This is a genomic window from Leifsonia sp. C5G2, from assembly GCF_013359685.1.
In the GTDB taxonomy this organism is placed as follows: Bacteria; Actinomycetota; Actinomycetes; order Actinomycetales; family Microbacteriaceae; genus Leifsonia.
In genome coordinates, this window is the sequence record NZ_JABFMV010000003.1 from 223,226 (window position 1) to 279,722 (window position 56,497).

General features: G+C 69.6%; 53 protein-coding genes, 1 tRNA gene and 1 pseudogene (2 of these 55 cut by a window edge). 20 read left to right on the forward strand and 35 right to left on the reverse strand.

What is annotated here, in order from left to right:
• The 4 genes in view from HNO83_RS05795 to HNO83_RS05810 are tightly spaced (at most 34 nt apart) and all read left to right on the forward strand, a layout consistent with a single transcriptional unit that may run on beyond the window.
• A protein-coding gene (locus HNO83_RS05795; RefSeq protein WP_175336562.1) for a hypothetical protein crosses the window boundary here: on the forward strand, positions 1-127 show its end. The gene continues 227 nt to the left of window position 1, outside the view; the window shows 127 of its 354 coding nt (coding positions 228-354); its start codon lies off the left edge, out of view; it ends in the stop codon at positions 125-127.
• 9 nt (positions 128-136) lie between these two features.
• Entirely contained in the window at positions 137-1,051 is a 915-nt protein-coding gene (locus HNO83_RS05800) for a hypothetical protein (RefSeq protein ID WP_175336563.1), read from the forward strand.
• On the forward strand, positions 1,048-2,241 hold the full coding sequence (locus HNO83_RS05805) for an OmpA family protein (protein WP_349627089.1): 1,194 nt from the start codon (positions 1,048-1,050) through the stop codon (positions 2,239-2,241). Before HNO83_RS05800 ends, HNO83_RS05805 begins: the two co-directional genes overlap by 4 nt.
• A gap of 34 nt (positions 2,242-2,275) precedes the next feature.
• Positions 2,276-2,923: an NADPH-dependent F420 reductase gene (locus HNO83_RS05810; RefSeq protein WP_175336564.1), complete on the forward strand. Its 648-nt coding sequence runs from the start codon at positions 2,276-2,278 to the stop codon at positions 2,921-2,923.
• Between the two features lie 16 nt (positions 2,924-2,939).
• On the opposite strand, the gene HNO83_RS05815 is transcribed toward HNO83_RS05810, so the two are convergent.
• Positions 2,940-3,218: a hypothetical protein gene (locus HNO83_RS05815; RefSeq protein WP_175336565.1), complete on the reverse strand. Its 279-nt coding sequence runs from the start codon at positions 3,216-3,218 to the stop codon at positions 2,940-2,942.
• 129 nt (positions 3,219-3,347) lie between these two features.
• On the opposite strand from HNO83_RS05815, the gene HNO83_RS05820 reads away from it, so the two are divergent.
• Positions 3,348-5,909, forward strand: coding sequence for a DUF4062 domain-containing protein (locus HNO83_RS05820; protein ID WP_175336566.1), 2,562 nt, complete (start codon positions 3,348-3,350; stop codon positions 5,907-5,909).
• Between the two features lie 116 nt (positions 5,910-6,025).
• Here the strand turns inward: HNO83_RS05820 and HNO83_RS05825 are convergent, their stop codons facing one another.
• Entirely contained in the window at positions 6,026-6,304 is a 279-nt protein-coding gene (locus HNO83_RS05825; RefSeq protein WP_175336567.1) for a hypothetical protein, read from the reverse strand.
• A gap of 138 nt (positions 6,305-6,442) precedes the next feature.
• A complete protein-coding gene (locus HNO83_RS05830; RefSeq protein WP_175336568.1) occupies positions 6,443-6,757 on the reverse strand; it encodes a DUF7882 family protein in 315 nt (104 codons plus the stop codon).
• A 123-nt stretch (positions 6,758-6,880) separates the two neighbouring features.
• On the opposite strand from HNO83_RS05830, the gene HNO83_RS05835 reads away from it, so the two are divergent.
• Positions 6,881-7,138 (forward strand): hypothetical protein, encoded by a 258-nt coding sequence (locus HNO83_RS05835; RefSeq protein WP_175336569.1) that lies wholly within the window; start codon positions 6,881-6,883, stop codon positions 7,136-7,138.
• Positions 7,139-7,208: 70 nt separating this feature from the next.
• Here HNO83_RS05835 and HNO83_RS05840 read toward each other — a convergent pair whose 3' ends face one another.
• From HNO83_RS05840 to HNO83_RS05850, 3 genes are all read right to left on the reverse strand, one after another.
• On the reverse strand, positions 7,209-7,970 hold the full coding sequence (locus tag HNO83_RS05840; RefSeq protein ID WP_349627090.1) for an EAL domain-containing protein: 762 nt from the start codon (positions 7,968-7,970) through the stop codon (positions 7,209-7,211).
• Positions 7,971-8,054: 84 nt separating this feature from the next.
• Positions 8,055-8,258, reverse strand: coding sequence for a hypothetical protein (locus tag HNO83_RS05845; RefSeq protein ID WP_175336571.1), 204 nt, complete (start codon positions 8,256-8,258; stop codon positions 8,055-8,057).
• A 176-nt stretch (positions 8,259-8,434) separates the two neighbouring features.
• Positions 8,435-9,298 carry an SDR family NAD(P)-dependent oxidoreductase gene (locus HNO83_RS05850; RefSeq protein ID WP_175336572.1) on the reverse strand — a complete coding sequence of 288 codons (864 nt, stop codon included), beginning with the start codon at positions 9,296-9,298 and terminating at the stop codon, positions 8,435-8,437.
• 59 nt (positions 9,299-9,357) lie between these two features.
• On the opposite strand from HNO83_RS05850, the gene HNO83_RS05855 reads away from it, so the two are divergent.
• Positions 9,358-10,020 (forward strand): TetR/AcrR family transcriptional regulator, encoded by a 663-nt coding sequence (locus HNO83_RS05855; protein WP_175336573.1) that lies wholly within the window; start codon positions 9,358-9,360, stop codon positions 10,018-10,020.
• Between the two features lie 9 nt (positions 10,021-10,029).
• Here the strand turns inward: HNO83_RS05855 and HNO83_RS05860 are convergent, their stop codons facing one another.
• From HNO83_RS05860 to nhaA, 3 genes are all read right to left on the reverse strand, one after another.
• Complete coding sequence (locus tag HNO83_RS05860) at positions 10,030-11,070, reverse strand: cupin domain-containing protein (protein WP_175336574.1); 1,041 nt, start codon at positions 11,068-11,070, stop codon at positions 10,030-10,032.
• Between the two features lie 102 nt (positions 11,071-11,172).
• A complete protein-coding gene (locus HNO83_RS05865; protein WP_175336575.1) occupies positions 11,173-11,769 on the reverse strand; it encodes a YdeI/OmpD-associated family protein in 597 nt (198 codons plus the stop codon).
• Positions 11,770-11,821: 52 nt separating this feature from the next.
• On the reverse strand, positions 11,822-13,723 hold the full coding sequence (gene nhaA, locus HNO83_RS05870) for a Na+/H+ antiporter NhaA (protein ID WP_175336576.1): 1,902 nt from the start codon (positions 13,721-13,723) through the stop codon (positions 11,822-11,824).
• Between the two features lie 156 nt (positions 13,724-13,879).
• On the opposite strand from nhaA, the gene treS reads away from it, so the two are divergent.
• Positions 13,880-16,156, forward strand: coding sequence for a maltose alpha-D-glucosyltransferase (gene treS / locus HNO83_RS05875; protein ID WP_175336577.1), 2,277 nt, complete (start codon positions 13,880-13,882; stop codon positions 16,154-16,156).
• A gap of 92 nt (positions 16,157-16,248) precedes the next feature.
• Here the strand turns inward: treS and HNO83_RS05880 are convergent.
• The 3 genes and pseudogenes from HNO83_RS05880 to HNO83_RS05890 all read right to left on the reverse strand — a co-directional run bounded on the left by HNO83_RS05880 (position 16,249) and on the right by HNO83_RS05890 (position 18,507).
• A pseudogene (locus tag HNO83_RS05880) lies at positions 16,249-17,309 on the reverse strand (LLM class flavin-dependent oxidoreductase).
• A gap of 29 nt (positions 17,310-17,338) precedes the next feature.
• Positions 17,339-18,010: an NADPH-dependent F420 reductase gene (locus HNO83_RS05885; protein ID WP_175336578.1), complete on the reverse strand. Its 672-nt coding sequence runs from the start codon at positions 18,008-18,010 to the stop codon at positions 17,339-17,341.
• Entirely contained in the window at positions 18,007-18,507 is a 501-nt protein-coding gene (locus HNO83_RS05890) for a MarR family winged helix-turn-helix transcriptional regulator (protein ID WP_175336579.1), read from the reverse strand. Before HNO83_RS05890 ends, HNO83_RS05885 begins: the two co-directional genes overlap by 4 nt.
• Positions 18,508-18,598: 91 nt before the next feature.
• Here HNO83_RS05890 and HNO83_RS05895 point away from each other — a divergent pair, with 91 nt between their 5' ends.
• Positions 18,599-18,895: a hypothetical protein gene (locus HNO83_RS05895; RefSeq protein WP_175336580.1), complete on the forward strand. Its 297-nt coding sequence runs from the start codon at positions 18,599-18,601 to the stop codon at positions 18,893-18,895.
• Between the two features lie 72 nt (positions 18,896-18,967).
• Here HNO83_RS05895 and HNO83_RS05900 read toward each other — a convergent pair whose 3' ends face one another.
• From HNO83_RS05900 to HNO83_RS05935, 8 genes are all read right to left on the reverse strand, one after another.
• Entirely contained in the window at positions 18,968-20,227 is a 1,260-nt protein-coding gene (locus HNO83_RS05900) for an alpha-hydroxy acid oxidase (RefSeq protein WP_175336581.1), read from the reverse strand.
• Positions 20,220-21,668: a rhamnulokinase gene (locus HNO83_RS05905; protein WP_175336582.1), complete on the reverse strand. Its 1,449-nt coding sequence runs from the start codon at positions 21,666-21,668 to the stop codon at positions 20,220-20,222. Before HNO83_RS05905 ends, HNO83_RS05900 begins: the two co-directional genes overlap by 8 nt.
• 14 nt (positions 21,669-21,682) lie before the next feature.
• Positions 21,683-23,719, reverse strand: coding sequence for a bifunctional aldolase/short-chain dehydrogenase (locus HNO83_RS05910; RefSeq protein ID WP_175336583.1), 2,037 nt, complete (start codon positions 23,717-23,719; stop codon positions 21,683-21,685).
• Positions 23,719-24,882, reverse strand: coding sequence for an L-rhamnose isomerase (gene rhaI, locus HNO83_RS05915; protein WP_175336584.1), 1,164 nt, complete (start codon positions 24,880-24,882; stop codon positions 23,719-23,721). Before rhaI ends, HNO83_RS05910 begins: the two co-directional genes overlap by 1 nt.
• A gap of 57 nt (positions 24,883-24,939) precedes the next feature.
• Positions 24,940-27,267: an alpha-L-rhamnosidase gene (locus HNO83_RS05920; RefSeq protein WP_502708419.1), complete on the reverse strand. Its 2,328-nt coding sequence runs from the start codon at positions 27,265-27,267 to the stop codon at positions 24,940-24,942.
• A 1-nt stretch (position 27,268) separates the two neighbouring features.
• Entirely contained in the window at positions 27,269-28,102 is an 834-nt protein-coding gene (locus tag HNO83_RS05925) for a carbohydrate ABC transporter permease (RefSeq protein ID WP_175336585.1), read from the reverse strand.
• The gene (locus HNO83_RS05930; protein ID WP_175336586.1) at positions 28,099-29,046 is read right to left on the reverse strand and encodes a carbohydrate ABC transporter permease; all 948 of its coding nucleotides are present in this window, start codon (positions 29,044-29,046) and stop codon (positions 28,099-28,101) included. The genes HNO83_RS05925 and HNO83_RS05930 overlap by 4 nt, the downstream gene beginning before the upstream one ends.
• A gap of 115 nt (positions 29,047-29,161) precedes the next feature.
• The gene (locus HNO83_RS05935) at positions 29,162-30,478 is read right to left on the reverse strand and encodes an ABC transporter substrate-binding protein (protein WP_175336587.1); all 1,317 of its coding nucleotides are present in this window, start codon (positions 30,476-30,478) and stop codon (positions 29,162-29,164) included.
• Between the two features lie 249 nt (positions 30,479-30,727).
• Here HNO83_RS05935 and HNO83_RS05940 point away from each other — a divergent pair, with 249 nt between their 5' ends.
• The 3 genes from HNO83_RS05940 to HNO83_RS05950 all read left to right on the forward strand — a co-directional run bounded on the left by HNO83_RS05940 (position 30,728) and on the right by HNO83_RS05950 (position 32,429).
• Entirely contained in the window at positions 30,728-31,735 is a 1,008-nt protein-coding gene (locus HNO83_RS05940) for a LacI family DNA-binding transcriptional regulator (RefSeq protein WP_175336588.1), read from the forward strand.
• A gap of 182 nt (positions 31,736-31,917) precedes the next feature.
• Positions 31,918-32,217, forward strand: coding sequence for a hypothetical protein (locus HNO83_RS05945; protein ID WP_175336589.1), 300 nt, complete (start codon positions 31,918-31,920; stop codon positions 32,215-32,217).
• Positions 32,214-32,429: a hypothetical protein gene (locus tag HNO83_RS05950; RefSeq protein WP_175336369.1), complete on the forward strand. Its 216-nt coding sequence runs from the start codon at positions 32,214-32,216 to the stop codon at positions 32,427-32,429. Before HNO83_RS05945 ends, HNO83_RS05950 begins: the two co-directional genes overlap by 4 nt.
• A 63-nt stretch (positions 32,430-32,492) precedes the next feature.
• Here the strand turns inward: HNO83_RS05950 and trxA are convergent, their stop codons facing one another.
• The 3 genes from trxA to HNO83_RS05965 are packed head-to-tail and all read right to left on the reverse strand — an operon-like array spanning position 32,493 to position 35,195.
• Positions 32,493-32,873 carry a thioredoxin gene (gene trxA, locus HNO83_RS05955; RefSeq protein ID WP_175336590.1) on the reverse strand — a complete coding sequence of 127 codons (381 nt, stop codon included), beginning with the start codon at positions 32,871-32,873 and terminating at the stop codon, positions 32,493-32,495.
• A gap of 37 nt (positions 32,874-32,910) precedes the next feature.
• Entirely contained in the window at positions 32,911-34,623 is a 1,713-nt protein-coding gene (locus tag HNO83_RS05960) for an ABC1 kinase family protein (RefSeq protein WP_175336591.1), read from the reverse strand.
• A gap of 5 nt (positions 34,624-34,628) precedes the next feature.
• A complete protein-coding gene (locus HNO83_RS05965; RefSeq protein WP_175336592.1) occupies positions 34,629-35,195 on the reverse strand; it encodes a PadR family transcriptional regulator in 567 nt (188 codons plus the stop codon).
• A 90-nt stretch (positions 35,196-35,285) separates the two neighbouring features.
• On the opposite strand from HNO83_RS05965, the gene HNO83_RS05970 reads away from it, so the two are divergent.
• From HNO83_RS05970 to HNO83_RS05990, 5 genes are all read left to right on the forward strand, one after another.
• Positions 35,286-36,083, forward strand: a complete 798-nt coding sequence (locus HNO83_RS05970) for an HNH endonuclease family protein (protein ID WP_175336593.1) — start codon at positions 35,286-35,288, stop codon at positions 36,081-36,083.
• A 63-nt stretch (positions 36,084-36,146) separates the two neighbouring features.
• Positions 36,147-36,365 carry a hypothetical protein gene (locus HNO83_RS05975; RefSeq protein ID WP_175336594.1) on the forward strand — a complete coding sequence of 73 codons (219 nt, stop codon included), beginning with the start codon at positions 36,147-36,149 and terminating at the stop codon, positions 36,363-36,365.
• Between the two features lie 166 nt (positions 36,366-36,531).
• Positions 36,532-37,287 carry a hypothetical protein gene (locus HNO83_RS05980; protein WP_175336595.1) on the forward strand — a complete coding sequence of 252 codons (756 nt, stop codon included), beginning with the start codon at positions 36,532-36,534 and terminating at the stop codon, positions 37,285-37,287.
• 101 nt (positions 37,288-37,388) lie between these two features.
• On the forward strand, positions 37,389-37,985 hold the full coding sequence (locus tag HNO83_RS05985) for a hypothetical protein (protein ID WP_175336596.1): 597 nt from the start codon (positions 37,389-37,391) through the stop codon (positions 37,983-37,985).
• Positions 37,976-38,449 (forward strand): hypothetical protein, encoded by a 474-nt coding sequence (locus HNO83_RS05990; protein ID WP_175336597.1) that lies wholly within the window; start codon positions 37,976-37,978, stop codon positions 38,447-38,449. Before HNO83_RS05985 ends, HNO83_RS05990 begins: the two co-directional genes overlap by 10 nt.
• Before the next feature lies 1 nt (position 38,450).
• On the opposite strand, the gene HNO83_RS05995 is transcribed toward HNO83_RS05990, so the two are convergent.
• From HNO83_RS05995 to HNO83_RS06005, 3 genes are all read right to left on the reverse strand, one after another.
• Entirely contained in the window at positions 38,451-39,302 is an 852-nt protein-coding gene (locus HNO83_RS05995) for a PHP domain-containing protein (protein WP_175336598.1), read from the reverse strand.
• A 64-nt stretch (positions 39,303-39,366) separates the two neighbouring features.
• Positions 39,367-41,151, reverse strand: a complete 1,785-nt coding sequence (locus tag HNO83_RS06000) for an APC family permease (RefSeq protein WP_349627091.1) — start codon at positions 41,149-41,151, stop codon at positions 39,367-39,369.
• Positions 41,133-41,465, reverse strand: coding sequence for a hypothetical protein (locus HNO83_RS06005; protein ID WP_175336599.1), 333 nt, complete (start codon positions 41,463-41,465; stop codon positions 41,133-41,135). The genes HNO83_RS06000 and HNO83_RS06005 overlap by 19 nt, the downstream gene beginning before the upstream one ends.
• A gap of 110 nt (positions 41,466-41,575) precedes the next feature.
• Between HNO83_RS06005 and HNO83_RS06010 the strand changes: the two genes are divergently transcribed.
• From HNO83_RS06010 to HNO83_RS06020, 3 genes are all read left to right on the forward strand, one after another.
• A complete protein-coding gene (locus tag HNO83_RS06010) occupies positions 41,576-42,142 on the forward strand; it encodes a TetR/AcrR family transcriptional regulator (RefSeq protein ID WP_175336600.1) in 567 nt (188 codons plus the stop codon).
• Positions 42,139-43,512: an MFS transporter gene (locus HNO83_RS06015; RefSeq protein WP_175336601.1), complete on the forward strand. Its 1,374-nt coding sequence runs from the start codon at positions 42,139-42,141 to the stop codon at positions 43,510-43,512. Before HNO83_RS06010 ends, HNO83_RS06015 begins: the two co-directional genes overlap by 4 nt.
• A 99-nt stretch (positions 43,513-43,611) precedes the next feature.
• A complete protein-coding gene (locus HNO83_RS06020) occupies positions 43,612-45,402 on the forward strand; it encodes a PIN-like domain-containing protein (protein ID WP_175336602.1) in 1,791 nt (596 codons plus the stop codon).
• A 148-nt stretch (positions 45,403-45,550) separates the two neighbouring features.
• On the opposite strand, the gene HNO83_RS06025 is transcribed toward HNO83_RS06020, so the two are convergent.
• The 9 genes from HNO83_RS06025 to HNO83_RS06065 form a co-directional block, all read right to left on the reverse strand.
• The gene (locus tag HNO83_RS06025) at positions 45,551-46,477 is read right to left on the reverse strand and encodes a restriction endonuclease (RefSeq protein WP_349627092.1); all 927 of its coding nucleotides are present in this window, start codon (positions 46,475-46,477) and stop codon (positions 45,551-45,553) included.
• Between the two features lie 16 nt (positions 46,478-46,493).
• Complete coding sequence (locus HNO83_RS06030; protein WP_175336604.1) at positions 46,494-47,501, reverse strand: ParB/RepB/Spo0J family partition protein; 1,008 nt, start codon at positions 47,499-47,501, stop codon at positions 46,494-46,496.
• Positions 47,485-48,654, reverse strand: a complete 1,170-nt coding sequence (locus HNO83_RS06035) for a DNA adenine methylase (protein ID WP_249776519.1) — start codon at positions 48,652-48,654, stop codon at positions 47,485-47,487. Before HNO83_RS06035 ends, HNO83_RS06030 begins: the two co-directional genes overlap by 17 nt.
• Positions 48,655-49,398: 744 nt before the next feature.
• Positions 49,399-49,472 (reverse strand) — tRNA-Pro (locus HNO83_RS06040).
• Positions 49,473-49,728: 256 nt separating this feature from the next.
• A complete protein-coding gene (locus HNO83_RS06045) occupies positions 49,729-51,336 on the reverse strand; it encodes a chitinase (protein WP_175336606.1) in 1,608 nt (535 codons plus the stop codon).
• Entirely contained in the window at positions 51,336-53,684 is a 2,349-nt protein-coding gene (locus HNO83_RS06050; RefSeq protein ID WP_249776520.1) for a glycosyltransferase family 2 protein, read from the reverse strand. Before HNO83_RS06050 ends, HNO83_RS06045 begins: the two co-directional genes overlap by 1 nt.
• A 285-nt stretch (positions 53,685-53,969) precedes the next feature.
• The gene (gene der, locus HNO83_RS06055; RefSeq protein ID WP_175336607.1) at positions 53,970-55,475 is read right to left on the reverse strand and encodes a ribosome biogenesis GTPase Der; all 1,506 of its coding nucleotides are present in this window, start codon (positions 55,473-55,475) and stop codon (positions 53,970-53,972) included.
• Positions 55,468-56,139, reverse strand: coding sequence for a (d)CMP kinase (cmk, locus tag HNO83_RS06060; RefSeq protein WP_175336608.1), 672 nt, complete (start codon positions 56,137-56,139; stop codon positions 55,468-55,470). Before cmk ends, der begins: the two co-directional genes overlap by 8 nt.
• On the reverse strand, positions 56,136-56,497 hold the final stretch of the coding sequence (locus tag HNO83_RS06065; protein WP_175336609.1) for a prephenate dehydrogenase. The gene runs 727 nt beyond the window's last position; 362 of the gene's 1,089 nt are visible here — the last part of the coding sequence; its start codon lies beyond the right edge, outside the window; the stop codon is at positions 56,136-56,138. The genes cmk and HNO83_RS06065 overlap by 4 nt, the downstream gene beginning before the upstream one ends.

The following is a 56,497-nucleotide window of genomic DNA, read 5'->3' on the forward strand; positions in this document are numbered from 1 at the left end:
CCGGGAGGAGCTGATCCGCCGGGCGCTCGCTCGGGCCGACGACGACATCCGCCGGGCCGAGCTCGACGCGGAGCGGCTGGACGCCAAGCTCGCCGGACACGACCCCGACTTCCACACCTACGCCTGAGAGGACGCCATGGCACGCGACATCGTCACCCGCCCGCCGCGCCTGCGCCCGCGCGTCGGCCACGTCTCCCCGTTCGCGCACGTCATGGTCTACGTGCTGCTCGCCGCCATGATCGCGGTCGACTACATCCTGCTCGCCCAGGCGCTCACCCTGCTGCTGCGCAACGACAGCCAGTACGGCTCGATCGGCGTGCAGATGTACGTCATCACCTTCGGGATCTCGCTCGCCGTCGTGACGCTGCCGCACGTCGTCGCCGTGCTGCTCCGGCGGGTGCAGGCGGGCGTCATGTCCCGCCGCTGGATCGCGACCGCGGTCGTGCTCGCCCTGGTATGGGCCGCGATCCTGGCCGCCATCACGATCGCCCGGATCAAGGCGGGCATCGATGCGCAGAACGCCGGCGGCCTCACCGGGCTCGTCGGCGGCGCCCAGACCGCGCAGCCGAGCGGGTTCTCGTGGACGGCGCCGGACACGATCATGGCGTTCCTCATGCTCGGCGTGCTCACCACCTCCGGGGCACTGAGCTTCGTCGTCGCCTGGCTGACCACGAAGCCGCTGCTGACCGCGGCCGAGAAGGCGCACGCGCACGTCGCCCGGCTGCGGCTGCACCGCGACCGCCTGCTCGGCGAGGCCGTCGCGGCGCAGGAGCGCACCCGCTCGGCGATGCTGCTCGACACCCACGACGCCGTGCGGTACACCGGCGCGCGCGTCACGTTCCACTCACGGATGGACGTGGTGCGCGCCCAGCTCGCCACCCGCCTGGCGCAGCGCGAGCGCGACCCGGAGAGCACCAGCCAGATCATCCGCGAGCTGCGGTCGCATCGCGTCGTGGAGGCGGCGGATGTGACGCCTCCCCTGACATCGGGAGGCCCAGGCGCGTCTGGCGGCTCAGGCGCGGCGGGCGCGGGACCGGAGGTCGCCCCGTGAGCCGCGTCGTGTCCCGCCCGCGGCTCCTCGCCGCCGCCGCGGCCGTCGTCGCCCTGTGCGCCGGCCTGACCGCCTGCACGTCAGCCACCGCCTCGGGTCAGGCGTGCGACCAGTCCGCCAAGCGCAACCTGGGCGTCGTCGCCGGCAGCACCGCGAACGCGCCCGCCGTCGCGCTCCCGGCCTCCGCCTCCGCGACGCTGGAGGCCGCGGGCAAGACCAACGGCTCGGTGACGGTCGTGGTCCCCTCCGGCACCCCGCAGGTCATGGGCACCACCGCGCTCGGCTCGTCCGCGCAGGACGCGATCGTCTGCCAGAACGACCAGCGCACCAAGCTCACCCAGATCACCTCGTACATCGACGGGCTCAAGGCGACCGCGCCGGAGGTCGACTTCCTCGGCGCCATCGACCAGGCCGCGCGCGACCTCGGCTCGAAGCCGATGGGCGTCGTCGTCATCGGCAGCGGCCTGCAGACCACCGACCCGCTGAACTTCGCGGGCACCGGCCTGCTCTACGCCGACCCGGCGCAGGTGGTCTCCGACCTCAGCTCCCGCAACCTGCTGCCGAAGGACCTCAAGGGCGTCACCGTGTACTGGTCCGGGATGGGCGACACGGCGGGCGCCCAGCAGCCGCTGACAGTGCCCGCCCGCAGCAACCTGGAGGCGATCTGGTCGGCCGTCGTCACGGCCGCGGGCGGAACGCTCTCGCTGCTGCCGGAGCCCGCCTCGGGCAGCGCGCCGGCGGGCCTTCCCGCGGTGACCCCGGTCGCTGTGGAGGCCGTGGCCACCAAGACGGACTGGTCACGGCCGGTGGTCATCCGCAACAGCGAGCTGCTGTTCACCAAGGACACCGCCGATTTCACCGACCCGGCCGCAGCCCAGAAGGTGCTGGCACAACTGGTGCCGACGATCGAGCAGAACGGCAAGGTCGTCACCGTCACCGGCACCGCATCCAAGGATCAGGCGACCGACAACAGTGCGGACACGGCCCTCTCGCTGCGGCGGGCGGATGCCGTGAAGGCGGCGCTGGTCTCGCTCGGGGTCCCGTCCGCGCTGCTCCAGACCGCGGGCGTCGGGTTCGAGTGGTGCGGCTTCCGCCCGGAGACGGACGCGAGCGGCCGCTACTCCGACGCGCTGGCCGAGCAGAACCGGTCCGTCATCCTCACCTCCGCCGGCGTGGGGCTCTGCGGGTAGGAATCATCCTGCGCCGCTCGCCGTTGTCCCGGGCATGACGACCATCGGATTCATCGGATCAGGACACATCGGCTCCCAGCTCGCCCGTCTCGCCGTCGCGCGCGGCTACGACGTGGTGCTCAGCAACTCTCGCGGGCCGGAAACGCTCCAGGCCCTCGTGGCCGAGCTTGGCGAGCACGCCCGCGCGGCGACCCCGGCCGAGGCGGCGGCCGCAGGCGACCTCGTGGTGGTGACCACCCCGCTCGCGGCGGAGGCGACGCTGCCCGTCGCGCAGCTCGCGGGCAAGATCGTGATCGACACCAACAACTACTACCCGCAGCGCGACGGGCACATCGCGGAGCTCGACGACGAGTCGACGACGGTGGCCGAGCGCCTGCAGAGGGTGCTGCCGACCTCCCACGTCGTCAAGGCGTTCAACCACATCGGCGCGGCCGACCTGACCAGGCAGAGCCTGCCGGCAGGGGCGCCGGACCGCCGCGCGCTGATCGTGGCCGGCGACGACGCGGACGCCCGCGCGCGCGTCGCCGCGCTGATCGACGAGTTCGGGTACGACGCGGTCGACATCGGCGGACTGGCCGAGGGATGGCGGGCACAGCGGGACACTCCCGCCTACGGCCCACGGCTCGACGTCGCGGGTCTCCGCGACGCACTGGCGGCCGCGAAGCGCTACCGCGACAGGTGACCGGCGCCGGTGGGGCTCAGACCGTCGACTCGGCGGCGGAGATGAGCTCCACCGACAGATCGCTGTCGTCCGCTTCGGCGGCGGCGCGCGCCGAGAGGAAGCTCCCGCTCACGAACGCCACGGTGGCGAACACGAGGCCCACGACGAGGTCGGCCCACTCGGTGGGGGTGAGGTGCTGCAGCAGCCCTCCCGTCCCCTCGGTGGCGTCGGCCGCGTCCGGAGCCAGGAGCAGGCCGAATGCCATGGCCGACACGGCGGCCGAGAACCCCAGCAGGTACCACGCGACTTCTTTCACATACCTAGCTAACTGCGTCGTGAGAACCGTAGATAGAGGCTTGCGCTATTCGCCCTGCGCGTGTTAGTGGGGCAGCCGCGCCGACCTCCCTCTGTACATTCCCTCACGGACGCAACACAATGACGCTACATGAGGGTGTCTCACGTAATCCGCACGCCGGACCAGCGGCTGCGGATCTTCGTCTCGTCCACGCTCCAGGAGCTCGCCGCCGAGCGCCGGGCGGCACGGACGGCCATCGAACGCCTGCACCTGGCGCCGGTGATGTTCGAACTGGGCGCGCGCCCGCATCCACCGCGGGAGCTCTACCGCGCGTACCTGGAGCAGAGCGACGTCTTCGTCGGCCTCTACTGGGAGCGCTACGGCTGGGTCGCGCCCGAGGAGGAGGTGTCCGGCCTCGAGGACGAGTACAACCTCTGCCCTCCGGAGCTGCCGCGCCTGCTGTACGTGAAAGGCCCCGCCGAGAACCGCGAGCCGCGGCTCACGACCCTGCTCGCCCGCATCCGCGACGACGACCGCGCCGCCTACAAGTACTTCGAGACGCCGAAGGAGCTGGCGCAGCTGCTCGAGAACGACCTCGCCACACTCCTCGCCGAGCGCTTCGACCAGAGCAGGGCGCTCGTCACCGCCGACGTGGCGAGCGACGCGGACCGCGTCGTCGAGCCGGTGCGACTCCCGGTGCCGCTCACCGGACTGGTCGGCCGCGACGACGACATCGCCGCAATCGTGGAGCGGCTGGAGCACGGCACACGCTTCGTCACCCTCGCCGGCCCCGGCGGCATCGGGAAGAGCCGCCTGGCGATCGCGGCGGCTCGAGCAGCCGCGCAGGACTTCGAGGACGGAGCCGTCTTCGTCGACCTCTCCGCGGTGCACGACCCGCAACGGGTCCCCAACCGGATCGCGCAGGCCCTCGGCGTGCGCGACACCGGGGACGCGCCCATCCTGGACAACCTCGTCACGGCCCTGCGCGACCGGCGCATCCTCCTGGTGCTCGACAACTTCGAGCAGGTGCTGGATGCGGCGCCCATGCTGACGGAGCTGCTCGCCGCATCGCCCGGCCTTTCGCTGCTGGTGACCAGCCGGTCCCTCCTCCGGGTGAGCGCGGAGCAGAGCTACGAGGTCGGGCCGCTCGGCGAGGACTCGTCGGTGAGCCTGTTCGTCGAGCGCGCGCACGCGGTCAAGCCGGACTTCGAGATCACTCCCGAGAACGCACAGGCGGTGGCGCGGGTGTGCACGGCGCTCGACGGGGTGCCGCTCGCCATCGAGCTGGCCGCCGCGCGCATCCGCGTGCTCTCGCCCGCCGAACTGCTCGACCGCCTCGACCGGCGGCTGTCGGTGCTCGTCGGAGGTTCGCGCGACCTGCCGGAGCGGCAGCAGACCATCCGGCGGACCATCGAGTGGAGCACGCAGCTGCTCGCCCCAGAGCAGCGCCGCCTGCTCTCCCGGCTGGGCGTGTTCGAGGGCGGCTTCACCCTGGAGGCCGCCGAAGCCGTCGGGGCGGACGACGACGACCGCGCCGACGTCCTGAGCGACCTGGCGGTGCTGGTCGACTCCAGCCTGGTGTCCCAGCACGACAGCGACGACCGGCCGCGCTTCACCATGCAGGCGATCGTGCGCGAGTACGCCCGCGAGCAGCTGCACGGGGACGGCGAGCTGGAGCGGGCGCGCGACGCCCACGCGCGCTACTTCATCGACCTCGGCGCACGCGCCAGGCTCCCGCTGAAGGCCGGAGGCCAGCGCGAGTGGATGCTGCGCCTCGGCGACGAGCGCGACAACCTGCGCGCCGCCGAGCGGTACCTGCTGGACGCGCGGGACTGGGATAGGGCGGCGCAGCTCGCCTTCAACCTGTTCCTCTACTTCTGGGTGACCGGTCTGCTCGGCGAGGTGCGCACCTGGATGGACGAACCGCTCGAATCGGGTGACACCCTGCACGACCGGACCCGCGCCATCGCGCTCTACTTCACCCGGACCATCCGCTTCTGGAAGGACCCGGACGGCCGGGTCGCCGCCGACCTGGCCGAGAGCGCCGACATCTTCCGCCGCTGCGACGACACCTCCGGGGAGGCGATGGCATACATCTCGCTGGCTCTGGCGCTCCTCGCCGGGGAGAAGCCCGACACCGCACGGGCGGCCGAGGTGATGGAGCGCAGCCTGAAGCTCTTCCGCGAGACCGGCGACGTCTGGGGCGAGTCGATGGCCCTCGTGCTGCTCGGCCGCGTCGCCCTGCTGGAGCAGCGGCTGCGGGTGGCCTACGAGCGGTTCGACCAGTCGCTCGCGCTCACGCAGCGCAGCGGGGACGCGGTCGGCGGCCGGATCGCCGCCTACCACCTGGGCTGGGCGCACCTCCTGCTGGGCTCACCCGAGGAGGCCAGGACCGACTTCGCCCTGAGCGTGACCCTGTCCACGTCGCTCGGTCACATCGAGGGGATCGCGTACGGGCTGGAGGGCCTCGCCGCGGTGGCCGCGCTCGCCGGCGACGTCGACCGCGCGGGCCGGCTGGCCGGTGCTGCGCACGCGCTGCGCGAGCGCTCCGGGACGCACAACGGGCCGACCTTCACCTTCCACCAGCGCTACCTCGACCGGCTGGCGGCCGCGGCGCCCGCGGGCCGGCTCGCCGCCGCCGTCGCGGAGGGCCGAGAGCTGACCGTGGAGCAGGCCGTCGCCGAGGCGCTCGCGGAGCCGGCCATCAACTGACCCGCCCGGACCACCGGTCTGCAGAGACACGGGAACCCCGGCACCAGAACGGTGCCGGGGTTCCACCACGATCCCGGTTGGCGCACCCGAAACGCCGGCCGGGACGGTCTGAGAGGTCAGGCGATGAGCGCGTGGTCCGACTGCTGGTCGGACGGCTCCTCCGCCGGCGCCGGGGCGACCCAGGCGCCGTAGACGGCGACGCGGGCCGACTCGAGCGTGCCGTAGACGCCGAGCTCGCGGCCGGTGCAGTCGGTGGCGACGAAACCGTCGTGGTTCCGGTCGACCATCCCCACGTAGGCGGTCGGGGTGGAGGCCACCCAGAGAGCCGCGGCCGGCGAGTGCCAGGAGACGTACTCGGTGGGGAGATCGATGATGTCGGCGAGCTGCTCGGCCATGGTTCTTTCCTTACTTCTCTTCCGTCGTGGGTTCGATCGAAGGTCTACTCAGATGATCGAACGACACGGGGAATCAGGCAAGAAAACGAGGGGGCCTTGCTTTCGCCTCGGCGCTCCGCTATAAGCGCTGGCCCAGCGTCAGCGCGAGCCGGGCGGCCGCATCTCCGACTCCTCCATGACGATCATGCCGGAGGCGCGGCTGCCGGTCTGGATCATGGCCTCGATCCAGTCCTTGTTCAGCGTGGGGACCTTCGAGCCCGAGTAGAAGATGTGCAGGGGGACGCCGTTGTCGACCCAGATGGTGTGCCGTCCGCTGCCGAGCTCGGCGGGCACCGGCCAGGTGAGGAAGAAGTTCTCGCCGCGGCGCAGCTTGGTGCTGATCGCGATCTGCATGTGGAAAAGGAGGCGGTCGTCGAGCTCGTAGCTCTCACCGTCGTATCGGAGTGTGCCCACGGAGGCCTTTCCTCTGGTCAGTGGCGGTCGGTCGTCGCCCCAGCGAGCATACCCGCCCGGAATACAGGTGTATCGTGTCGGCGCGATAGTCTTCTGCATCAACCCCACCGAAAGGATCGCAGCATGATCGTTCACCGCCTCACGGTCGACGGGAAGGACTACTTCCTCCCGGATCCGGTGGACGAGCTGCAAGGAAAGATCCTCGAAGCGGTCCGCGCGGGCGGCGGCTACGTCACCATCCCGCCGCTGCGGGGAGGCCCCGGAATCGTCGTCCTGTTCTCCCCCGGCATGCCGGTGACCTGGGCGCAGATCGAGGTCGACCCGCCCGCCGCGCCCCCGGAGGAGTCCCGCGTCGACCTGGATTCGTTCGACGCGCTCTGAGTTCGCTGAGCGAACGCACGCACGCACGCTGACGCGCGCGGTCCCGCCGGGGCCGCGCGCGTTCTGCATTTCAGCCGCCCGACCGCCTGTTGCGGTACCACGACAGCAGAGACTTGGCCGGCTGCGGCCGGGCGATCCAGTAGCCCTGTGCGCGGTCGCACCCGGCGACCGCGAGCCGGTCGAACTGGTTCCGGTTCTCCACGCCTTCGCCGACGACGCGGATCCCGCGCTTGTGCGCCTCCGAGATGATCTGCGCCACCTCGCGCGAGCGGTCGTCGGCCTGCACCAGGCTGCGGTCGAGTTTGAGCTCCCGCGCATGGAGCGACTCCACCCGGGAGAACGACGAGTGGCCCGTCCCGAAGTCGTCGACCGAGATGGTGACCCCCGCGGCGGCGAGCGCCTCCAGCGGGGCGGCCACCCGCTCCGGGTGGTCGATGCTGTGACTCTCGGTCACTTCCACGATCAGGGTGTTCGGGTCGCACCGGCCGGTGGCGAAGGCGCCGTCGAACAGGTCGTAGAGCGCGGGATCCTCGAGCTGGGTCGCCGAGACGTTCACGGCCACGTCGATCGTGCAGCCGGGGATGTACTCGGCCGTCACATCGGAGATGATGCGAGCCGTCAGGAGCGGGAGGAGACCGGACCGCTGGGCGACGTCGACGAACACATCCGGCGGGATGTCCCCCTGCCTCGGATGCTTCCACCGGGCGAGCGCCTCGACCCCGACGACGGTTCCGTCGGACACGTCGACCTGCGGTTGGTAGGCGGCGACGACCTGGCGCTGCGCCAACGCGATCTGGAGATCGCGGGCGAAGTCCTCTACGGTCCCGTCCACCAACGTCACCTTCGTGATGATTCCCACGCAGCGGCGCATTGTCAACTTTTCGGGGGACCCCTTGCGCGAACAGGGGGTGTGACGCTAGCGCACCCTCCGCCTGCGGTGCCTGGCCCCTCCCGCGATGCCCAGACAGGTCGCCGCGGCCACCCCCGCGACCGCGGCGACAGCCAGGTCGATCGCCTGCACGGCAGGCGCCACCGTCTCGCCCAGAGGGACGAGAAGAAGCACGATCGCGGCCAGCGCGATGGCGGCGGCGAACGCCCCCGCCGATGACAGTCCCTGCATGACCGATCCCCCTCTGCATGCACCTACGGCCGGAGCATAGCCGCCTCACGCCGTCGCGGCTCTCCCCCACCTCGCACGTTCACCTTTTCGTCACCTTCGCCCCCATCGAGTCCACACAGACTGCACGCGACACGCCGTGCGGGCGCGCAGTCTTCGTGGACTCGATGGTGGGGGGATCAGGCGGCGGGCGGGAAGGCGGCGGGGTAGGGCTGGTCAGCGTCGGCGGAGCGGGAGACCCGAGCCCAGGCGAGGTCGGACTCGAGGAGGCGGCGGTCCTGCGCGACGCTCATCTCCGCGGCCGTGGCGCCGAGCGGGAGGTTGGTGGGCAGGTCGTCGCGGCGGGAGAGCGCGACGAGGATCTCGGCGGCGCGGACCGGGTCGCCCGCCGGGCCCTTGTCTGCCTGGCGAACGCGCCGGTTCATCTGCCCGACCGTGCTGTCGTACTCCTCCGGGATGTCGGCCACCTCCATCGAGCTGCCCGCCCAGTCGGTCCGGAAGCCGCTCGGCTCGACGACCAGCACCCGGATGCCGAGCGGCGCGGTCTCGGCGCGCAGCACACGGCTGAAGCCGTCGATGGCGAACTTCGCGGCCTGGTACGAGGCGATCCCCGGCGAGCCGCCGACGCGTCCCCCGACCGACGAGAACTGGATCACCAGACCGCCGCCCTGCTCCCGCAGCAGCGGGATCGCCGCCTTGCTGACGTGGAAGACGCCCCAGAAGTTGGTCTCGAACTGGGTGCGGAAGTCGTCGTCGGTCGTCGTCTCGATCGGCGAGACGTTCGCGTAGCCGGCGTTGTTGACGATGACGTCGAGCCGTCCGAAGCGCTCGTGCGCCTCCTGCAGCGCCTCGGCGGCGCGCGCGGGGTCGGTGACGTCGAGCCGGAGCGGCAGGATGCGGTCGCCGTACTGCGCGGCGAGGTCGTCGAGCTGCTCGGGGCGGCGGGCGGTGGCCGCGACGCGGTCGCCCGCTTCGAACGCGGCGACGGTGAGGGCGCGGCCGAAGCCGCGGGTGGATCCGGTGATGAACCATGTCTTCTGCATGACGTTAATGAAACACCGTTTCTTTAACTAATGCAACTCCGTTGCGATAAGCTGTCGGCATGACCGCGACCGGCGACCACGACACGGCGTTCGTGCGCGCCCGCTCCCCCGAGGCGAAGGCCGCACGCGAGCGGGCGATCCTCGACGCCGCCCGCGAGCTCGGGCGCGACCGGGGCACGCGCGCCGTGACCCTCACCGATGTGGCCGAGGCCGTCGGCATGCACAAGTCGGCGATGCTGCGCTACTTCGAGACGCGCGAGGAGATCTTCCTCCGGCTCACCGCCGAGGGCTGGCGGGAGTGGACGCCGGTGCTGTGCGACCGCCTCGCCGCCGCATCCACACCCGACGAGGTGGCGGACGCCTTCGCCTCCACCCTCGCCGCACGCGGCCCGTTCTGCGACCTCCTGGCGCAGGCGCCGCTGAACCTGGAGCGCAATGTCTCGGTGGAGGCGGTGCGCGCGTTCAAACTCACCACCGGCGAGAGCCTCGCCCGGATCGCGGATGCCGTGCAGGCGGCGCTCCCGGGCGTCTCCGCCGAGGCCTCCCGCGATCTCGTCCCCGCCGCGACCTCGCTCGCCGGCACCTTCTGGCAGATCTCGACCCCCACGCCCGAGGTCGCAGAGCTCTACCGCTCCGACCCCCGGCTCGGGCACGCGCTCATCGACCTCGAGCCACGGCTGCACCGCATCCTCGCCGCCTTCCTGCGCGGCGCCGTCGCCTGAGCGGCGCGCTCAGTCCACCGGGTCGACCGGATTCGTCCGGCCGACGATCAGCGGGTCGACCGGGGTGAACGGGAACCGCGGCAGCTGCGCCTCCGGGACCCCGAACGCCGACGACAGCACCTCGCGCGAGAACGCGGAGGCCGTCGCGCGGTAGCCGATGTCACCGGGCGTCGCTTGGTCGAAGAAGATCAGGAAGTGGATGCCCTCCTCACCGAGCGCCTCGATGTGGTGCGGGTAGGCGCGCGGGATGAAGTAGGCGTTGCCCGGCTCCAGCTCGTACGTGTCGAGGGTCCCGTCGGGGTCGAGCACGGTCATGCGCGCGTGGCCGCTCTGAACGTAGCCGAGCTCGGCCGTCACGGGATGCCAGTGCGGCTCGCGCATCCCGGTGTCCGCGATCTCCAGCGAGTACATCGACAGGTCATCGAGGGCGGCCCAGAACTGCTTGCGACCGAGGCGAGCACTGCCGTAGGCGTAGGAGAGCGGAGGGTTCTGCCCCGCCAGGTCGAACAGGTGCGCGTTCGGCAGGCCGGCGGTGTCCGGGATGCGCGCCGGGCCCTCCCGCCGGACGATCTGCTGCGCGTCGTGGCGGTCGAACGCGGCGAACGCGGAGGCCGGGAGGTCGTAGGTGTTGCCGAGCACGGCGTCCGTCATCGCGTTGAAGCTGTTCTGCAGCGAGAAGTGTGCGGGCCGCGCGGTGCGGAGGGAGGCGATGATCTCCGCCGTCCCCTCCCCGACGTTCTCGATGTGGTAGATCGCGCCGGACGCGACGTGGTACATCTGACCGGGCTGCACGACGAACGACGCGAACTCGTCGGCGTTCGCGAGCATCGACACCAGCACGGTGCCCCGCACGACGTAGGCGATCTGGTTGGCGTTGACGTTCCACTGCGGCTCGCGCACCCCGCCCGGCTCGAGCACGATGCGTTTGAGCGACATCCGCTTCAGGATCGGGAAGTCGTCGGCGGTCAGCTGCGAGATGCGGCCGAAGTCGTTCTCGTAGGTGTCGGCGGAGTCGACGAGCGAGGCGACGTGCGGAGAGGTGTGCGGCATGCGGGTTCCCTTCGGGTGGCGTCACCGCAACGCTAGGGAACCGCGTCGGCCGGGATCAATCCTTGTCGCCGCCGCGCCGGTCCGGCAGCCTGGGAGGATGCGTCACTGCGGGTAGGGGGTCTCGCCGCGCTCGAGCATCGCGACCAGCTTGGCGAGCCGGTTCGCGCGGCTGGTCTCGCTCGGCGCCGTGATGACGCGGTGGAGCACGGCGTAGCGGTTCTGGCCGTTGAGCCCCTCGAACGTCGCGGCGGCCGGCGGGGAGGCGTCGAGGGCCGCACGCAGGTCGTCCGGGACCTCGATGGTCGCGGGACCGGCGTACGCGCGATCCCAGCGGCCGTCGGCCTTCGCGCGCTCGATCTCGGCGTGTCCCGCCGGACGCATCCGCCCCTCCGCGACGAGCGCCTCCACGATCCCGATGTTGCGCACGGACCACAGCGAGGTCTTGCGCCGCGGCGTGTAGCGCTGCAGGAAGGTCGCCGCGTCGCGGGACCTGCGCTGGCCGTCGATCCACCCGCTGCAGAGCGCCTCGACCAGCGCCTCCTGGTAGGTCAGCGCCGTCGGCTCGACCGTGCCCTTCTTGGCGAGCACCAGCCAGACGCCGTCGGAGCTCGTCTCGTTCAGGTCGAGCCACGCGCGCCAGGCGGCGCGGTCGGCGACCACGAGGTGGTCGGTGGAGCTGCGGTCGGTGACGTCGGCCATGCCGCGATCCTACGGGTGGCCGCCGACACCGGCGGGGCGTGTGGCCGCTGCCCTAGACGGCTCCCGGATGCGGCTGCCCGGCCCCGCGCTCGTCGACCGTCGCCTGCATGGCCCGGATCAGCGACTGCGCGTCGTAGGGCCCCATGTGCCGGCGGCCGTTGATGAAGAAGGTGGGGACGGCCGAGATGTCCATCGCCTCCGCGTCGAGCATGTCGTCGCGCACGCGCGTCGCCACCTCGGGCGAGCTGAGGTCGGCCTCGAACCGGTCGAGGTCGAGCCCGAGCTCCTCCGCCCGGCGCATGATGTCGGAGGGCAGCTGGTGCTCCTGGTCGGCGAACAGGCTGCGCTCGAACTCGAAGAACTTCCCCTGCCGCGCGGCCGCCTCCGACGCCTCCGCCGCGGCGAGCGCGTTCGGGTGGAACCGGGTCAGCGGCGCGTGACGCCAGACGTACCGGAGGTTGTCGCCGAGCTCGCGCTGCACCTCCACCACCGAGCCGGTCGCCTTCAGGCAGAAGCCGCACTGGAAGTCGCCGTACTCGACGATCTCGAACGGCGCATCCAGAGACCCGAAGATGTGGTCGCGCGCCGGGTCGACCGGGCGCATCAGCCGGAGGCCGGCCTCCTCCTTCGGACGGCGCGCGTCGGAGATGCGGAACACGATCGTCGCGACGACGAAGGCCACGACCGTCGCGGCGAGCACGCCGACACGGGCCGCGTTCTGCGCCGTCTCGTCCGGAATCGCCAGGTCGACGATGAAGAGGGAGATGGTGAACCCGATCCCGCACAGCGCCGCTCCCCCGGCCAGCCGGTCGATCGTGAGGCCCGGGCCGAAGTCGCCGATCTTCAGCACCCGCAGCAGCGCGGTCGAGCCGAAGACGCCGACGAACTTGCCGACGACGAGGCCGGCCAGCACGCCCCAGGCGATCGGCGAGACGACGGCGCCCAGCAGGATGTCGCCGTTCAGCCGGACGCCGGCGTTGGCGAGCGCGAACAGCGGCAGCACGACGTAGGCGACGTACGGTCCCCAGGCGGACTGGAGCCGCTCGTTGATGGAGATGGACTCGCGGAGGCTGTTCGCCGCGGCACGCGCGTACTCGGTGTTCGGGGACTGCCGGAAGGTGCGCGCGAGGTCGAGGGCGTGCTCCACATCCCGCCGGTTGGGGCGGTAGACGGGGATGAGCAGGGCGATCGCGACGCCGGCCAGCGTCGGGTGTACGCCCGACGCGAGGAAGGCCAGCCAGACGATGACCGCGAGCGTCGCGTACACCGGTCCACGGCCGCCGCGCAGGTAGCGCGTGAAGTACACGCCGGCCAGCCCGACCGCCGCCACGATCAGCGGCAGCGGGGTGAAGTCCTTCGTGTAGACGAGCGCGATGATGGTCAGCGCGCCGATGTCGTCGACCACGGCGAGCGCGAGCAGGAACACACGCAGGCGTCCCGTCGCGCGCGGGCCGATGAGGGCGAGCGCGCCCACCAGGAACGCGGTGTCGGTCGAGATCACGACCCCCCAGGCGTGCTCCATGCCCGTCCCGAGCGTGAACATCACATAGATGATCGCGGGCACGGCCAGACCGAACACGGCCGCGACGACCGGCACGACCGCCCGCGACCAGCTGGTCAGCTCGCCGATCGCGAACTCCCGACGCACCTCGAGCCCGACGGTGAAGAAGAAGATCGCCATGAGCGCATCGTTGACGAGCGCGTGGAGGGTGAAGTCGAGCTGCAGGTCGCCGACGCCGACGACGAGGTGCGTCTCCCAGAACTGCTCGTACCCGGCGAACGAGATGTTGGCCCAGACGATCGCGACGAGCGTGGCGGCCACCAGCAGCAGCGCGCCGAGACGGCTGCGTCCCATCGCACGGAACCGCTCGGTCAGGCTGGGCCGCCGCTCGCGCGACTGCCCGGCCTCCTCCGGGTCGGGAGAGCGCTGGATGACGGTCAACGGGATGGTCACGGGCGCAACTCTAGCGAGCTACGCGCCCGTGGTCACGTGCCGGGTGCAGCGGTGGAAACGGGAGGGTCGGCGCCGGGCTCCTTGCCCTCGCCCTCCGCCCGTGGCACCGTGCTGGGTGGCGACGAGGCTACGGTGACAGTCACGGAAGGAGACCGAGTGGACGACGAGGCACCCGAGGTGACCGAGCAGACCGGCGACGCCGGGGATGCGGGCGTCGAGGAGGTGGAGGCGCCGCCGGAGGAGATCACCTACGACGAGCAGCTCTACCCCGCCCGGCCGCGGCGGCTCCGACCGCGGGCGAACCTGCGCGGGGGCAGCATCCGCCGCACGTTCTCCGACCCGCGCGCGGCGAACGGCCAGAACCCGGCCTACGTCGAGTGGCTGGTGCGCCAGTCGATGCTCAAGGACGCGGACGTGCTCAGCCGGCAGCTGTCCGGCTCCCCCAGCATGTGGCGCAACCCGTACGCCCGCCCGGACGCCCGGCGCGCCGTCTCCACCTCGGACGTCTGGTTCACCGCGTACCCGATCTCGCTCATCACCCGCGCCGGCGAGTCGTTCCTGACCGCTCTGGCCGACCCGGAGCTGTGGACGGCGTTCGAGCGGATCGGCATCAACGGCGTCCACACCGGTCCCGTCAAGCGCGCGGGCGGCATCCGCGGCTGGCAGGAGACCCCCAGCGTCGACGGCCACTTCGACCGCATCGGCACCCAGATCGACCCGGCCTTCGGCGACGAGGAGACCTTCCGCCGGATGACCGACGTCGCGGAGGAGCACGGCGGCATCGTCATCGACGACATCGTCCCGGGTCACACCGGCAAGGGCGCGGACTTCCGGCTCGCCGAGATGGCCTTCAAGGACTACCCCGGCATCTACCACATGGTCGAGATCCCGCCCGACGAGTGGCACCTGCTGCCGGAGGTGCCGGAGGGCCGCGATTCGGTGAACCTGGATGTCGCGACCGAGGCCTCGCTCGCCGACCACGGCTACATCATCGGCGAGCTGCAGCGCGTGATCTTCTTCGCTCCGGGCGTCAAGGAGACGAACTGGAGCGTCACGGCGCCGGTCATCGGGGTCGACGGCGTCACGCGCCGCTGGGTGTACCTGCACTACTTCAAGGAGGGCCAGCCGTCGGTCAACTGGCTCGACCCGACGTTCTCCGGCATGCGCCTGGTGATCGGCGACGCGCTGCACTCCCTCGGCGACCTCGGCACGAGCGCCCTGCGCCTCGACGCCAACGGCTTCCTCGGCGTGGAGAAGAGCGCGGAGGGGATGCCGGCCTGGTCGGAGGGCCACCCGCTGTCGCACGCGGCCAACCACATCATCGCCGGGATGGTGCGCAAGGTCGGCGGCTTCACGTTCCAGGAGCTCAACCTGACGGTCGAGGACATCCGCGACACCGGCGCGGTCGGGGCGGACCTGTCCTACGACTTCATCAACCGGCCCGCCTACCACCACGCCCTCGCCACCGGCGACACCGAGTTCCTGCGGCTCACGCTGCGCACCTCGCTGCAGCTCGGCGTCGAACCGGTCAGCCTCGTCCACGGGATGCAGAACCACGACGAGCTCACCTACGAGCTGGTGCACTGGGCGACGCTGCACCAGAACGACGTCTACACGTTCCGCGGCGAGGAGATCACCGGCGGGGAGCTGGCCCAGCGCATCCGGCAGGACCTCGTCGAGGCCATCACGGAGCCTGCGGCCGACTACAACCTCGTGTTCACGACCAACGGGATCGCCTGCACCAGCGCATCCCTCATCGCGGCGACCCGCGGGCACGCGACGCTCGACTCGATCGGGGACGGCGACATCCCGGCGATCCGCGACGCCCACCTGCTGCTCGCGGCGTTCAACGCGTGGCAGCCCGGCGTGTTCGCCCTCTCCGGCTGGGACCTGCTCGGCGCGCTGACGCTCCCCCGCGGCGAGGTCGCCGACCTGATCGCGGACGGCGACACGCGCTGGGTGGAGCGCGGCGCGCACGACCTGCTCGGCGTCGCCCCCGAGGCCGAGCGGTCGGCGTCCGGGATGCCGCGGGCGCGCGCCCTCTACGGAACGCTGCCGGAGCAGCTGAAGCGGAAGACCTCGTTCGCGAGCCGGCTGCGCGAGCTGCTGCGCATCCGGAACCGGTTCGGCATCGCGACCGCGCGCCAGGTGGACGTGCCCGACGTCGCCCACCCCGGGATGCTGGTCATGGTGCACGAGCTGGAGACGCTCGACGAGCAGGGCCTGCCGGTGGTGCAGCTGACGGTGCTGAATATGACGGATACGGCAGTCGACGGCACGGTGCGCTCGGAGGCGCTCCCCCACCGGGCGACGGTGACGGATGCGGCGGACGGCCGTGAGGTGGGGACGGTCGACGACCTGGCCAGCTTCCCGCTCAGCATCCCCGCCTACGGCGCCCGCTTCCTGGTGCTGACCCGGCCGCCGGCCGAGTAGCGGCTGTCTCCGGTCGGAGATTCGAACGCCCTGCGGCCGAATCTCCGACCGAAGGCGGCCCAGACGGAGATTCGAACCGATTCGGTCCGCCGTTACGCGGCGGCGCGGCGCTCGGCGAGCAGCTCGCGCACGCGCGGCACGACCTGCTCGCCGTACAGCCGGATGGCCGTCAGCAGCGACTCGTCGGTCATGCCCGGGATGCCGTACTTCAGGTCGAAGCGATTCGCCCCGACGACCGGCAGGTTGGCCGCGATCTTCGCCGCGACCGTCTCCGGCGAGCCGACGTACAGGCTGCCTCCCGGCCCGATCTCGCGCTCGAAGGACGCCTCGGTCGGGATGGCGAAGCCGCGCGTGGCCGACACCTTGGTGATCATGTCGCGGTAGTGCGGCCAGAACTCGGCGCGCGCCTGCTCGTCGGTCGCGGCGACGTGGCCGGGCGAGTGGAGTCCGATCGGCTGCGGGTCGCGCCCGAACTGCTCCAGCGCCTTGTGGAACAGCTCCGCGTACGGCGCGAACCGCGCGACGGGCCCGCCGATGACGGCGAGCATGAGCGAGAACCCGTAGTGCGCCGTCCGGATGACCGACTCCGGACTGCCGCCCACGCCGATCCACGTCGGCAGCGGGGACTCCAGGTGCGGGACGACGTCCTGGTCGCGGAGGCCGGCTCGGGTGCCGCCCTCCCAGGTGACCGGCCCGCCCTCGCGGAGGTGCGCGAACAGGTTGGTCTTCTCCTCGAAGAGCTCCTCGTAGTCGTTCAGGTCGAAGCCGAACAGCGGGAACGAGTCGATGCTCGAGCCACGGCCGAGGATGATCTCGGCCGGCCGTCCGACACCGCGTTCAGCGTCGAGTAGCGCTGGAAGACGCGGACGGGGTCGTCCGAGCTGAGCACGGTGACGGCGGACCCGACGTGGATGCGGTCGGTGCGGGCGGCGATCGCGCTCAGGACGATGTCCGCCGCCGACAGCGGCATGTCGTCGGTGTGGTGCTCGCCGATGCCGAAGAAGTCGACGCCGGCGGCCTCTGCGGCCTCGCCGTGCCGGACCAGGTCGCGGATCGTCCGCGCGTGGCTGATCGGACGACCCGCGGCGTCGCCGGTCACGTCGCCGAAGGTGTTGAGGCCGAAGGTGAGGGGGAAGTCGGGTGCGGTGTTCATGTGTGCGGTCTTTCGGGTGAGGGGATGGGTCAGGCGGCGGTCTCGGCGGGCAGCAGCTCGCCGGCGACGGCCGCGCGGAAGTCCGCGGCGCCGAGCCGCGCCCCGAAGACGGGACCGCCCGGCTCGAAGGCGACGCCGTCGCGGAGCGACTCCACGAGCACAGCGTCGTAGCCCGCGTCGTCGACGAGGGCGGCGATGCGCGCGGCCGCGTCCGGGTCGTCGGAGGCGATGCCGAGCGCGCGACGGTCGGGGTCGCCGGCGGGCCGGCGGTCCTCCTCCATCTCGTGGTAGCCGATGTGGTTGAAGGTCTTCACGACCGTAGCGCGGGCCAGCTCCCGCTGGACGACCTCGCTGCTGGTCGACGCGTCGTCCTCGAAGAGCGGCTGCACGCCGTCGGTCGGTGCCCAGTAGTTCATGGAGTCGACCACGAGCTTGCCGTCGAGCATCCCGCGGTCGAGCCCGGCGAACCGGTGCAGGGGGATGGCGAGGATGACGATGTCGGCGTCGGCGACGGCCTCCGCCGCCCAGCGCGGACGGGCGCCGGGCATGACGACGGAGGCGATCAGCTGGATGCGCTGCGGGTCGCCGGAGGCCGCCACATCCACCGGGTACCCGGCGTCGAGCAGGATGCGGGCGAGGGCCGAGCCGACGTGCCCGACGCCGAGGATGGCGACGCGGGGCCGCTCCGTGGTGGTGGTCATGCGCGGTGTCCTTCCTGGTCGGTGGTGTCGAGGTGGGTGGTGTCGAGGTGGCTGCGGATGCTGCCGAGCACGTCCGCGAGCGCGTCGAGCTGCTGCGGGTCGAGAGCGTCGGCGAAGAGCCGCTTCACGGCCCGTAGGTGCGGGCCGGACGCGCGACGGATGGCTTCGAACCCGTCCTCGGTGAGGAGGACCAGCGCGCCGCGGTTGTCGCCGGGACAGTCGGTGCGGCGGATCAGGCCGCGCCGCTCCATCCGCCCCAGGTGGTGCGAGAGGCGGCTGCGCTCCCAGTCGATCGCGTCGGCCAGCTCGGAGGAGCGGAGCGTGCGCTCGTCGGCCTCGGTGAGCGCGAGCAACACCGCGTAGTCGCCGGGCGACAGCTCGACCTGCTGCAGTTCGGCGGCCAGCAGCCGCCGCAGGTCGGTCGTCGTGTCGAGCAGGGAGCGCCACACCACGAGCTCGCGCTCGGTGAGGCGTTCGGACGTCGTAGTGGGGGTCATGTCATCCTTCGGAAGTAACTGACATGTCAATCAACCATCGTCCGGCGCGGATTGTTCCCGCGCGCTCGCCCGCGCTTGTAGCGTTGGCTGCATGACCCAGCCGCCGGACGCCCTCCCCGCCGACTACGATCCCGCGCACGTGTTCCGCGTGGTCGCGATGCCCGTCTCGCAGGGCTGGGGCGTGTGGCTGCGGGCGGCGGACGACAGCATCATCCACAGCTTCGGTCTGGGCTTCCCGCCCGGGACGCCGTTCCGACCGGACGTGCTCGACCTGCTCGGCCCGATCCTCGCCGCGCAGTACCGGCTCGCCTACCACGGCCCCGAGTCATGGGACGAGCTCGGCGACGACCACTGGTCGGCCGTCGTCTACGAGTTCGAGCCCCGCTGACCCGCGCGATTCGTGCCGAATGAGCGGTATTCGTCACGAATACCGCTCATTCGGCACGAAGCGCGACGCGGCCTACGCGTCGACGGGGTCGGTCGCGGTGTGGCGGAGGGGGTGGAGGCGGGTGAGCTGCGTCACGTGGGCCGGAGTGAGCTCGTCGAGGGAGCGCACTTGGAGGAGTTTCATGGTGCGCACGAGTTGGTCGGTGAGGATGTGGATGGTGCGGTCGACGCCTTCGCGGCCGCCGGCCATGAGCCCGTACAGGTAGGCGCGTCCGATGAGGGTGAACTTCGCGCCGAGGGCGTAGGCGGCGATGATGTCGGCGCCGTTCATGATCCCGGTGTCGACCGCGATCTCGGTGTGCTGTCCGACTTCGCGGGCCACGGTGGGGAGCAGGTGGAACGGGATGGGTGCCCGGTCGAGTTGCCGGCCGCCGTGGTTCGAGAGCACGATGCCGTCGACGCCGACGTCGGTGAGCTTCTTCGCGTCCTCCAGCGTCTGCACCCCCTTGATCACCAGCTTCCCCGGCCACAGGGCGCGGATCTCGGCCAGGTCATCGTAGTCGATCGACGGGTCCATCGCCGCGTTCAGGAGGTCACCGACCGTCCCGCCGGTCGCGGACAGGGACGCGAACTCCAGCTTCGGGGTGGTCAGGAAGTCGTACCACCACCACGGCCGCGGGATCGCGTTCAGAATCGTGCCCAGGGTCAACTGCGGTGGAATGGAGAACCCGTTGCGCTTGTCCCGCAACCGGGCCCCCGCGACCGGGGTGTCCACGGTGAAGAACAGGGTGTCGAACCCGGCAGCAGCAGCCCGCTCGACCAGGGCGTATGAGATCTCCTTCTGCCGCATGACGTACAGCTGGAACCAGTTCCGCCCGTGCGGGTTCGCCGCCTTCACCCCCTCGATCGAGGTGGTGCCGAGCGTGGAGAGCGTGAACGGGATGCCCGCCGCCCCGGCCGCCCCCGCCCCCGCGGTCTCCCCTTCGGTCTGCATCAACCGGGTGAACCCGGTCGGGGCGATCCCGAACGGTAACGCCGACGGCCCACCCCAGATCTCGCACGAGGTGTCCACGGTCGACACGTCCCGCAGGATCGAGGGGTGGAACTCCACATCCTGAAACGCCTGCCTGGCCCTGGCCAACGACAGTTCCCCCTCGGCGGCACCCTCGGTGTAATCGAACGCCGCCTTCGGCGTTCTCCGGCGAGCAATCCGGCGCAGATCCTCGATCGTGAGCGCCGACTCCAGCCGACGCTTCTTCAGGTTCAACTCCGGACGACGGAACTGCATCAACTCCAGCAACTCCGCCGGACGCGGAAACTGACGATCAACCATGGACGAGGATCCTATCGGGGGTGTAGCGGACGATCGGGGTGGTGCGGGCGACCAGGGCGCGGAGCGTCTCCAGGTCGCCGGTGAGGAGACCGGCGGCGCGGGCCTGCACGAGGACGTTGCCGATGGCGGTCGCCTCGACGGGGCCTGCGAGCACGGGGAGGCCCGCGCGGTCGGCGGTCGCCTGGCAGAGCAGGGCGTTGCGCGCTCCCCCGCCGACGATGTGGATGGCCTCGACGGGCACGCCGGTGAGCGCGGCCGCCTGCTGCACGGTCGCGGCGAACGCGGCGGCCAGGCTCTCCACGATGACGCGGACCATCCCGGCCGGCGACGCCGGCGCGCGCAACCCGCGCTCCTGGAACCAGCCGGCGATCCGTGCGGGCATGTCGCCCGGGGCGAGGAAGCGCGGGTCCTCCGCGTCGAACACCTCGGCCGGTCGCGGCAGTTCGGCGGCCTCCGCCAGCAGCCCCGGCAGGTCGACGTGGAGGCCGCGGCGCTGCCACTCGCGGATGGACTCGCTCAGCAGCCACAGTCCCATGACGTTGTGCAGGTAGCGGATGCGGCCGTCGACGCCGCCCTCGTTGGTGAAGTTCGCCGCGCGTCCCTCCTCGGAGACGACACGCTGTTCGAGCTCCACGCCGACCAGTCCCCAGGTGCCGCAGGAGATGTACGCGGCGCGGGAGGCATCCATCGGCACCGCCACGACAGCCGAGGCGGTGTCGTGCGAGCCGACCGCGGTGACCGTCGGGCCTGCACCGGCGAACGGCAGGTCGTGCCCGAGGGATGGGAGGAGCCGTCCGACCGGCGTGCCGGCGTCGACGAGCTCCGGGAACGCCGTGCGCGGCAGCCCGAGCCGCTCGATCAGCGCGTCGTTCCACGCGCCGTCGGCGGTGAGCAGGCCGGTGGTGGACGCGTTGGTGCGCTCGGCATGCTGGCTGCCGGTCAGCCAGTAGGCGATCAGGTCCGGGATCAGCAGGAACCGGTCGGCGGCGGCCAGCGAACCGTCGGCCGCATCCACCGCGAGCTGGTACAGCGAGTTGAACGGCAGGAACTGCAGCCCGCCCTCCCGGTACAGCTCCGCCGGGGGCACCGCCGCATGCACGAGGTCGGCCCCGCGCGCAGTGCGCTCGTCGCGGTAGTGGTACGGCTCGCCGAGCAGACGGCCGCCGCGCAGCAGGCCGTAGTCGACGGCCCACGCATCCACGCCGATGGAGGCGAGGCCGGGATCGGATCGGGCGACCGAGCCGAGACCCTCCAGCACGCTCGAGAACAGTCCCGTGACATCCCAGTGCAGGGCCGCCCGCTCCCCCTCCCACACCCGCACGGGCGTGTTGAGGAAGCGCGCCGCCTCGGTCAGCTCCAGCGTGTCCGCGCCGACGCGGGCGTGCATCACCCGGCCACTGGTCGCGCCGAGGTCGACCGCCGCGACCGTTCCCCCGCTCATACCCGAGCCCCCGCTCACCGCAGGAACGCTGCGGCGACCCCGGCGTCGACCGGGATGTGCAGGCCCGTGGTGTGGTCGAGGTCGGCCGAGGTGAGCACCGCGACGGCGTTGGCGACGTTCTCCGGCAGCACCTCGCGCTTGAGCAGCGTGCGCTGGGCGTAGTACTTGCCCAGCTCCTCCTCCGGCACGCCGTAGACCGCAGCACGCTTGGCGCCCCAGCCGCCGGCGAAGATGCCGGACCCGCGCACGACGCCGTCGGGGTTGATGCCGTTGACCTTCACCCCGTGGTCGCCGAGCTCGGCGGCGAGCAGCCGTACCTGGTGGGCCTGGTCGGCCTTGGTCGCCGAGTAGGCGATGTTGTTCGGGCCGGCGAAGACGGAGTTCTTGGACGAGATGTAGACGATGTCGCCGCCGAGGCCCTGCTCGATGAGGACCTTCGCCGCCGCCTTCGAGACCAGGAACGAGCCCTTGGCCATGACGTCGTGCTGCAGGTCCCAATCCGCCTCGGTGGTCTCCAGCAGCGGCTTCGAGATGGACAGACCCGCGTTGTTGACGATCAGGTCGAGACCGCCGAACTGCAGCAGCGCCTCCTGGATGCCCGCGTGGATGTCGGACTCGCTGGTGACGTTCGCCGCCACCCCGATCGCGACATCCGTGCCGCCGAGCTCCGCCGCCGCGGCCCGCGCCTTCTCCCGGTCGAGGTCGGCGATGACCACGCACGCGCCCTCGGCCGCGAGCCGGGTGGCGATGGCCTTGCCGATGCCCGAGGCCGCGCCGGTCACCAGCGCGATACGGCCCGCGTGCGACTTGGGCTTGGGCAACCTTTGGAGCTTGGCCTCCTCCAGCGCCCAGTACTCGATGCGGAACTTCTCCGCCTCGTCGATCGGCGCGTACGACGAGATCGCCTCGGCGCCGCGCATCACGTTGATCGCGTTGATGTAGAACTCGCCCGCGACCCGCGCGGTCTGCTTGTCCTTGCCGTAGGAGAACATCCCGACGCCCGGGATGAGCACGATGGCCGGGTCGGCGCCGCGCATCGCGGGCGAGTCCGGCGTCGCGTACTTCTCGTAGTACGCCGTGTACTCGGCCCGGTACTGCTCGTGCAGCTCCGTCAGCCGGGCGATCGAGTCCTCGACGGACGCGTCGGCCGGCAGATCGAGGATCAGCGGCTTCACCTTGGTGCGCAGGAAGTGGTCCGGGCACGAGGTGCCCAGCGCGCCCAGGCGGACGTGCTCCTCCGACGCCAGGAAGTCGAGCACGACCTCTGCGTCGGTGAACGAGCCGACCTGCGGCTTGTCCGTCGACGCCAGCCCGCGCAGGGTCGGCGCGAGCGCCGCCGCCTTCGCCCGCCGCTCGGCCGGGTCCAGCGGCTCGTTCGCCGGGATGCGCGCACCGAACGGGTCGGGACGGCCGTGCTCGGCGATGTAGTCGGCCGCGGTCTGGATGATCCACAGCGAATTGGCCTCGGCCTCCTCGCTCGTGTCGCCCCACGCCGTGATGCCGTGGCCGCCCAGGATGGTGCCGATCGCATCCGGATTCGCGGCCTTGATCGCCGCGATGTCGAGACCGAGCTGGAAGCCGGGGCGACGCCACGGCACCCACACGACGCGGCCGCCGAAGACCTCGGCCGTCAGCCGCTCGCCGTCGGCCGCGGTCGCGATCGCGATGCCGGAGTCGGGGTGCAGGTGGTCGACGTGGGCCGCGTCCACCAGCCCGTGCATGGCCGTGTCGATCGACGGCGCCGCGCCGCCCTTGCCGTGCAGGGTGTAGTCGAAGGCGGCGACCATCTCGTCCTCGTGCTCGACGCCCGGGTAGACGTTCTGCAGCGCGCGGAGGCGGTCCAGGCGCAGCACCGCGAGGCCCTGCTCGGTGAGGGTGCCGAGGTCTCCCCCGGAGCCCTTCACCCACAGCAGCTCGACAGGCTCACCGGTCACCGGGTCGGTCTCGGTGCCCTTGGCGGAGGTGTTGCCGCCGGCGTAGTTGGTGTTCGCGGGGTCCGACCCCAGACGGTTGGAGCGGGCGATCAGGGAGGCGACAGTTCCGTTGGTCATCACGCCCCCCATCCGGCCTGGGTGCCGCCGACGCGGTCGGCCTCGATCTTCTCCTGGTACCCGGACGCCGTGTACGCCGCCATCGGGTCCGCGGGCAGACCGCGCGACTCCCGCCACGCGGCCAGGTCGGCGCGCACGTCGGTGTTGAACGCATCCATGAACACGGTGTTGGCCGCCAGCACGTCGTTCGCGCGCTGCGCCGCGTCCAGCGCCTCCACGTCCACGAGGAGCGCCTTGGCGGTCGCCTCCTGCACGTTCAGCACCGAGCGGATCTGGCCCGGGATCTTCGCCTCCAGGTTGTGGCACTGGTCGAGCATGAACGCGATCTCCGGGTTGCCGTAGCCGCCGCCCTGGATCACCTCGAACACGATCCGGAACAGCTGGAACGGGTCGGCCGCGCCCACGATCAGGTCGTCGTCGGCGTAGAAGCGGCTGTTGAAGTCGAACGAGCCCAGCTTTCCGAGGCGCAGGAGCTGCATCACGATGAACTCGATGTTCGTGCCCGGCGCGTGGTGCCCCGTGTCCAGGCACACGAACGCGCGGTCGCCGAGCGCGGCGGTCTGGACGTAGCTGGTGCCCCAGTCGGGAACATCCGTGTGATAGAACGCCGGCTCGAAGAACTTGTACTCCAGCACCAGCCGCTGGCCCTCGCCGATCCGCTCGTAGATCTTCTGGAGGCTGTCGGCGAGGCGGTCCTGCCGGGCCCGCATCGAGTCCTGGCCCGGGTAGTTCGTGCCGTCCGCCAGCCAGATCTTCAGATCCCGCGAGCCGGTCTCGTTCATCACGTCGATGCACTCGAAGTGGTGGTCGATCGCCTTTTGCCGGATGCGCGGGTCCGAATGCGTCACCGAGCCGAACTTGTAGTCGTCGTCCTGGAACGTGTTCGAGTTGATCGTGCCCAGCCGCACCCCGTTGTCCTCGGCGTGCTTGGCGAGATCCGCATACGAATCCACCCGGTCCCACGGGATGTGCAGCGCGACCGTCGGCGCGAGCCCGGTGTGCTTGTGCACCTGCGCGGCGTCCGAGATCTTCTCGAACGGGTCGCGCGCGGTGCCGGGGGTTCCGAACACCCGGAACCGGGTGCCCGAGTTGCCGAACGCCCAACTCGGCAGCTCGATCGCCTGCAGCGCGAGCTCCGAACGGGTGCGGTCAGTGAGACTCATGGGATTCGCTTTCTCTCCAGCGGTGGATCTGTGGATCGGTGGATCGGCGGTGGCCGCTCAGCGGACGCCCACGGCGGCCGGAAGCTCGGCGGAGGCGGTGACCCGCCCGGCGCCGATCGGCCGCTCCTCGCCGCTGGGCAGCCGGAGGATGCCGTCGACGCCCTCGGGAAGCTCCGCCTCGACGGTGAAGACGCCCTCGCCGTCGATGCTCCAGCGGACGGAGACGCGTCCGTGCGGGGTCTCGAGCGAGGTCGCCGCCTCGGTGAGGCCGCCGCCCGGCTGCGGCGCGACGAGCACGCGGGCATAGCCCGGCTCGAGCGCCGACAGGCCGCCGACGACCCGGTGCATCCAGTCGGCAACCGCACCGAGGGCGTAGTGGTTGAAGCTCGTCATCTCGCCCGGGTTGATGGTGCCGTCGGGCAGCATCGAGTCCCAGCGCTCCCACACGGTGGTCGCACCCATGGTGACCGGGTAGAGCCAGGACGGGCACTCCTTCTCCAGCAGGAGGCGGTAGGCGACGTCCGTGTGTCCGGTCCGGGTGAGCGCGTCGGCGATGAACGGCGTACCGGCGAAACCGGTGGAGATGCGGTAGCCCGCCTCCGCGGCGAGCTCCGCGAGCCGGTCGCCCGCGACCGCCTCGTCGGCCCCGGACAGCAGGCCGAAGACGATCGCGAGGGCGTACACCGTGGTGCAGTCGCTTTTCACGATGCCGCCGTTCACGTACTCCCGGTCGAACGCCTCCCGGAGCGCCTCGGCGTGGGCCGCGAATTCGGCCTGCTCCGCAGAGCGCCCGAGCACACCGGCGGTGTCGGAGACGATCTTCGCCGACCAGTAGGCGCAGGCCGTCGCGACGACGCCCTTGTCGGCCTTCGCCTTCGCCGGGTCCTCCGGCGGGGCGTCCGGGTCGAGCCAGTCGCCGAACTGGAAGTTGCCGTCCCACACTCCGGAGGGCGACAGCAGCGACTTCACCCGGCGCACGTGCGACGCCATCGACTCGAACTGGCGCTCCATCACTGCGGTGTCGCCGTACGCCTGGTACAGGTCCCACGGCACCCAGACGGCGGCGTCGCTCCAGATGGCGGTGCTGTCGGGCTTGCCGAAATCGGCCGGGTGCGGCATGTACTTCAGCACGTCCGGGATGACGAAGCCGACGATGCCGTCGTTGTGCTTCTGCTCCAGGTCGAGGTCGACCAGCCAGTCGGAGAGGAACGCATCCACGTCGTAGAGGAACGCGGCGGTCGGCGCGAAGGCGGCGATGTCGCCGGTCCAGCCGAGCCGCTCGTCGCGCTGCGGGCAGTCCGTCGGCACGTCGACGAAGTTGCCGCGCATGCCCCAGACGACGTTCTCGTGGAACTGGTTGAGCAGCGGGTCGGAGGTGTGGAACTCGCCGATGCGGGTCAGCTCCGAGCCGATCGCGACCGCGGTCAGGTCCTCCGCGCGCAGCTCGCCCGGCCATCCCGTGATCTCGGCGTAGCGGAACCCGTGGAAGGTGAACGTCGGCTCGAACTCGTCGACCCCGCCGGAGAGGATGTAGCGATCGGTCGCCTTGGCCGACCGCAGCGGGCGCACACCGAGCTCACCGTGCTCCAGCACTTCGGCGTGGCGGATGACGACCTCCGTGCCGGCCGGGCCCTGCACCCGGACCTTGATCCAGCCGACCAGGTTCTGCCCGAAGTCGACCAGGGTGGCGCCGGAGGGCGACGTGGTGATCTCCTGCACCGCCAGCGCGGCCCAGCGGGTGACCGCCGGCCCGATGTACGGGGTGAGGCGGGAGTCGTCGAACTCGACCGTGCGCACGCCCGCCCAGCCGTCGCCCGCGAACCCGGGCCGCTTCCACGAGTCGTCGCGGCGGCGGGCGTCGATCGTCTCGCCGTCGTACAGGTCGTTCGCGAGGATCTCGCTCGGGCCGGCGGACCACTTCTCGTCCGTCACCACGAGCTGGGTCGTGCCGTCGGCGAACTCCAGCTCCAGCTGCGCGAACGCGCCGAGGCCATCGCCGTACCAGGCCTCGCCGCCGGTCCAGCCGAGGCGGCCGCCGAACCAGCCGCGGCCCAGCGCGATGCCGAGCACGCTGGTCTCGTCGACCAGGTCGGTGACGTCGTAGCTGGCGTAGCGCAGCCTCCACTCGTACGCGCTCCAGCCCGGGGTGAGCAGGTCCTCGGACACCGGCCGGCCGTTCAGCCAGGCCTCGACCACGCCCTGCGCGGTCAGCGTGAGGGTCGCCCGGGTGAGGGCGCCGTGGCCCTCCTCGAGGCGGAACTCCCTGCGCAGCAGCGGTGCCGAGTCGAGCTCCTGCGCGGGTGCGATCAGTCGGGCGTGCCAGTTCATCTTCGTCTGCGCTCCTGTTTCGTGTGCGGTCGTCGTCGTGTCGTCGGGGGTGGTCATGTCAGCCCTTCACCGCCCCGCTCGTCATTCCTGCGATGATCTGCCGGTTGAAGAAGATGTAGGCGACCAGCGGCGGGATGGTGATGAGCAGGATGTCCATGAAGAGCAGGTTGTAGAAGCTCAGGTTCTGGCCGGAGAACGTGTAGAGCGTGGTCTGCACGGTGGCGTTGTCCGATCCGGGGAGGAAGTACAGCGGTCCCTGGAAGTCGTTGAAGACGAAGACCGACTGCACGACGATCACGGTCACGATCACGGGCTTGAGCAGCGGCAGGATGACCTGGAAGAACAGGCGGACCCGGCCGGCGCCGTCCAGCACCGCGGCTTCGTCGAGTTCCTTGGGCACGGTGTTGAAGAACGCCCGGAACAGCAGGATGCAGAAGGAGAGCCCGAAGGTGGTCTCGATGAGGATCATGCCCGGGATGGTCTTGTACAGCCCGGTGCCCTGCAGCACCCAGATGGTCGGGACCACCGCGGGTGGCACGATCAGGCCGGCGAGGACGAAGAAGTTCACGACCGGGCCCCACTTGCTGCGCTTGCGGGCGAGCACGTAGCCGGCCATCGCGGCCAGGATCACCATGAGGGCGACCGAGCCGACCGTCAGCACGAACGAGTTGAGGAACGCGCGCCAGATCAGGCCGTCGTTGCTCTCCAACACGGCGATGAGGTTGTCGAAGAAGTGCCACTCCTTCGGCCAGGTGAAGGCGAGGGTGGAGGCGTCGTCCGGCGACTTCGCGGCCTGCAGCACGATGAACGCGAGCGGGACGAGGAAGACCACGACGGAGACGAGGATGGCGATGACGCCGACGCTCCAGGAGCGGATGCGAGCCTGCTTCACAGCTCCACCTGCTTTCTGTTCAGGACGTACGAGAGCGGGACCATGATCGCGGTCACGACGAGGAAGAGGATGACGTTGCCGGCGGTCGAGAGACCGTAGAACCCGGCTTGGTATTGCTTGTAGATGACCGAGGCGAGCACATCGCTGGTGAACCCGGGACCACCGCCGGTGGTGGCCCAGATGATGTCGAAGGAGCGCAGGCCGCCGATCAGCGACAGGATGATGACGGTCGCGGTCGCGCCGCGGCTGAGCGGGATGGTGATGCGTCGCAGGATCTGCCACGAAGAGGCGCCGTCGATGCGGGCGGCCTCGAAGTACTCGCTCGGGATGGCGACGATGCCGGCCATGAAGATCAGCGTCGCGATGCCGACGCCCTTCCAGATGTCGACACCGGCGATGGAGTAGAGCGCGAGGTTGGGGTCGGTGAACCAGCCCGGCTGCGGGAGCCCGAAGAACCCGAGCACCGCGTTCACCATCCCGTGGAAGGGATCCAGCAGCGACTTCCAGAGGATGCCGACGCCGATGGTCGACAGCAGCACCGGGAAGAACACGATGGCCCGCAGGTAGCCGCGGCCGACGACCGGCCCGGTCAGCAGCAGCGCGAGCAGGAAGCCGATCACCACCTTGGCGGCCGACGTCAGGAACGCGTAGATGAAGGTGTGGATGAAGCTGGTGTAGAGCTGCGGGTCCTGGAAGAACTGCACGTAGTTCGCGAACCCGATGAACTGCGAGTCGAACAGCGACCAGCGGGTCAGCGAGAAGTAGAACGAGGAGAAGGTCGGGATCGCGAAGAAGATGACGTAGAGCGCGATCGCGGGGATGAAGAACCACGTCGGGTACGCGGACCGGATGCGGGACTTCCGCGGTTTCGCGGGCCCGGGGCTCCTGCCCTCCGTGATGATGTCGGCCGCTTGTACTGCGGTCGCCGGGGTGGCCGTCGACATGTGTCTGCTCCTCGTCGAGTCTTCTGTCCGCCGGTGCTGGTCGTCGGACGCCGGTGGTCGTCCGGCCGGTGACCGTCCGGACCGGCGATGGGGGGATCGCCGGTCCGGAGGGGTCTCACCAGCCCTTGATGCCCAGCTGCTGGGCCTGCGCCTTCACATCCTGGTCGTACAGGGCGGCGCCCTGCTGCGCGGTCGAGATGCCGGATCCCACCTGGATCAGGATCTTCTCCAGGTTCGGGCCCTTGATCGGCGACAGGAACTCCAGCGCCAGGCCGGTCTTCTTGTCGTCCTGGTACTTCAGCATGTCCTTGACCAGCGCGGGGGCGTTGGACGGAAGGGTGCAGGCGCTCGTCGCGAACGGGCCGCCCGGGGTGCCGACCTTGTTCTGCAGGTCGCAGCCGGTGGGCGAGTTGATGAACGCCACGAGCTTCTTCGCCGCGGTCAGCTTGTCGCCGGTGGTCGACTTCGGGATGTAGGCGCCGTTCGACTCCCACACGGTCGCGTGGGGCTCACCCGAGTCCGGCGGCACGGCGAAGTAACCGATGTCGTCGACCTGGTCGGGGTTCGACTGCACGACGTTGCCGATCACCGCGGAGAGCATCGGGTACTGCGCGCCCTCGCCGGTGGCGAGCATCTTCAGGGCGTTGACGTTGGTCAGGGACGCGAAGTCCTTGTTCATCAGGCCCTTGTCGAAGATCTCCTGGGTATGCGTGAAGCCCGCGAGCGCCGGCTCCTTCGCGTACTTGGCGTTCGATTTGTTGGCCGTGTAGTCCGTCGCCCAGTTCGGGTCCTTGGCGCTCACGTTCGCGAAGTCGGCGAGGACGAGCAGCTGACTGGTCCAGGTGTCGCCGTACGACTGGATGACCGGTGCGATGCCTGCGGCCTTGATCTTCTCGCTGTTGCTGATGAACTCGTCCCAGGTGGTCGGGACGCTGAGGCCGAGCTTCTCGTAGACCTTCTTGTTGTAGAGGATGCCGCCGTCGAAGGTGGTGCCCCAGGGTGCTCCGTACAGTCCCTTGTCGGTGCTGACGGTCTTCTTGAAGTCGCTGGTCAGATCCTTCGCCCAGGCCTCGTCGGTGAGCGGCTGGAGCTGGGAGTCCGGACGCAGCGCCTGGAAGAGCGAGCCCGAGTTGTAGAGGAAGACGTCGTTCATCTCGCCCGTGGAGAGGCGCGTCTTGATCAGGTTGTCGCCGTCGGTGCCGGCGGGGCGGGTCTCGACTTTGACGGTGATACTGGGGTTGGCCTTGTGGAACGCCTTGGCGAGATCGTTCGCGAACTGCGTGTTCACGGGGTCGTTGCCGCCCGCGAGCAGCGAGATGGTGGTGGATCCGCCTGAGCCGCCGCTGGACGAGCAGCCGGCGAGCGCAGCACCGAGCAGCGCGGCCCCGCCGAGAATGGCGGCGACTCGTGTCGCCGTCCTCCGAGTGAACATCCAAATACCTCCTTGTATTTTGAGCGCCGCCTCGCCTCGGGTGTGTGTTCCGGCGGGTTTTGAAACGCTTCATCGAACCATAGAGGCAGGGATGCGAGAAGGTCAAGAAGTTTTTAGTAACGATTCAATCCCTTGAATCCTCGTTGCATCCGCCGCTGCAGCGTGGATAGACTTCGCCGACATCGCACTCGCGTCATTGCGTCGATTCAACGACGAAGTCGCATAGGATTCGAGCGGAAGGGGGGCAGGATGGCCTCGGCTAGCGTGAAAGACGTCGCCGCGCTGGCGCGCGTGTCGGTCGGGACCGTCTCCAACGTCCTCAACCGGCCCGAGCTCGTCGCCCCGGAGACCGTCGAGCGCGTGACGCAGGCCATGGAGAAGCTCTCCTACGTGCGCAACGAGGCCGCCCGCCAGCTGCGCCTCGGCCACAGCCAGGCGCTCGGGCTGATCACCCTGAGCGGCGGCAACCCGTTCTTCACCGACCTGGCCACCGCGGCGGAGGACGCCGCGGCCGACGCCGGCTTCTCGGTCATCGTCGGCAACAGCAACGAGCGCAAGGACCGCGAGGCCGGCTACCTGAGCCTGTTCGAGGAGCTCCGCGTGCGCGGAGTGCTGCTCTCCCCCGTCGGCGACCCGGCCGCGCGGCTGCGCCGCATGCGCGACCGCGGCATCTCGGCCGTGCTCGTGGACACGGTGAGCACCGACAGCTCGTTCAGCTCGGTCTCCGTGGACGACGTCGCCGGCGGTGCCCTCGCGGCGGCCCACCTGATCGAGTCGGGGCGTCGCCGACTCGCCTACGTCGGCGGACCGATCGGGATCCGCCAGGTGCGCGACCGCCTCGCCGGTGCGCGGCAGGAGGTGGCAAAGCACCCGGGCGCGACGCTCGAGGTGGTCGATGTCGTCGCCCTCACGGTGCAGGAGGGACGCGCGGCCGGCGCCGCCATCGCCGCACGACCGGCCTCCGACCGTCCGGACGCCGTCTTCGCGGCCAACGACCTGCTCGCGATCGGCCTGCTCCAGTCGCTGTTCATCAACGGCCGGCTCGCCATCCCGCAGGAGATCGCCTTGGTCGGCTACGACGACATCCAGTTCGCCAGCGCCTCGGTCGTCCCACTCACCTCGGTGCGCCAGCCGAGCGCCCTGATCGGCCGGACCGGCGTCGAGATCCTGCTTCAGGAGGCCGAGGACCCCGAGCTGCAGCCCCGCCACGTGCTCTACCAGCCCGAACTCGTCGTCCGCGAGAGCAGCGCCGGCTAGCGCCGCGCGGGCCGTCGGCGCGGCGCAACTGAGCATCGAATCGATCCGAATACCCGGCTGGGCCGACTCCCGTCGGAGATTCGAACGGAAGGGCGCCGAATTACCGACGGAAGCGGAGGGATGCGACCGCTCGCGGCGCTGGGCCGCTAGCATCGGGAGCAACTGCGACGGAGGGGGACGTCATGGACTCGAAGCTGCGACCGAAGGTCGTGCTGTGGTGGGGCGTCGGCCTCGCACTCGCCGGGGTGCTGGTGGCGCTGCTCCTGCCGCAGCTCGCCTACTCGGCCATCCCGGATCCGAGCTCGGCGACCGGCGTCGACCAGGGGCTGCTCGTGCTGCTCGATCTCGTCATCCGCATCGTCAGCGACCTGCTGACGCCGCTCGGGGTCGCGCTGATCGGCGCATCCCTGGTGATGGCGTACATCGGCCGCTTGCTCTCGGCGAGGGCGCCCCAGGCCGAGACCGCGCCGGGCGACCGGTGACGTCGGACCCGCTCAGCAGCCTCGCGCTGACGGTCACCTTCGCGGCGGCGGGCCTGTACGCGCTGTACTGGACGATCCGCCGCGCGGTCGCCCACGGCATCCGGGATGCGGCATCCGACGGGCAACGGCCGGACGAAGGGCACCCGGGGCCGCACGACCTGCTCGCGACCGAGATCGAGGAACTGGAGCAGCACCGGCGCGACCTGACGTGACCCCGGGCACGCGAAAGGCGCGGCACCCGTCTCTCGACGGGCCCGTGCCCTCTGGAGCGAGGCTCAGCTCTGCTGCTGCTCGGCCTTCGCCTTCAGCTCCTCGTACTGCTTGCGCACCTCGGTCATGTCGAGGCCGCGGATCTGCTGGATGAGGTCCTCGACGGCCTCGCCCGGGAGGGCGCCGGCCTGCGAGAACAGGGGGATGCCGTCGCGGTACGCGATCAGCGTCGGGATGGACTGGATGCCGTACGACGCCGCCAGCGCCTGCTGCGCCTCGGTGTCGATCTTGCCGAAGGTGATGTCGGAGTGCTTCTCCGACGCCTTCTCGAAGACGGGTGCGAACATGTGACACGGGCCGCACCAGTCGGCCCAGAAGTCGAGCAGCACGATGCCGTCGGCGACGGTCTGGTCGTGGTTGGTCGAGGTGATCTCGGTGGTTGCCATGTCAGGTGAAACACCGGTGGACCAGGCGGTATTCCGCTCAGCCTCCCCGCCGGCCTGTGAAGACGGTGAACGCGAGCGGTACGACGGAGGCGGCGAGGAACACGGTTCCGAGCACCTCATCCGTGGTGTGGATGATGGCCCCGGCGATCACGACGCCGCCGAACACCACCCCCGCCACCAGGCGCCGTGCCGCCCGCTCGAGCCGGCCCACCCGCTGCTCGAGACGCGGCGCGTTCACCGCGATCGAGCCGTCGTCGACGCGGGTGATGAGGTCGTCCAGCCGCTTCGGCAGCCGCCACGCGATCGTCAGGTTGTCGAGCGCCTGCTTGGCGATGTCCTGCCCGAGGTTGCCGCGCTCGTCGCGCAGCAGCTGCGCCGCGTACGGCTCGACGGAGTCCCACAGGTTGAAGGACGGGTCGAGCGCACTGCACACGCCGGAGGTCAGAGACATGGCCCGGATGATGAGCAGGAAGTTCTCCGGCAGCTGGAACGGCAGCGACCGCACGACGTCGCCGAACTCGACCGCGAACTCCCGGAACTCGCGCGGGTCCACCTCGCGCAGCTCGGCGAAGCCCATGCCGCCGAACCGGGCGAACAGGTGCGTCATCGCCCGCTCCAACTCCGCCGTGTCGGCGGTCGGGAGCAGCACGCCGACGTCGCGGATGGCGTCCACCAGCCCCTTGCCGTCGCGGGACGCCGCCGCGATCAGCAGCTTGCGCAGGCCGCTGCGCGTGCCGGGCGGCACCTCGCCCATCATCCCGAAGTCGACGAAGGTGAGCCGCCACGGCCGCTCCCCCGCCGGCTCCGGCAGCGGGGTCACGAAGATGTTCCCCGGGTGCGGGTCGGCGTGGAAGAACCCGTTCGTGAACAGCTGGTCGAACATCACCTCCGCGAACACCGGCGCGACCTCGGCCGGGTCGATGCCGGCGGCGCGCAGCCCGTCGGCATCGGTGATCTTGATGGCGGTGACATCCTGCAAAGTCAGCACGCGCATCGTCGTCCGCTCCCAGACCACCTCGGGCACCGCCACGCGCCCGTCGCCGTCGAACTCCTCGGCGAAGCGCTCGGAGTTCGCCGCCTCATGCAGGTAGTCGATCTCCTGCAGGCTGGTGCGCGCGAACTCCTCCACGAGTGCGGGCGCGTCGACCCGGTCGGAGACCAGGCGCACGTGGCTCAGCCAGCGGCCGACCCGGCGCAGGGCGGCGAGGTCGACATCCACGATCGCGTCGATGCCGGGGCGCTGCACCTTGAGCACCACCGCGTCCAGCCCGACGTCGGCGGCGAGCTCCGGGAGCAGCCGTCCGCGGTGGGCCTGCCCGAGGGAGGCCGCGGCCACCGGCACCTCGTCGACCGACGCGAACGCGCGCTCCAGCGGCATCCCGAGCTCGGCCTCCGCGAGCTCCCGGATGGCCGGGAACGGCACGGCGGGCACCTCGTCCTGCAGGCCCTCCAGTTCGCTCGTGATCTCCGGGGGCAGCACGTCGAGCCGGGACGACATGAACTGCCCGACCTTGATCATCAGGCCGCCGAGGTCGACCGCGAGGCCGTGGAAACGCTGCGCGAACCGCCGCATCCGTCGCGATCGGGTGCGGTTGGCGACGGAGGCCAGCCCGATGCGCGGCAGGACGAGCTCGTACCACCACGTGACGGTGAGGTTCCAGCCGGCGAAGCGCAGGATGCGGCGGTAGCGCGCACGTGTGGCCGGCGTCGCCGGCGGCGCTCCCGTCGCGGCCGGCGCCTGGTCCGACACCCGGGTCAGCCCTGGGCGAGGATCGAGTACAGCTTGCGGCGTGCCTCCTCCAGCACGGCGACGGCCTCCTGCACCTGGTCCGGCGTTCCGGTGCGGTGCACCTGGGCGGCCGCCTGGGCAAGCTCCATGCCCGCCTTCGGCAGGGCGCCCGGACCGGCGGTGCGGCGCTGGCCGCCCGTGCCGTCGGCGGTGTCGCCGCCGTCGAGCCACGGCGAGCTGCCCTCGCTCGCGGCGACCTCACGACCCTCCTCGGTGAGCGCGTACGTCTTGCGGCCGTTGGACTCCTCCGCCGTGATGAGGCCCTCGTCGGCGAGCAGCTGCAGGGTCGGGTAGACGGATCCGGCGCTCGGCTTCCAGGAGCCGCCGCTGCGCTCCTCGATCTCACGGATGATCTGGTAGCCGTGCATCGGCTTCTCGCTCAGCAGGGAGAGCACGGCGGCGCGCACGTCGCCGCGCCCCATCCGCGAGCCGACCTTCTTCTCGAACGTCGACCGCAGCTGCTCGAACGCCTGCCACATGGCGTCCGGGTCCATGCGGGCGCCGAAGCCGCCGGTGGGGAATGAGGTGGACATGATGATCCTCCGATCGTCAGCGATACCTAACGATATATCGCTACGATGGCGGGCGGAAGGTGTCGGCCGTGCCCGCTACCTTCGAATCAGATGAGAAACACGCCCCGCCGCTCGCCCGTCCGCCGCTCCCTCACCGCCGTCGTCCTCCTCGCCGCCGCACTGCTCACCACCGGCTGCACGGGCGCCGCGACCGCCCTGCGCGACCTCCCCGCCGCGACCGGCGCCGCCGCGCCGAGCGCGACCGCCGTGCCGAGCGCCACCGCAACGCCGAGCACCGCAGCGGTCCCGGCTTCCGCAGGAACGGCTCTCGCGCTGCTCGCGACTCTCCCGGTCAAGGGGAGGGCGCCCGCGACCGGGTACCAGCGCACGGAGGACTTCGGGGCGGCGTGGCTGGATGTGGACCGCAACGGCTGCGACACCCGCGACGACATCCTCTCCCGCGACCTCGAGGGCGCCGCACGGCAGGGCCGCTGCCGCGTGCTCTCCGGGACGCTGGCCGACCCGTACACCGGCCGCACCATCCACTTCGTGCGCGGCGAGAAGACCTCCGCGCTCGTGCAGGTCGACCACCTGGTCCCCCTGCAGAACGCGTGGGTCACCGGCGCCCAGCGGTTGGGCCGGGAGCAGCGCATCCGCCTGGCCAACGACCCGCTCAACCTGCTGGCGGTGGACGGCGCCTCCAACCAGCGCAAGTCGGCCGGCGACGCCGCCACCTGGCTCCCCGCGAACAAGGCGTTCCGCTGCGAGTACGTGGCACGGCAGGTCTCCGTCAAGGCGGTCTACGGCCTGTGGGTCACGCCGCCGGAGCACGACGCGATCGCGCGCATCCTGTCCGCCTGCCCGGCGCAGCCTGCCGAACCGTCCGGGCTCCCGCCGGCCGTCGGCTGAACCGTCACCGGGATGTCTCCGGGCCGCAATCGTGCGGAAACACGCGCCGCGTAACGTCTGAGCATGGGCCTGTTCTCTTTCTCCGAATGCGCACACTGCGGCGAGCAGCAGCCGGTTCTCGGCGACGGCCGGCTCGCCATCCACTTCACCCGCGACGGCGAGCGCTGCGGCGGCTCCGAGCGCCGCAACGACAACGACGGCGTCAGCAGCGAGCAGGCGCGCCGCATCGAGGCGCAGCTGCGCCAGGCGCTCCGTCAGGTGATGGGAGCCCGGACCGCCTGACGGATCCGCCCCGATAGCCCGCGCCGGGAGGCGGGTCAACCACCCTTCGGGACCTCGAAGGGTGTCCGCACGAACGGTCCAGAGGGGGTCCGTATCGTCGCCGGAGCCCGCGGTCCGATGCGGCCGGCACACCGGTCGGCCGCAGCGCGGGCACGGAAAGGATCCCATGATTCAGACGAAGAACACCTCCGTTCGGAAGAGCAGCGCCTTCACCGCCAAGCGGGCGGCCGTCGGCGCGGCGTCCCTCATCGCGGCGACCGCCCTGGTGGGGGTGGGGGCCCAGGGCGCGTTCGCGACGACGGTCGACGGCGGCGCCTCCGGCTCCGGCTCGTCCTCGTCGGCGACGGCGCAGGCGCACGTGTCGGCGGATGCGGGCCACGACCTGTTCGCCGGCCACCTGAACGGCGCGAAGGCGCAGGCGCTCGCCAAGCGCGTGATCGCCGACAAGCCCCTGTTCGCCCTGCTCCCGGACTCGCTCCAGCGCGACGTGAAGACCTTGTCGACGGCGGCCGCGAAGGACCGCGCCGCCGACGCGAGGAAGATCGTCCGCACGGCGCTCGACGGCGGGTACGGCAGCGCCATCAAGGACCTGGCCACGCACCTGAAGAACGCCAGGGACGACCGCTCCGGCCTGTCCGGGGTGAAGGGCCTCCTCGACGACCTGCGCTCGGGCGACCTGTCGTCGCCGCAGCTGGGCGACACCGGCGCCGCGGTCGCGGCCGACGTGACCGGTGACGCGCAGCTGGCGGCCAAGCTCCCGGACGCGCTGCGCACCGACCTCGGTCAGCTGGCGTCCGCACCGGCCGCCGAGCGGACGGGCGATGTTCAGAAGCTCGCCGCCACCGCGCTCGCGGGCGGCTACGGCGACGGCATCCAGCAGCTCGTCCAGCAGGCGGAGCAGGCTCTGGTCTCCGGGCACTGACCCGACGCAGCACCACGACGGCCCCGGCGCACTACGCCGGGGCCGCTCGCGTGCCACGCCGGTCCTTGCGGCGCGGCGGACGGATGTGGTGGCCTGGTGCCGTGATGTCGAACTTCTTCCCCCTGGATCCCCCGCACGACGAGACGGGCGGCTTCCCGACGACGGAGCAGATGCCGTGGTGGCGCCCGCCGGAGGACGAACTGCCGGTGTTCCTCGCCGTCGGCGAGCGGATGGCGGTCACGCCGCGGGTCGCCGTGGTGCTGACCGGCGCCCGCGTGTTCCGCAACGGCGTGGAGTTCCGCCTCGAGCGGCACTTCCGCCGGGGCGACCTGACGCAGCGGGAGTGGCAGCTGGAGCAGTGGGGCTTCCATGGTCCTCTCGGCCCGGGCGACCCCGGCCGCCTGCGGTACGGCGTCGCGCTGGGCGACGGCGAGAAGGTGCTGCTCGACGGTCCCGGCGGCGCGTTCCCCTTCGACGAGCCGCCGGCGCGCTCGCTCGCCCAGTCCGACGGGAGCGGCTCGGGGTCGGAGGACTACTACCGCTCGTACGACGGCCTCTGGCTGTGGCCGCTCCCGCCGGAGGGGCCCCTGGAGGTGGTGCTGGAGTGGCAGGAGCAGGGCATCCCCGAGACCCGTGCGGTTCTGGACGGCGGCCGCCTCCGCGAGCTCGCCGCCGGGGTGACCCGCATTTGGGACTGATCCGCCGTCGCCTCACCGGAGCGATCGCGGTGGTGCCGCTGCTCGCCTGCTGCGCCCTGCTCGGGGGCTGCGCGACACTCATGCCGGTCTGCGCCGGCGCAGCGGTGCGGCCGCCGATCGTCGGGGTGGATGCGCAAGGCTGGCATCACGCGCATCCCGGGGGCACCGTCCACGCCTGTTACGGCGGCACCTGCGATCGGGAGGACGGCACGACGGACACGTTCGAGATCGTGGTGCCGCAGGCCGACGCCGACGGCCGGAAGCACGACCTCGCCGTCACCATCACCGACGCGACGGGGACGACCGTGAGCAGCGAGCGCGTCGCCCTCGTGCGGATCCCCGGCAGGCCCGGCGGCCCGTGCCCGTTCCCCGACCAGTGGAGCCGGGAGGTGCTCGTGCGCGACGACGGCACGCTCCAGGTCGGCGGCGCGGACGACGGCGGCATCGTCGTCCCCACGCCGTGAATCATCGCCGCCAGAGCTCCTCCGGGCTCGCACCCGCCCGGAAGCCGTACGCCTCGGCCAGGATGACGGCCTCCGGGAAGTGCGCCGCGACGGCGTCGGGCGTGTGAGCGTCGCTGGCGAAGCTGATCGCCGCGCCGCCCTCCTCGGCCCACCACTGCACCACCCACGACCACAGCCTGCGGGTGTTCAGCTCGAGCGCCCGGCCGCCCTCCGCGATGGCGCGCATGGCACCGCGGATGCCGTCCTCGAAGGCGCGGGGATCGAACGGCCCGACCTCGGCCGCCGGCCAGTGGCGGAGCACGTAGTCGATGTGGGTGAAGACGTGGAAGGCGTCGCACCCGGCCACCATTCGAGGGATCTCCTCCAGGTACGCCGTCATCACCTCGTCCGGCGCGTGCTCGCGGAGCAACCGGCTGGGCTCGGCCCGCCCACCGCCGAGGTCGAGCGTGTGCAGCGAGCCGTTGATCCGGTCGAATCGATCGAGGTCGACCATCGCTCGGGCTTCGGCCTCGAACAGGTGAGGCTGACCGAACTCGATTCCGGTCAGGATGCGGAGCGCGGGGAACTCGTCCCGCATCCGCTCGATGCTGTCGAAGTAACCGTCGACATCGAGCGGCGCGAATACCATCAGCCCGTCGGGCTGGACATAGTGCCGCTGGTGCGGCATCAGGTCTTCCGGCTGCGCCCGCCAGGTGCCCGGGATATCGAGGTGCTCCGTGAAGAAGAGCGCAGGGAGCCCGATGCGCACCGCCTGCTCGCAGGTTGCGCGCATACGACCGGCGGCGGCCGAATCCGGCCCCCCGGTGTCCCACGAGAATTCGGTGTGGACGTGGCTGTCGGCGGGCAGGGCCATGTCCAGCATCGTAGACCGGCGGGGTGTCGAGCCTGCGACGCGCTCGACCGCCGGGACTGCGCGGTCAGTCCCGCGGCTCCCGCGGCAGATCCGGGTCGGCCGGCGGCAGCTCCGCCGGCTCGGCCACCGGCTCCCCCGTCTCCGCGTTGAGCGCCTGCTGCCCCGGCGGCAGGTTGGACAGGTCGGGCGCGATCACCGTCGCGGGCGTGCGGGAGTCGGGGAGCCCGAACACCGCCTCGGTGCCCTGCGCGGTCAGCACCAGGTCGTCGGAGCGCCGTGGCAGGGTCCGGCCCTGGAAGAAGTCCGGCCGGACGATCCGCCAGATCACCAGGAGGACCACGCCCAGGAGCAAACCGCCGACGCCGACCACCGCCTCCGCGCCGATGCCGAAGATGGTCACGTTCTTGCCTGCGGCGTCCGTCAGCCAGTCGGGCTGGGCGAAGTTGTAGACGCCGTAGCAGAACACCGCGAGCAGCATCAGTCCGCCGGCGAGCGGGAACAGCCCACGGAAGATGACCGTGCGCGCGCTGTGGAACAGGGTCTTGCGGTAGAACCAGACGCAGGCGAACCCGGTCAGCCCGTAGTAGAAGGCGATCATCAGCCCGATCGAGCCGATCAACGCGTTCAGCAGGCTGACGCTGATCGCGGTGAAGATCAGGTAGAAGAGCGCCGAGACGAGCCCCATCCCGATGGTCGACCACGTCGGGGTGAGGAACCGCGGGTGGATGCGGGCGAAGCGCTCCGGGATGGCCTTGTAGACCGCCATCGAGAGCGATGTGCGCGCGGTCGGAAGGATCGTGGTCTGCGTGGAGGCCGACGCGGAGGTGAGGATGGAGAAGCCCAGGAGCGCCATCAGGATGGTCCCGACCGGTCCGCTGCCGAACAGCGTCGGCCCGATCGCCGAGAAGACGTCGGACGAGTTCGAGGGGTTCGCCAGCCCGATCCCCTTGTCGCCGACCCCGGCGAACGCGACTGCGGCCACAGTGACCAGCGCGTAGGTGGCGAGCAGCAGCAGCGTCGAAATGACGGCCGCCCGGCCGGGCGTCTTGCCCGGGTCCTTCGTCTCCTCGTTGACCGAGACCGCGGTGTCCCAGCCCCAGTAGATGAAGATGGCAGTCAGCAGCGCCGGCGCGATCGTCTGCCCGAAGTCGAGCGTGAACGGGTTGAACCACGACCACTGCGGGATCAGCGAGTACGGCTCCGCGTTGCCGGTGTACACCTTCACCAGCGCGAACACGGCGAAGAGGATCAGGATGACGACCTCGAACCCCAGCAGGAAGTACTGCACACGCGCGGAGACCTCGATGCCGCGGTAGCAGATCCACGTCATCAGGGCGATCCACACGAGACCCGCGATGGTGACGGCGACATTGTTGTTCGCCAGGTCCGCGACGCCGGGCAGCCCGAAGCTGCCGACGAACGTGTACGAGTACTGCCCGGCGATCTGCGCCAGGTTCGCCATCACGATGACGTCGGCGACGATGATCCCCCAGCCGCCCATCCACCCGGTGATCGGGCCGAAGGCGCGCGTGGCCCACGTGAAGGTCGTGCCGCAGTCCGGCTCGGCCTTGTTCAGCTCCTGGTAGGCGACCGCGATGAGGTACATCGGCACGAACGCCAGCAGCACGATGCCCGGCGCTTTCACGCCGGCCGCGAGTGTCCCGCCGACGACGATGAAGCCGAGGCTCGCGGCGAGGCTGTACGCCGGCGCCGTGGAGGCGACCCCCACGACCACGCTCGACAGCAGCCCCAGCGCACCGCCCTTGAGGCCCTTGCCTTCCGGCTCCTGCCCGGTGGGGTCACCGGGGGTGGGGGGACGCAGCGCCGACATCAGCAGAACAGCGCCCACTCGCCGCGGGACAGCGAGGCCGCCTCCCCGCGCAGCAGCACGTTCCAGCGCCCGTCGTCCCGCGAGACGTACTGGACCAGGATCGTGCTGTACCGCCAGCCGTCGCGGGACCGCGACCAGTGCACCAGCGAGATGAACTGCCCTGGCCGCAGGTACGGGACGGCGAAGCCGTCGTCGCTGCGGGTCGGGGCATCCGGATCGACGACCGGATCGACGGTGAGATCCTCGGGAGTGCTGCCGATCATGCGCGCCACCTCCTTCTGCGCCTGCGCGGCGGGCCGGGGGTGGGGTACCCGCCGGCGGCCACCGCTCATTACGGGAAGTATCCGTAGGCGAGCGACGAGGCCCTTAGGGCTTAGGTCCCGCGGGGTGGGGTCGGGGCCTCGCGTGGATTTTGTACCTGGAGGTAGGTACAGTATCCATCATGACGACGCGAGACGACCTGATCGAGGCCACACGGGAGCTCATGTGGGAGCGCGGCTACGGGGCGACGAGCCCGAGGGAGATCCTGGATGCGGCCGGGGCCGGCAAGGGCAGCATGTACCACCACTTCCAGGGCAAGGAGGCGCTGGCCCAGGCGGCGATCGAGCGCAACACCGAGCAGATGAAGGCCCAGGTGCTGGCCTCCCTCGGATCGGGGTCTAGCGCCGTCGAGCGGTTGCGCGCGTACCTGACGCGAGACCACGAGGCGGTGCTGAAGGGCTGCCAGTTCGGCCGGCTGGTGCAGGAGCCCGAAGTGATCGACTCCCCCGCGCTGCGGACCGAGGTCGGCGAGATGTTCGCGTGGATCCGCGGGCAGCTCGCCGCCGTCATCACCGACGGGGTCGAGAGCGGCGAGTTCCGTGCGGACCTGGACCCGGTCCGCACGGCGGCGACGGTCGCGGCGACTCTGCAGGGCGGCTACGTGCTGGCGCGCGCGGCGCAGGACGCCTCCGTCTTCGACGATGCGGTCGAGGGCGTGCTGGCCCTGCTCGAAGCAGCGCGCGCGTGACCGCGATCGCGGCGCCCGTCCGCACCGCGTGGTCGGCGCGCGGCTGGGCGATCTACCTGGGCTGGATCGTCATCACCCTGGACGGCAGCGCCCTGAACCTGGCACTCCCCCGGATCGCGGACGACCTGAACGCGCAGGCGGGAGGGATCTCCTGGGTGGTCGACGCGTACACGCTCCCACTGGCCTCCCTGCTGCTCCTCGGCGGGAGCCTCGGCGACCGGGTCGGCGCCGAGAGGCTGTTCCGCGTCGGCGCGATCGGCTTCGCCGCGGCCTCCGCTGCGTGCGCGCTCAGCCCGTCGATCGGGGTGCTGATCGCCTGCCGCGCGGCGCAGGGCCTGTTCGCCGCGCTGCTCCTGCCGATGGTCCTCGCCCTGGTGGGCAAGAGCTTCGACGACCCCGCGCACCGTTCGACCGCCGTGAACATGATGACGGTCTTCGGTGGCGCCGGGATGGCCGTCGGGCCGTTCCTCGGCGGCCTCCTGACCGACACGGCAGGCTGGCGTGCGGTGTTCTGGCTCACCACGCCGATCGCGGTCGCCGCGGCCGCTCTCGTCGGCACGGCGGACCGCCCGCGCGCGCGGCGCGACCGCCCTCGCCTCGACCTGGCCGGGCAGCTCACCGGAACCGCCGGACTCGTGGCCGTGGTCGCCGGGCTCATCGAGGCGGGCCGGGACGCGAGTGCGCCGCTCACCTGGATCCTCCTCCTGGGCGGCGTGCTGCTGCTCGCCGTCTTCGTCCTGGTCGAGCACCGCACGAAGACCCCGATCATGCCCCTCGGCGTGTTCCGCAGCCCGGGATTCCCCGGGGCGGTCCTCGGCGGTTTCGCCTTCCAGTTCGGCGCCTACGGGCTCCAATTCTTCCTCGCCGTGTACATCCAGAGGGCGTGGGGCGTCTCGGCACTCACGGGCGGCCTGCTGCTGGCATCCTTCGCCCTCGGAACCATCCTGGCCGGCGTGCTCGTCAACCCGGCCCTGCTGCGACGCGGCAACCGCCGGATGATCCTCATCGGATCCGGCGCCGCCGCGGCCGGAACCCTGCTGCTGCTCGGCGCGATCGGCGTCCAGCAGTGGTGGGTGCTCGTGGCCGCCGAGTTCATCGTCGGAGCGGGCACCGCGATCTACTCGACCGCGCTGAACAAGACCGCGAGCGTCTCGCTCGGGGCGGGCTCGGCGGGGCTGGCCTCCGGCATTTACAACACGTCCCGGCAGGTGGGCCAGGCCGTGGGCATCGCGGTGCTGGGGGCGCTCGCGGCGCTCGCGGATCCCCGTGTCGGGTACGTCGCGGCGGTGGTGGTGATCACCTGCTGCACCGTTGTGATCGCGGGGACGGCGCTGCGGGCGCCTGCATCAGAGTCCGTCAAGACGGTGTGATTCACCGCCAGCTCGGCGAGAGGGATCCGGAACGCCGCCCACACGGACATAACGCCACTACGTCCGTAACCTAGCGCCCGCGGGCGGAAAGGGGCATCGATGCAACCGATCGAGGTGCGAGGGCTGACGAATTTATTCGCCGGGGTCGCCGTGGTCGACGATCTCAGTCTGACAATCGCCGCGGGCGAGGTGTTCGCCCTGGGGCCGAACGTGCGGGGAAGACCAGAACCGTGGAGACCGAACCATGGCGACCGCCAGCGACCGCGAGTGAAGTTGAAACGGTCTGGCATCGGGCTTCAAGGTCCGGGAGACTGGAGCGATAAAGCAGACTCGGCGCATGGAAGGCAGAGCGTGGGAGAGACACCAGCAGGGCGAGGCCTTTACGACGGTTTCGAGGGCTACCGCGACCCAACCGAAGACGAAGTGCTGGCTCTCCTGGAAACTTGCCCCATCATCCTAGACACCAATGTCCTCCTGGACATTTACGGATTCGAGGAACCAGCCCGCGTGCTAGCTCTGGACGTGCTGGATTCCATACGATCTCGCCTATGGGTGCCGCATCAGGTGATGCGAGAGTTCTGGCGCAACCGCCACTCCGTGATCGCCGGGATCTCATCCCCTGTCCAGCCGATCGACGCCGTACGCGGCGAGTTACTCGCGATTGTCAACTCGCTTCGCCCCGATCGCGAACGACCTGAAGAGATTCAATCCATGAGGGAGACGGTTGAAACTCAACTAGACGAGTTAGCAGAAGCGATCAGCAAGGCGCGAGGGAATCCTCTCAACATCGCGCAGATCCTTACCGACACAAGCCTCGATCCGGTGCTAGCTCGGTTGGAAGGCGTCCTTAGAGGACGAGTAGGACGGCCGTTAGGCGACGACGAGCCTTCACTGATCCAAGCGGGGCTGAAGCGGTTTGCAGTGAAGATCCCGCCCGGATACATGGATGCGGAGGATAAAGCCGACCAGCTTCCTGAACAAGGCACCGGCGATTATCTCTTGTGGGAGCAAACACTGCGGTATGTATCGGAACTTCAGGCTTCTTCCGACGCGTTTGTGATCGTCACCAACGACGCGAAGGAGGATTGGCGGATCAATGTCGCGAATCTCAAGAAGCGGGCACTCGGCGTCCGCCCAGAGCTTGTTGCGGAAGCCCTCGACCGCACGGGTCGCCGACTTGTATTGCTCCAACAGAGCGATTTCTATCGCCTCATGTCGCGAATCCGGCCCGGTGACCAAGCCGCCTCCGACTCCCTGGTCGAGGCCAGCGCATTAGGTAGCCACGATGATGGTCTCACCGAATCAGAGTGGACGGAGGCCGCGTACAAGCGCCTTCTCCATGAGCTTAGAGAGGCCGGCAATCAGGTCCAGGCAGACATCGTCTCTATCGCAGCGCAGAGCGGCGGGTTCATCTCACGCGCCAAGATCTACGAGTATGCCGGGTACGCCGAAGATCGATCGCTGAGGCGCTTTGCCATGCCCGCACAGCGGGTTGCCTTATCTCTCGTCGAGAGCGAACTCCTGTCAGAAGATGCCCCGACGCCGCTGGAGGCAATATATGAGGGCCCTGGCAAGGCAGTCGGCTACCGCGTCCCGCGCGAGTTCGTGAAGTACGAAGCACAGCGCGACGAGCAGCCGACGTGGGTGCGAGCGGCAGCAACCGTTGCGGCGACATCCCCCGAACGCGTCTGGACCGTCAACGAGTTGGTATCCGAGATCCGCAGACTGGGGATTCGAGACGTGTCCGTCGCGAGAACTCCTGAAGCGACCCTTCGTCGTGATCTGTCCTTGCGAGACGGAACGTACTTCGAGCATGTTGGAAGCGGCTTCAGGCTCCGCTCGGATGTTCGTGGAACCCTTCCGGGTTCGGACGACAAACCGCCGGGATAGGCTCCCCACGAAGTGGGGGCCCCAAGAGCTACTGGCGATCGCGACGTAACAGAGTCGATTGGCCTGGACTGCGGCCCCCAGATCGTACGAAGCAGGAGAGTTAATCGCGCTTCAAGCATTGCGTAATTCTGATCCGCTTGCGGTCCGCCTAGCGAAGCATGGCTTGTCGAACAATGATCTCGAACTCCGCGTCGACGTCGTCTGCTGCAAGCATGTTCTCTAGTTGAGCGCGATCAATCATCACAACGCAGATTTCCTGCGTCGAGAACCGCAGCTCCTGCATCCGGGCGTCATCGGTGAAGCCTCCGAGCGACACCAACACGGCTATGCGCGCTGTACCGCGTTTGGTCTGAAGTTTCGTAATTAGCGTGGACACCATCGGCTGCGATGCCTTGTCGGACCGATTCTTTGCTTCGACGAGGATGAATGGGACTCCGGACTTCTGCCAGACTCTGGAACTGAAGTTGTCAATCTGGAGAACCAGATCGATCTCCTCTGTCTCGTTCCGGTAGTTGCGCTCGACCACCTTCAGATCACGGATCTGAGCGAATGTAAATGCGAGCAGTGCCTCCAGCCGTCGACCTTTCTCCTGCGACGTTCCTTCGCCAATTCGCGACCAAATTACCTTCGCGATGTGCCTGCGGAGATCCGGCGAGACTGGCGCCTCAACGTCCGCAAGCGCAACGAGGACGGACTTGGGGTCGAGCTGCCTGGTCGTGACATAGTCGTCGAGCACGATCACGTCCGCGTCGACACCCACCAGCAGTTCCACAAGCCCCGGCCTGAACAAGGCAGCAAGGGTCAATGCCAGTGTTGGCCTGATGCCACGCTCCGCTGCAAGACCGAGGCGATCGCGCACATATCGCGGAAGTTCATCTTGCAGAAATACATAAAGAAGACGCGTTCCGTCGTTCGAGACAGCGTTCGGCTTCCAACGCTTACTTCCGAGGTCCAGCTCCGTGCCTTCGACCCAGTCCTGTCCCTTGATGCTCGCATAGATACGGGCTTCTGCTGCCTCAACGTCCGCAACACCTACGGGTTTACCTTGGGACGGTTCGTCGACGATCTCTTCCACGAGCGCGCCCTCTAACTCAGCTGTTCTGCTCATCCGCGTCTATAAGCGCCGTGACGTGCTGAACCAGTTCGCGTCCGAGACGGCGCACCTCGTCGTGGTCCGAAGTGCCGGCAGTCTTCGTCAGGAGCCGCGCGAACACCGCGACCATCGTCGAAGTACGACGTCCGAGCTTGTCGACCTCCACCATCATCTGAACGGTCTCTTCGTAGGCGTCGTCGATCGTCGCCTCAGGCTTCTCGATTAGATCGCGGATCGACGTGTCGAGAGTGGAGCTGCCAGTGCCGTTCGACTGTGCATCTTGAGCCGCGAACTTGATGATCGGCGAAACCTTGCGCAGGCTGACCGTGTCCGTAATCACCTGATCGAGGCGCTTTTGAACGAAGGCGCCGCTTACGCGGTCCTCGCCGTACTCGTCAAGGATCGCGGGTCGATTGTTGCGCATGGCATCGATAACGTTCTTCTTCAACTCCCAGAAGAAGTTGAGAGGGATCGTCTCATCGCGGATGTAGTCCTGCCATTGCCCTGGCAGGGTAACGACATATCGGAGTTGCCGCACTCGTTCAATAGACAAGCCCGTGAGGTCGCGCAGCTCGCTGTCATTCGGTTCTTGGCCGCTTGATTCTTTGATCTCGTCGGCAAGCTTCTGGAGGGCTTTCGCCGTCGGAATATCGCGCCATGGCTCCCGAATGAGGTGGATGTTGAACATCTGCTGGAGCACTTCGCGCTCGCTACGTTCGGTAGTGATAAGCGCGGGGATCTTGCTATGACCGAGATCCCGGGCACACCGAAAGCGGCGTTCCCCGTCGACTAGAACGTACTTGCCCTCTTTGGGATAGACGACGATGGGAACGAGCACACCCTCAAGGTCGATGGAGTCGGTGAGCCTGTCCAATTCGTCTTGAGGAAAGTCCAAGCGCGGGTTTTGAGCGTTGGGAATGACATCGGAGACGTTCAACTCGCGTAGCTCCGCAGTGACATTCTGAGGCGTCTTAGTTTGCGTTTCTGCTTCAGACGAGACAGACATAGAGATTCTCCGTTGCCGACTTCTTGGATGCGCCCGTAGAGGCGCCCATCGTTGAGTGATTCGCGGTGTATGACCGAGTCTGAACGTTCCCGAAGTACTGGAGGGCTATCTCGACAACCGTGACGCCTGCATCACCGAGTAGCCCGCTCGACGGGTAGCTAATGACCAAAGGGACGCGCATGCGCGAGACATTGCGGCAAAGATCATGGAATGAGGCAACAACAGCAGACTTCAGCGAGAAGCCCGTTGTGAATCGATCCGACCGGTTTCGACCAGCGCCACTAGAGTCCGGATAGTCATAGCGATATAGCGTTTCGTAGAGGTGGTAGTACCGGCTGTACTGATCCTTCGTGTATGGCGGATCTGCATACACGGTGCCGATATCGCGAAGCTCTCCCCCGCTCACAAGGTCGAGGGCGTCCCCAACGTAGACGGAGTTACCTCGCCTCCATGACTTTGTACCGACCTGGGAAACCGTATCAAGCGCCAAACAAAACTCATCCCAAATTGAGCGAGTCCATGTGCGGACAATTCGTGCGTGGGCCGAGTCGGAGTTCGGGCGAAGAAATTGAGCAGTGTGGCCCGGCGCATTTACGAGAACGGACGCTGCGGCGATCCAGGCTGCCAACATCCAGTCACGATCTTCTAGGTGCGAATCGGCATCAATTGCTGCGCGCGCGGCGTCCAACTGAACAGCTTGGCGGAGGCTGAGATATCCAGCGGAGAAGTACAGGCTTGCCAAGGCGTAATGATCTGACCCGCTCGACTCGGCGGCAGCCCTCGCGGTGCGTCGCCGCGCAGTAGAGTTCCCGACATGTTGCGCCTTGCCCATGTAAGTAAGCAGGTCCGTCCGTGAACCCTCAAGCGCTGCGACCTCGCTATTCAGCTCAGTCGAGTACAGCAATTCCAGCTCCCGAAGCCGCGCTTCGTATACAGGCTTGAGCCGCTCGATTACATCCGCCGACGTCGTTTCGCGGTCGGGACCCGTGAAACGCGCGCGCGACAAGGCGGCGGTGAAACTCATCGCATCGTTGGTAACAACCGATGCAGTTTCCTGCAAGCTCTCAGCTACACTACCCATGCCGGAAAACAGGTCGACCACACGCCCGGCAGGCTTTAGCTCGGCTATAGCGTCGCGTACATGGTCCGCCATGTGGCGCTTCGTCCCCATGTACCGAACAACCACAAACGCCTCCTGTCGACGGAACCTCCGCTCAAACCGTATCCCCCACCACAGACAGCAACGTACGGACTCGCCGGTTGCCTTGACACTACTGAGTCTTACGTGGTGTGCCTGGCCAAACCCGGTCGGTTCCACCCGCCTGACCGGGGCACGAGCGAGCTGGATTAGGTTCGCCGGACGGGCCCAAACGAGCTTGGCCGCCTTCAGGGTAAGCAACCGGACCAATAGGTGACCCAGCCTCGGCCCCCGTGCTGCATGATCGTGGCGCAAACCCCATCGGCGTAGAGACAGGGCACCGCCATGAGGACCGAACCGAGGCGACCGCCCTGCGCGGAGCGCATCGAGCAAGGGGTTCATGGGAGCGTGGCGGAGTGCACGGTAAGTTCTTGCGCTCAGTGAAGTATGCCGGCCTCATATTAGCCGTCATAGCGCGACGCTAGTTGCCTGGTGCAGGCAACTACCAAAGGAGAGTCCTCACAGAGCCGTCCCGCAGGATCTCTTTAGGAGGCCCAGACGAGAAACCTACTCACGCCTTGGCGTTTGGGCACGGCTGCGCCCCACCCGCTACCCCAGACGCCGAGCCTCGCAGAGCGAGGATCATCGCCCGGGGCCCCTCGCGGGCGGGGACCCCGGTAGTCCGCAGCGAGTTCTGAAATGACAAGAGGCCAGGTTGCTCGCAGAGCGAGCCACCTGGCCTCTTGTCATTTCAGAACGTCGGGCTGACAGGATTTGAACCTGCGACCCCTTGACCCCCAGTCAAGTGCGCTACCAAACTGCGCCACAGCCCGTTCACCGCACCGCGGAGCGGCGAGGCAACTCGACCATCCTACCGTGTCGGCGGAGGGGCGGCGGACACCGACGACTTCGTGCCGGCGGGACGAGCGCACCACCCGAAGGCACGCCCATCCCACCGGCACTGCGCCGCTGCGCACCGAAGACGGCGCGCGCGGGCGCCCGGACGTGTCCCACCCCGCAGCGGGGGTCCGGGTCTAGTCGGCGACGGGACGCGATGGGGGGAGTCAGCGTCCCGCCGCCGATTCTGGTTCAGCGGCCGGAGCCGCCGAGGATCTGGTCGATCTCGTCCTGCGTGAGCGGAGCCCACGGCGACGAGTCGGGGTTGGCGGACGCGGCCTCGGGGCTGTCGCCCTGCGTCCACCACTTGGCCTCGAAGGGCACGCCGTCGAACAGGACGCGCTGGCCCTTGTCGTACGGGGTCGTGCCGCTCCAGGTCGGGTACGTGCCGGCGGGCAGGGTGGGCTGCGGAATGGGCGTCTCACCCGGCAGCACCGGACCCACCAGGTCCCACGGCGTCTCCCACGCGTTCAGCACGGGGTTGTCCGGGACATCGCCCTTGGTCCACCACTTCGCCTGGTACACGTTGTGGTGCCAGACGACCTTCGTGCCCTTCAGGTACGAGTTCTTGTCGGCCCAGATCGGGTACGGCGAGGTCTTCGGGTCGTCCTTGGCCGCGGCGGTGGTCGGCTCGGCCGTGGTGACGGCCCCCTCGCCCAGCGCGATGTGGCCGGCGAAGCCCTTCGCAAGCGTGGCGGCGAACGTCTTCTTGCCCTGGTTCACGCCGCTGCACGCGTCCGAGACGACGGACAGGTCGACGTAGTTGGAGCCGCAGGTCTTGTCGCGGTTGGCCGACCACATCGACATCCGGCCGAGCCCGGTGGACACGGCCCAGCTGTTGAAGGCGGAGGCGTCCTGAAGGGTGAACACCTCGGCCTCGACGTCGTTCTGGCCGATCATGGGGGTGGCGCCCAGCTTCGCCCACAGGCTCGGGTCGCTCTGGTGCAGGCCGGCGCGGTCGTAGAGCACGCCGAGCTGGCGTTGCGCGGCGGAGACGGCGGACTCGGCGGTCTTCGCCATCGAGGTCTTCGCCTTCTTGGCGTCGCCGAAGTCCATCGTCATCACGTTGACGCCCGCGATGTCGACCTTCGCCTTGAGCATGGCGGCGATCGCGTCCGTGGCGTCCGACGTCATGCCGGTGGGGGCGACGGGGAGCGTCAGCCACACGGCGAGGCCCTTGCCCGTCGTGCGGCGCTCCTGCTGCAGGGCGGCGATCGCGGCGGCGCGGCGCTCGGACGCGCCGTGATCCGTGAGCCCGCTGCCCTCCAGGTCGAGGTCGATGGTGCCGACCTTGTAGCGGTCCACCACCGAGGCGTACGCCTTCTTCAGGGCGGACGCGTCGGTGCAGCCGACCGCGAGCTCGTCGTTCCGCTGACCGCCGAACGACACGGCGACCGTGCCGCCCTGCTGCTGCAGCCGGGCGATGCGGCGGTCGAGGTCGAGCGAGCCCCGCGCCTCATCCAGCGTGTACGCGGCACCCCAGCTCGGCTCGCACGGGTCCTGCTTGGACGCGACCACGAACGACAGCACGGCGTCCTTGGTGGGGGTCGAGCCGAGATTCTCGAACGCGAACCGCGGCGTCGCCGTCACATCCACGTAGGAGGCGAACCAGGGCTGCACATCCACGGCGGCTTTCGCGCTCCACCACTGGAGGCCGACGGCGCCGGCGGAGACCACGACCGCAGCGACCAGCGCCGCACCGATCACACGCCACACGGAGAGGCGGCGGCCGCCGTCCGACTCGGGCGCCTGGGCGCGCTCCACGGCGTCCTGCGCCGCGGCCTTCTTCGCGCGGGCCATCAGGCGGCCTGCTTCTCGCCCGCGACGGACACGTCGCCGGACTGCGGCTCCGCTGCCTGCGCCTCGGCGGCCGGCTCGACCACGGCGCCGACGCCGGCGAGGTGCGGCACCTCGCCGCCGGCGTGGCCGTGGTAGAGCACCGAGCGCCAGTCCAGCGACTCGGTGACCGGCTCCACGGTGTCGGCGGTGCGCTTGCGGGAGGTGGATACGTACAGCGGCTTCGTCATCCCGAGCCAGATGTCGACGATGGTGTTGCCGATGCCGATATAGGCGACGATCGCCCAGATCGCCAGCGTCGCATTGAAGGCGGCGAACGCGGCGTTGCCCCAGTTCTGCGCGTTGATGTCGCGCCACAGGGTGAACAGCGAGAAGGCGACGATCGCGAGCGGTGCGATCACGTACAGCAGCGGCGACGCGGTGCGGTTCTTCACCTTCGGCGTGCGGGCGAACGGGATCTTCTTCCCGGTCAGCGACTGCTGGATCGACTTCAGCACACCGGCCAGGTTCACCGGGAGCAGGATGAGGTTGAAGCCGTAGATCCGGAAGATGTCGGTCGCCTTGTAGCCGCTGTAACGGAGGTCGGCGGCCTGGCTGATGAAGTACGGCAGCGCGGCGAGCAGCACCATGGGGCTGAGCAGCCGGCCGTCGTACGGGTACGCCAGCAGGAACACCAGGCCGAAGCTGGCCCAGCTGATGGAAGCCATATAGTTGACGCGCAGCAGCAGCTCGATGCGGGAGACGCTCTCGCCGCGGCGCTTGCGCTCCTTCACCTGACGCCACAGCTTCGGCAGGATCAGCAGGCCGCCGTTCGCCCAGCGTCGCCGCTGCACGATCAGGGAGCCGAAGTCCGGCGGGGTCGCGGAGTAGCTGAGGCGCTCCGGGTAGTTGGACAGCGTCCAGCCATGGGTGCCCAGGTCGATGCTCGACTCGGTGTCCTCGATGACCGTGCGGTCCTGGATGTACCGCCGCACCTCGAACCCGCCGACGTACTCGGTCTCGACGATGTCGTCGAGCGCGCGCTTGCGGATGACCGCGTTCGCCCCCACCCAGAACGTGGCGCCGTAGTACGACTTGCCTTGGTGCAGGATGTGCTGGATGTCGGTGGTCGCGCCGGCGAGCCGCTCGATGCGCGTGCCCGCGCCGCGGAACGACGAATACGGGGTCTGGGTGACGGCGACCCGGGCGTTGTCGGGCTGCTGCAGGAAGTAGGTGAGCCGGAGGCAGTACTCGCGGAGCAGGATCGAGTCGGCATCCAGCGTCAGCAGGAAGTCGCTGTCCGGGATCTCGACGTCGCCCGCGCGGCGCTGCCCGGCCGGGACCGGGTTCAGGACGGGGCCGTCCGGCGTCTCCTCGACGCGGTAGGTGCCGCCCATCAGGCCGATGTAGGCGTTCAGGTTCATGGCCTTGTTGGCCTCGTGCGACAGCGAAGCCCACTTCTTGCGCTCGAAGACGGCGAGGTCGGCGTCGAACGTCCACGCGAGGCGGCGGTACAGCTGCGCGACCCGCTTGGAGCTGAGGGATGCTCCCTCGGCGATCGCCGCGGAGACGGCCTCCCCGGTCAGGGCGAGGTCGTCGCCGAGGGCGCGCAGCACCTGGTCGGCGAAGAACACGTCGACGTGGTCGCCCAGCGCGTGCTGGTCGGCCTGCGCGTACAGCCACTCGGCGGCCCAGCGGTAGTGCGCCGCCAGCTCGAGGGCGGACTCATCGGTCGCGTACACGCCGGTGTCGCCCAGCTCGTAGCGGAGAAGCGCGTCGGTGAAGCGGAAGCGCGGTTCGGCGAGCATCGCGAGGATGTCGTGGGCGAGGTCGCGGGTGGCGTCCAGGCGCTCGCGGACGGCAGGGTCGGTCGGGTTGGGGTTGTCGTCGAGGAGCAGCACCACGCGCTTCGACGGGAACTCCTGCAGCGCGGCGGAGAGCAGCGTCATCCTGACGACCTCCGGCTCCTCCGCGTAGGAGGGCACCAGCACGGTGATCGAGGGCTGGTTCTCGGCGAAGTGGCGGTCGAGCTCGGCGCGCGGCACGCGGACGTGCTTCTGGAAGCGCTGCAGCGCCCCCTGCCGGGCGACCAGGTACATCAGGGCCGAGAAGGTGAGGAAGGTCACGACCACTGTGTAGCCGATGGCCTCCATCGTGAAGCGGAAGTTCTGGCTGCCACTGTCGATGAACTGGCGGATGATCGTGGTGACCACGTAGATCGCCCAGAACAGGACGGTCAGCACGATGGCGACGCGGCTCCAGGTGATCTTGCGGTCGGACGGCTTCGGGTGGACCGTCGGGAGCGGTTCTGTGCGCTTCTCGGAACCGAGCTGGCGCTTTCGGGCAGGGGTGTATTGGGCTGTAGAACTCATGTCGGGTATGCGTCCTTGATCACGGGAGCCCGGCCCTCGGGTGGGCACGGTCGGGTAGCTCCCGGTTGTCCACACTAGTGAGGACATATCGGGGTACAAATACCCCCTTTATGGTCGCCCCCTCTTTGGGGTCAGCCACCTGTCAGGCTTCGCAGAATGCGCCCGCGTGTCACCCTTGCGCGAGACCCGCTGCATGCATACGCATAAATGCGCCACCATCGAGTCCGCGAAGACTCGACGCCCGCACGGCGTGTCGCGTACAGTCTTCGCGTACTCGACGGAGGGTCAGCGCTTGCGCTTCTCGCGGACGCGCATGTTCAGGACGATGGGCGTTCCCTCGAAGCCGTACACCTCGCGGAGGCGGCGGATGATGTACCGGCGGTAGCCCGGGTCGAGGAAGCCGGTGGTGAACACCACGAATGTCGGCGGCCGGCTCGACGCCTGCGTGCCGAACAGGATGCGCGGCTGCTTCCCGCCGCGGACCGGGTGCGGGTGCGCCGCCGTGAGTTCGGCGAGGAAGGCGTTGAACTTGCCGGTCGGGATGCGGGTGTCCCACGACTCCAGCGCCAGCTCCAGCGCGGGCACCAGCTTCTCCAGGTGGCGGCCGGTGCGCGCCGAGATGTTCACGCGCGGAGCCCACGAGACGTGCGCGAGGTCCTGCTCGATCTCCCGCTCCAGGTAACGGCGGCGGTCGTCGTCGAGCAGGTCCCACTTGTTGAAGGCGAGCACGAGCGCACGGCCCGACTCCAGCACGAGGTCGATGATGCGCACATCCTGCTCGCTGATCGGCTCGCTCACGTCGAGCACGACCACGGCGACCTCCGCCTTCTCGAGCGCAGTGGAGGTGCGCAGCGACGCGTAGAAGTCGGCGCCCTGCTGCAGGTGCACGCGGCGGCGGATGCCGGCCGTGTCGACGAACCGCCAGACCTTGCCGCCCAGCTCGACCTGCTCGTCGACCGGGTCGCGGGTGGTGCCGGCGAGCTCGTTGACGACCACGCGCTCCTCTCCCGCGGTCTTGTTCAGGAGCGACGACTTGCCGACGTTCGGGCGGCCGATGATGGCGACCCGACGCGGACCGCCGATCTCGCGCTTGGCGACCGCCGACTCCTCCGGCAGCACCTTCAGGATCTCGTCCAGCAGGTCGGCGACGCCGCGGCCGTGCAGGGCGGAGACGGGATGCGGCCCCCCCAGGCCGAGCGACCACAGTTCGGTCGCGTACGGCTCCTGGCGGGCGTCGTCCACCTTGTTGGCCGCGAGGAAGACGGGCTTCTTCGTCTTACGGAGCAGGCGCACCACGTGCTCGTCGGTCGAGGTGGCGCCGACGGTCGCATCCACGACGAAGAGCACGGCGTCGGCGAGGTCGATCGCGACCTCCGCCTGCGCCGCCACGGAGGCGTCGATGCCGCGGGCGTCGGGCTCCCAGCCGCCGGTGTCGACGAGGGTGAAGCGGCGGCCGTTCCACTCCGCCTGGTACGAGACGCGGTCGCGCGTCACGCCGGGGGTGTCCTCCACGACGGCCTCGCGGCGGCCGAGGATGCGGTTGACGAGGGCCGACTTGCCGACGTTGGGGCGGCCGACGATGGCCAGCACGGGCAGGGCGGGCAGGTAGGTGATGCCCTCCACGTCCTCGCCGGCGATCTCGAGCAGGTCGAGGTCGGTCTCGTCGAGCTCGTACTCGTCCAGGCCGCTGCGCAGGGCGTTGGCGCGCTGGACGGCGAGATCCTCGTCGATCTCGGAAAGACGCGCGACGAGGTCGTCGTCGCCGGTGGGCTCGTTCTCGATGTCAGACATGGGCTGCTTTCTGTACGACCTGGATGACCGCGTCGACGGTCTGGTCGAAGTCGAGGTCGGTGGAGTCGACGGTGGTCACACCGTCCGCGGCGTTCATGAAGTCGACGACGCGGGAGTCTGCCGCGTCGCGTCTGCGGAGGGCCTCACCGACGTGGGCGGCGGAATGGCCGGTCAACTCCGCGGAACGCCTGGCCATTCTAACGGCTTCGTCGGCGGTGAGCAGGATGCGCACCGGCGCATCCGGGCAGACCACGGTCGTGATGTCGCGCCCCTCGACCACGATGCCGTCGCGGTCGGTGGTGCGGATGATGTCGCGGAACAGCCCGGTGAGGAACGCCCGCACCTCCGGCACGCGCGCGATCGCGCTCACGACGGCGGTCACCTCGGGCGTGCGGATCGCCTCCGTCACATCCCGGTCGCCGACGAACACGTGGTACGTGTCGGGGTCGGTGCCGATCCGGTAGTCGAAGTCGGGCAGCGAGTCGATGACCGCGGCGGAGTCGGCCGGGTCGAGCTGCCGGGCGACCACGTACCAGCTGAGGGCCCGGTAGGCGGCCCCGGTGTCGAGGTACGCCCAGCCGAGGCGCCGGGCCGCGGCCTTGCTCACACTCGACTTGCCGCTCCCCGCGGGACCGTCGACGGCGACGACGATGGTCTCGGTCATCCGGTGATCCTCCATCCACGTTCGGTCAGGTCGTCCACGGTGCGGTGCACCACCTCGGGCAGCACCGCGATGTCGGCGAGGCCGAACGGCGCGCCGGGCGAGTGCTCCAGGCGCAGGTCCTCCATGTTCACGCCGAGCTCGCCGAGCTCGTGCAGCAGGCGTGCCAGCTCGCCCGGGCGGTCCTCCACCATCACCACGAACCTCGAATATCTCCGGTCCTGGCCGTGCTTGCCCGGCAGCCGGGAGACACCGGCGTTGCCGCCCGCGATCTCCTCGGCGATGGTGCGACGCGCGCCGGCGGCATCCACGTCGCCGAGCGCGACGAGCACGCGGTCGAGGTCGTCGCGGTAGGCGCGCA

Coding starts and splice junctions, on each gene's coding strand:
- HNO83_RS05800 (WP_175336563.1), top strand. CDS start 137: ATGGCACGCGACATCGTCACCCGCCCGCCGCGCCTGCGCCCGCGCGTC.
- HNO83_RS05810 (WP_175336564.1), top strand. CDS start 2,276: ATGACGACCATCGGATTCATCGGATCAGGACACATCGGCTCCCAGCTC.
- HNO83_RS05820 (WP_175336566.1), top strand. CDS start 3,348: ATGAGGGTGTCTCACGTAATCCGCACGCCGGACCAGCGGCTGCGGATC.
- HNO83_RS05825 (WP_175336567.1), bottom strand. CDS start 6,304: ATGGCCGAGCAGCTCGCCGACATCATCGATCTCCCCACCGAGTACGTC.
- HNO83_RS05835 (WP_175336569.1), top strand. CDS start 6,881: ATGATCGTTCACCGCCTCACGGTCGACGGGAAGGACTACTTCCTCCCG.
- HNO83_RS05845 (WP_175336571.1), bottom strand. CDS start 8,258: ATGCAGGGACTGTCATCGGCGGGGGCGTTCGCCGCCGCCATCGCGCTG.
- HNO83_RS05850 (WP_175336572.1), bottom strand. CDS start 9,298: ATGCAGAAGACATGGTTCATCACCGGATCCACCCGCGGCTTCGGCCGC.
- HNO83_RS05855 (WP_175336573.1), top strand. CDS start 9,358: ATGACCGCGACCGGCGACCACGACACGGCGTTCGTGCGCGCCCGCTCC.
- HNO83_RS05860 (WP_175336574.1), bottom strand. CDS start 11,070: ATGCCGCACACCTCTCCGCACGTCGCCTCGCTCGTCGACTCCGCCGAC.
- HNO83_RS05865 (WP_175336575.1), bottom strand. CDS start 11,769: ATGGCCGACGTCACCGACCGCAGCTCCACCGACCACCTCGTGGTCGCC.
- HNO83_RS05885 (WP_175336578.1), bottom strand. CDS start 18,010: ATGACCACCACCACGGAGCGGCCCCGCGTCGCCATCCTCGGCGTCGGG.
- HNO83_RS05890 (WP_175336579.1), bottom strand. CDS start 18,507: ATGACCCCCACTACGACGTCCGAACGCCTCACCGAGCGCGAGCTCGTG.
- HNO83_RS05895 (WP_175336580.1), top strand. CDS start 18,599: ATGACCCAGCCGCCGGACGCCCTCCCCGCCGACTACGATCCCGCGCAC.
- HNO83_RS05900 (WP_175336581.1), bottom strand. CDS start 20,227: ATGGTTGATCGTCAGTTTCCGCGTCCGGCGGAGTTGCTGGAGTTGATG.
- HNO83_RS05905 (WP_175336582.1), bottom strand. CDS start 21,668: ATGAGCGGGGGAACGGTCGCGGCGGTCGACCTCGGCGCGACCAGTGGC.
- HNO83_RS05910 (WP_175336583.1), bottom strand. CDS start 23,719: ATGACCAACGGAACTGTCGCCTCCCTGATCGCCCGCTCCAACCGTCTG.
- rhaI (WP_175336584.1), bottom strand. CDS start 24,882: ATGAGTCTCACTGACCGCACCCGTTCGGAGCTCGCGCTGCAGGCGATC.
- HNO83_RS05920 (WP_502708419.1), bottom strand. CDS start 27,267: ATGACCACCCCCGACGACACGACGACGACCGCACACGAAACAGGAGCG.
- HNO83_RS05930 (WP_175336586.1), bottom strand. CDS start 29,046: ATGTCGACGGCCACCCCGGCGACCGCAGTACAAGCGGCCGACATCATC.
- HNO83_RS05935 (WP_175336587.1), bottom strand. CDS start 30,478: ATGTTCACTCGGAGGACGGCGACACGAGTCGCCGCCATTCTCGGCGGG.
- HNO83_RS05940 (WP_175336588.1), top strand. CDS start 30,728: ATGGCCTCGGCTAGCGTGAAAGACGTCGCCGCGCTGGCGCGCGTGTCG.
- HNO83_RS05945 (WP_175336589.1), top strand. CDS start 31,918: ATGGACTCGAAGCTGCGACCGAAGGTCGTGCTGTGGTGGGGCGTCGGC.
- trxA (WP_175336590.1), bottom strand. CDS start 32,873: ATGGCAACCACCGAGATCACCTCGACCAACCACGACCAGACCGTCGCC.
- HNO83_RS05965 (WP_175336592.1), bottom strand. CDS start 35,195: ATGTCCACCTCATTCCCCACCGGCGGCTTCGGCGCCCGCATGGACCCG.
- HNO83_RS05970 (WP_175336593.1), top strand. CDS start 35,286: ATGAGAAACACGCCCCGCCGCTCGCCCGTCCGCCGCTCCCTCACCGCC.
- HNO83_RS05975 (WP_175336594.1), top strand. CDS start 36,147: ATGGGCCTGTTCTCTTTCTCCGAATGCGCACACTGCGGCGAGCAGCAG.
- HNO83_RS05980 (WP_175336595.1), top strand. CDS start 36,532: ATGATTCAGACGAAGAACACCTCCGTTCGGAAGAGCAGCGCCTTCACC.
- HNO83_RS05995 (WP_175336598.1), bottom strand. CDS start 39,302: ATGGCCCTGCCCGCCGACAGCCACGTCCACACCGAATTCTCGTGGGAC.
- HNO83_RS06005 (WP_175336599.1), bottom strand. CDS start 41,465: ATGAGCGGTGGCCGCCGGCGGGTACCCCACCCCCGGCCCGCCGCGCAG.
- HNO83_RS06010 (WP_175336600.1), top strand. CDS start 41,576: ATGACGACGCGAGACGACCTGATCGAGGCCACACGGGAGCTCATGTGG.
- HNO83_RS06020 (WP_175336602.1), top strand. CDS start 43,612: ATGCAACCGATCGAGGTGCGAGGGCTGACGAATTTATTCGCCGGGGTC.
- HNO83_RS06030 (WP_175336604.1), bottom strand. CDS start 47,501: ATGTCTGTCTCGTCTGAAGCAGAAACGCAAACTAAGACGCCTCAGAAT.
- HNO83_RS06035 (WP_249776519.1), bottom strand. CDS start 48,654: ATGGCGGACCATGTACGCGACGCTATAGCCGAGCTAAAGCCTGCCGGG.
- HNO83_RS06045 (WP_175336606.1), bottom strand. CDS start 51,336: ATGGCCCGCGCGAAGAAGGCCGCGGCGCAGGACGCCGTGGAGCGCGCC.
- HNO83_RS06050 (WP_249776520.1), bottom strand. CDS start 53,684: ATGAGTTCTACAGCCCAATACACCCCTGCCCGAAAGCGCCAGCTCGGT.
- der (WP_175336607.1), bottom strand. CDS start 55,475: ATGTCTGACATCGAGAACGAGCCCACCGGCGACGACGACCTCGTCGCG.
- cmk (WP_175336608.1), bottom strand. CDS start 56,139: ATGACCGAGACCATCGTCGTCGCCGTCGACGGTCCCGCGGGGAGCGGC.